Raw genomic sequence first — 54,948 nt, forward strand, 5'->3', positions numbered from 1 at the left:
ACCTTGGCCTCTCTTACGGTGGGTGGCGGCTTTCTCTTTGTTGCCCCTCCCCACTTTCTTCTGTTTTGTGGTGTAGGGTTTTTGTGCTTTCCCCCCCCCCCCCCCCCCCCCCACGACCCGCTCACTCGGGGAGGAAGAGGTCGTGCTCCGCGGCGTAGTCTTCGAAGCCTTCCAGGCGTTGCCGGGCCGTGGCGCCGGCCACGTCCGCCATCGCCTCGACCAGCGCCACGGTCAGCGAGGCGACCGCCGCGTGGGAGTCGAACACGAACTCCGAGGCCACGCCCGCGCTCAGCACGTCGCCGGCGAGCGGGGTGAGCGCCGTGACGGGCCGGTCCGTGATCAGCAGCGTGCGCAGGCCCAGGGCGCGGGCCTGGTCCAGGGCGGCGGCGCTTTCCCGCGGGTAGCGGGGGAGCGCGACCAGGACCAGTGTCCGCGCGCCGCACCGGTGGGCGTGGCGCAGGGAGTCGCCGAAGACGCTGCCGGAGTCGGTCAGCAGCCGGACGTCCGGGTGGATCTTCGCGGCCAGGTAAGCGAAAGAGGCGGCCTGGGCCGCCGAGACGCGGTAGCCCGCGACGACGAGCGGGACGGAGTCCGTGAGCCTCGCCGCGATCGTCCGCAGCCGGGTGTCGTCGGCCAGCTGGGCCCGCAGTGCGCCGAGGGTGCGCAGGTCCGCGTCGATGGCGTGCTGGAACTTGTTGCCGCCGCCCGCCGGCTCGGGCTCGGCCGCGGCGTCCCGCAGGTAGCGGCGGAACCCGGCGTAGCCGTCGAACCCGAGCAGGGCGACGAACCGGGTGACCGAAGGCTGGCTGACCTGTGCGCAGTCGGCGAGCTCGGCGCTGGTGAGCGCCACGGCTTCGGCCGGGTGGTCGGCGAGGTAACCCGCGATGCGCCGCTGCGCCGGGGTCAGCCGGTGGGCGGTGAGCAGCTCGTGCAGCGACCGGGACACCAGGCCTCCGTCTTGTGTGAATGAGCAGTTTCATGTCACCTTAGGAATGAATGAAAACGTGTCAAGCGAGGTGGCGATGACCGACACCAACCGCATCGAGATCAGCGGGACCGGGCTCCGCTGCGCCGACGTGGTGCGCGTGGCCCGGCGCAGCGCGTCGACGGAACTCGGCGCCGACGCGGTGAAGAGGGCTGAGTCGAGCTACCAGCTGGCCGTGGAGCTGGGCGCCAAGCGCGCGGTCTACGGCCGCACCACCGGCGTCGGCGCCAACCGGCACACCGTCGTCGACCCGGAGTCGGCCGACCACCACGGCCTGCGCCTGCTGCGCAGCCACGCGGGCGGGACCGGCGAGCCGCTGCCCGACGACGCCGTGCGCGCGGTGATGGCCATCCGCCTCAACCAGCTCGCCGCCGGCGGCAGCGGCGTGCACCCGCGGTTGCTGGAGGTGCTGCAGACGGCGTTGCGCGTCGGCGCGCTCCCGCACGTCCACTCGCGCGGCGCGATCGGCACCGGCGACCTCGCCCAGCTCGCGGAGATCGCCTTGACCCTGGCGGGGGAGCTGCCGTGGGCGGCGGGCGACCTCGACCCGGTCGCGATCAGCCCGGGCGACGCGCTCGCGTTCATCTCCAGCAACGCCGCCACCCTCGGCGAGGCCGTGCTCGCCTGGCACGACCTGAGCCGGCTGCTCGCCGCGAGCCACGTCGTCACGGCGCTGACGTTCTGCGCGCTCGGCGGTTCGGCCGAGGCGTTCTCGGAGCGCGTCCACGCCGCGCGGCCGCACCCGGGTGCCGTCCGGTGCGCGGCGGAACTGCGGCGCCTGCTCACCGGCGTCGCAGAGGGGCGGCGACTGCAGGATCCCTTCGGGCTGCGCGCGTTCCCGCAGGTGCAGGGCCCGGCCTTGGACGCCGCGGCCGCCGTCGAACGCGTGCTGGCCATCGACATCAACGCCGCCGCGGAGAACCCGCTGATCGATGTCGAGACCGAGCAGGCCTACCACCACGGCCAGTTCTCGACGGCCTACGTGGCGTTGGCGTTCGACCAGCTGCGCGCGGCGCTGCACCACGTCGCGGAGCTGTCCACCGCGCGGCTGGGCGACCTCGTGGAGCCGGACCTGAGCGGGCTGCCGCCGTTCCTCGCCGAGGGGCCGGCGGGCAGTTCGGGGATCATGATCCTCGAGTACGTCGCCCACGACGCGCTGGGCACGCTGCGGCACGCGGCCTCGCCGGTCACGCTCGGCACGGCCGTGATCTCCCGCGGGCTGGAGGACCACGCGAGCTTCTCCACGCACGCGGTCCGCAGCACGGTCGCCGCCACGGCCGCGTACCGGACGGTGCTGGCGTGCGAGCTGCTCGGCGCGGTGCGCGCGCTGCGGCTGGCCGGGGCGCCGCTGCCGGACACGCCGCTGCGGGAAGCGTTCCGCCTCGCCGACGGCGGCCTCCCGCACCTCCCGGAGGATCACCCGCTCAGCGCGGAGATCAAGCAGGCCGAGCGGCTGCTGGACCGGCTCGCGGTGCTCTGACCGCTCGGGTGATGCCCCGGCAAACACGCGTGATGCCCCGCCAGTCACGGCTGATGCCCCGCCAGTCACGGCTGATGCCCGGCGGATCACGCGTGCTGCCGCCCGGGAAACGGGATTCGGTCAGAGGCCGCACGCTTTCGTCAGCGCGGTGACCTGTTCGGTCTTGCGCTGCACCCAGTTCGCCGGGCCGGTGACGAGGTCGTCGACCGTGGTCTCGCGCAGTGTCGTGGCCAAGGCGTCGATCGCCTCGCCGGCCGTCGTGTTCCCGGCCCGCGCCGCGAGGTCCGTCAGCTCCCGGCCGGCCGCGTGCGCGCGGTCCGCCGCGGCCTGCGGGTCGGCGAGGTCCGGCGTGGCGGTGGCGATCCGCACCGCTTCGGTGCAGACGCCGACCGTCGTGGCGGCGTCGCCGACCCGGCCCGCGGTTTCGGAGGCCGCGCCGCAAGCGGTGAGCACCAGCACCAGCGCGCCGCCGACCGCGGCGGTCGTGAGTCGATTCATCGGATTTTCCCTTCCAGTGAAGCAGTTCGTGTCTTGAACAGGCTGGCGACGACCGCCGTCGCCAGGATCAGGCCGACCACGCCCAGCGACAGTCCCGTCGGGATCTTCCAGATCTCCAGCAGCAGCATCTTCACGCCGACCCAGACCAGGACCAGCGCCAGGCCGAGCTTGAGGTAGACGAACCGGTGCATGAGGTCGGCGAGCAGGAAGTACAGCGCCCGCAGGCCGAGGATGGCGAACGCGTTCGACGTGAACACCAGGAACGGTTCCTGCGTCACGGCGAAGATCGCCGGGATCGAGTCGACCGCGAACACGATGTCGGTCACCTCGATCAGCACCAGCACCGCCAGCAGCGGCGTCGCCACCCAGCGGCCGGCCTCGCGGACGAGGAACTTCTTGCCGTGGTGGACATCCGTCGACGGCACGACCCGGCGGAACGCGCGCAGGACGACGTTCTGCTCGTAGTCCACCGGCCCCGAGCGGTGCAGCGCCATCCGGATGCCCGTCAGGACGAGGAAAGCGCCGAACACGTAAAGGATCCAGGCGAAACTCGCGAGCAGCGCCGACCCCGCGGCGATGAACACCGCCCGGAAGACCAGCGCACCGATGACGCCGTAGAACAGGATGCGGTGCTGGTGTTCCCGAGGAACGGCGAAGTAGCCGAAGATGATCGCGAACACGAAGACGTTGTCGACGGCGAGGGACTTCTCGATCACGTAGCCGGCGAAGTACTGGCCCGCGAGTTCCGCGCCCCAGACCCACCACACGACGGCGCCGAACGCGACGCCCAGCGCGACCCACACACCGGACCACGTCAGCGCTTCGCGGACGCCGACGACGTGCGCCTTGCGGTGGGCGAACAGGTCGACCACGAGCATGAGCAGGATGACGCTCAGCACGGCGGCCCAGGCCCAGAAGGGGACGGTCACGGCACACTCCTCCGGTTCGGTGGCGAACCGGAGGTCTTCCCGGCCACCTCGAAAGGCGGCGCCGGCACCGGGTCTGCGCAGGAGCAGCCGGATTGACGATGCCGGACCGGGGCGGGTACTCCCCTCCGTCTCCTCCAGAATGACGAACTGTGCTTCGTCTGTCAAGTGTGGACGGCTAAGCTGCGGGCATGGCCACGTGGACGTTCCTGAGCAACCACGCGCACGTTCTGCTGTGCCTGGCGGAAAATCCGGACCACCGGCTGCACGACATCGCCGAGCGCGTCGGCATCACCGAACGTGGTGTGCAGCTCATCCTCGCCGACCTGATCGCGGACGGCTACGTCGAACGCGAGCGCGTCGGCCGCCGCAACCACTACACGATTCACCCGGAAAGCCGGCTGCGTCACCCGCTCGAGGCGCACCACCGGGTGGCGGAGCTGGTCGAAGCCCTCGGCCCGGTCCGGCGTCACCAGACGAACTGCTGACCGCCGTCGATGTCGTAGGTCGCGCCCGTGAGCGCCGTGTTCGTCATGAGGTGGACCGCCAGCGCGGCGACGTCCGCCGGGCCCACCACGCGGCCGATCGGGAGCGTCGCCCGCAACTCGGCCCGGCGCTCCTCCAGCCGGTCGCCGAGCAGCGTCGCCGACAACGGCGTGTCGACGAACCCCGCGGCGATCAGGTTGACGCGCACCGGCGCCAGCTCCAGCGCGAGGGCCGCGGTGAACGGCGGCAACGCGGCGGTCGCGGCCGAGACGATGCCGAGCCCGTGGCCGATGCGGCGGCCGCCGGTGCCGCCCATCAGGAGCAATGAGCCGCCGGAGCGCATCTTCGGCGCGGCGTGGCGGGCGACCTCGAGCGCGACCGCGATGTGGCCGCCGAGCGCCGAGCGCACGTCGTCGGCGGTCATCTCCAGCAGCGGCCCGTAGTGCGGGCCGCCGGCGGTGATCAGGACGTGGTCGACGGTGCCGGGCAGGTCGGCGAAGAAGCTCGCCACCGCGGCCGGGTCGGTGGCGTCGAACGCGGCGGTGCCGCGGGCGCCCACGGCTTCCGCCGCCTGCGAGAGCTTCCCGGGATCGCGGCCGGTGAGCACGACGTCGGCGCCCTCGGCCCGGGCCAGCCGGGCCGTCTCGAAGCCGATGCCCGCACTGCCGCCGACCAGCACGACGGTCTGCCCGCTCAGTCCGCTCATCTTCGCACCGTACGACGGCGTCCCCGGTTTGACCACTGATCACCGGCGGGTCCATCCTGGCCGGGGAAGGTGATGACGATGGCCCCACGCGAAGAGCGGCCGATCGAACCCCAGGGACACGCGGCCGGCGTCCCGTACGACTGGCGGCGCCCCACCGCCGAGCGGATCCGGGCCCGCGCGTGGAACCCGGACGACCGGCGGTTCTGGACCCCGAAGACCTTCGGCTGGGGCTACGACGTGAACTTCTACTGGGTCGTCCATCCGCTGCGCTACCTGCGCGCCCGGCGGTCCGGCTGAGGCAGGGCCGGTCATCCGCTGCCCGACACGAACCGGCCTCAGTCCTGGTCGGGCACCGGCAACGCGAGCCGGAAGCAGGCGCCTTCCCCGAGGACCGTCTCCAGCTCGACGTCCCCGCCGTGCGCCCGGGCCAGTGACCGCGCGATCGCCAACCCCAGGCCCGCGTCCGCGCCGGCCGTGCGGGTCCGCGACCGGTCCGCCCGGTAGAAGCGGTTGAACGCCCGCTCCGCCTGCTCGGCCGTCATCCCCGGGCCGTCGTCCGTCACCTCCAGCACCGCGCGGCCGTCCGCCGTGCCGACGCCGATGCGGACCGGCGTTCCCGGCGGTGTGTGGGCGGCCGCGTTGCCCACCAGGTTGGTGACCACCTGCCGCAGGCGGGCTTCGTCGCCGTCGACCGGAGCCGGGCCCGGTGTCCCGGTTCCCCCCGGTCCGGTCAGCGAGACCGGGCGGGACGGGTCGAGCGCCTGCAGGTCGTGCCGGGCGTCGACGGCGAGGGTGCGCAGGTCCATCGGCGCGCGGTCGAGCTGCTCCGCCGGTGCCTCGTCGAGCTGGGCGAGCAGCAGCAGGTCCTCGGTGAGCGCGGTGAGCCGGGTCGCTTCGCGGTCGATGCGGCGCATCGTCTCGTCCACATCGGACGCTTCGGGCAGCGCGCCCATCCGGTAGAGCTCCGCCGACCCCTTGATGCCGAACAGCGGCGTCCGCAGCTCGTGGCTGACGTCCGCGACGAAGGTCCGCATCCGCGCCTCGGACGCCGCCCGGTCGGCGAACGCCCCTTCCAGCTGGCCGAGCATCGTGTTGAGCGACGCCGCGAGGTGCCCGATCTCCGTGCCCGGCGCGGCCAGGACGGGGACGCGGCGGGTGAGGTCGCCGCCGGCGATCGCGGCCGCCGTGTGCTCGATCCGGCGCAGCGGCCGCAGGCCCCGGCCGAGGGCGAACCAGCCGGCCGCCGTCAGCACCACGAGCAGCGCGGCGCCGGTGAGCAGGCTGCTCACCCGCAGCTGGGTGATCGTGGCGTCGGTTCCGGCGAGCGGCGCGGCCGAAACCACCGTCCCGCCCCAGCGCCGGGCCGGCCGCGCGACGGCCCGCCAGCGTTGCGACCCGTCGGCGGCGTCCAGGTCGACGGCCGTCCCGTCGGTGGGAACCGTGCGCAGCGCGTCGAACGGCGGCAGCGTCGCGCCGGGCACCCGCGAGGAGTGCAGGCCGCCCGCGACCGCGCCGGCGGCGTCCAGGTAGACGACGTACGGGGTGCCGAACAGGTCGAGGGCGGGGTCGATCAGGTCCGGTCGCACGGCGGGGGTCTCGGCCGGCGGCGGACCCGCCGCGAGGGAGATGAGCTCGGTCATCGACCGCAGCTGGCCGTCGAGCCGGTCGAGCTGGAAGCGCTCCAGCTGATCGGAGACGAGCGCGCCGGCGAGGGTCAGGCCGGCCAGCAGCAGGCCCGCGGTGAGCAGGAGCAGCCGGGCCCGCAGCGACAGCCGCTTCACCGCCGGGGCTCCCGCAGCACGTAGCCGACGCCGTGCACGGTGTGGATCAGCTTGGGCTCCTCGGTGTCCACTTTCCGGCGCAGGTAAGAGATGTAGGTGTCGACGATGCTGGCGTCGCCGCCGAAGTCGTCGCGCCACACGCGGTCGAGGATCTGGGCCTTCGACACCACGCGCCCGGCGTTTTCCATCAGGTAGCGCAGCAGCCGGAACTCGGTGGCGGACACGCGCACCGGCCGCCCCGCGCGCGTGACCTGGTGCCCCTCGGCGTCGAGGGTGAGCGTGCCCACCGCCAGCACGCCGGCCGGGTGCCCCGCGGTCCGGCGGAGGATCGCGCGGATCCGCGCGATCAGCTCCGCCAGGTCGAACGGCTTCGTCACGTAGTCGTCGGCACCGAGGGACAGCCCGGTGACCTTGTCGGCCTGCCCGTCCCGCGCGGTGAGGAACAGGACCGGCACCGGCATGCGCCGCTCACGCAGCCGCCGGACCACCTCGAACCCGTCCAGGTCCGGCAGCATGACGTCCAGCAGCACCAGGTCCGGTGGTTCCGCGGTGGCCGCGGCGACGGCTTCCGCCGCCGTCGCCGCGGACGTCACCCGGAAGCCGGCGAACCGGAGCGCGGCCGACAGCAGCTCGCGGACGGTGGCTTCGTCGTCGACCACCAGCAGCCGTTCGGCGCTCATCGCTTCCATGCCCGCGAGGATACGGAGATCGCGCCGGCGAGCAGGCTGCCCGTGAACCCGGCGAGCGCGCCGGCCGCGAGCGCGAGCAGCGGGTTCGCGCTGAGCCGCACGTCCAGGACCGGCACCGAGAAGCTGAACGCCGTCACCGAGACGTCGGCCGAAACGCGAGAGAGCAGCGTCAGGACGACCGCCACGCCACCCGTCACCGCGCCGACGGCCGCCGCCCGGCGCAGCGGGCGGCCGCGGCGGACGACGAGGACGATCACGGAGACCAGCAGGAGCGCCCCGGACACCCAGAGCCCCGGGGTGAAGTGCCCGAGATCCGGCACGCAGGGGAGCGCGGGATCCACCGTCCACGGCACGCCGAGCCCCAGCAGCACCGCGCCGGTCACGAGCTGGGGGAGGACGAGCAGCACACCCCCGGCCGCCGCGGCGCCACCGAAGGCCCAGGCGGCGGCCAGGCCCACCACGGCAAGCCCGGCCGCCGGCCACCGCGCGGCGCGAAAACCCCGTGCCACGGCGGGAAACCGGGCGACGAGCCAGCACGCGCCGACGACCACCAGCGCCCAGGTCACCGAGCCCGCCACCGCCGGTCCGGCGGCCACGGAGAAGCCGGTGTCCAGCTGACCGGGCAACGGCAGGCGCGACCCGGTGGCCACGCACCCTTGCGCCCCACCGGCGCCCTCCGGCAGCGCGAGCTTTCCCTTGGCGAGCACCGTGATCGCAGTCAGCCCGACCGAAAACGCCACGGTGGCCACGCCACCGCGGACGAGCAGACCGTCTTCGCCGCGACGCAGCAGCAGCCACCCCAGAACCACCGCGCCCGCAAGGGAAACCCCCAGCGGAATCGCGTGCAGCTCGCCGTGCAGGGCGATCGGGAGCCCGCCCGCCGGCATCGCCTCGACGTCCACCGGAGCACCCACGGCCAGCGCGACGGCCGCCGCGGTGAGCCCGGCACCACCGGCGCCGAGGAGCGCCAGGCCGGCCGCCGCGACCCCCGCCATGGCGAGCAGCGCGGCGGCGGCCGCGGCCAGGCCACGGGACACCTCCCGCATCAGACGTCCCGGCGCCGGAACACCGCGAACGCGACGGTCAGCACGACCGCGACCCCCACGCACATCCCGGCCAGGTTCAGCCAGGGGTGCGGGAAGTCCGGGTCGGGGACCGTCTTGAAGATCGCCGACGCGCCGAGGGTGGGCCAGTAGAAGAACATCCCGCGCAGCCACGCCGGGAAGAGCCCCGCGAGGGCGGGCACCAGGAAGACGATCCCGACGAGGGTGGCGAGCGCCCCCGCGGTGGCGCGCATGAGCGTGCCGAGGCCGACCGCGAGCAGCGCGATCGCCGCGAGGTAGAGCCCGCCGCCCGTCACGGCCGAGAGCACGCCGGGGTCGCCGAACCGGGCGTGCGGCAGGTCCTGGGCGGCCAGGACGGCCTGGCCGAGGAAGAAGGCGCCGGCCATCAGCACCTGGCCGGCCACCACGGCGACGCCGACGGCCACGACGACCTTGGCCGCCAGCAGCCGGTGCCGGCGGGGTGTCGCGATCAGGGACGTCTGCATCAGCCCGGTGGCGTGCTCGGCGGTGACGACGAGGATGCCCAGCACCCCGATGATCAGCTGCGCGACGATGTAGGACGTCAGGCTGCGGTTGGTGGGATCCCAGGCCTGCGGGTCTTCGGCGTAGGCCTGCCCGGCGGCGTTCATGGCCAGCGCCGTGATGCCGAGCCCCACCGCGAAGAGGCACCCCACGGTGTACCAGGTCGAGCGCAGGCTGCGGAGCTTGATCCACTCCGCGTGGACGGACCGGGCGAAGGTGACGTTCACGCGGTGGCTCCTTCGTACTCGACGCTGTCCTTGGTGAGCTCCATGAAGGCGTCTTCGAGCGAGACGCGCTGCGGGGTGAGCTCGGCGAGCGCGACACCGTGGTAGGCGGCGAGCTTGCCGATCTCCCCGCTCGTCATGCCGGAGACGACGAGCGAAGCCTCGACGCCTTCGCGCACGGCGGCCCCGGCGATGGTGAGCAGGCGCGCGAAACCCGGATCGGGTGTGCGGACGAGCACGGTGCCTTCGCCGCGCACGAGCTCGCTGACCGCGGTGTCGGCGACGAGCCGGCCCCGGCCGATGACGACGAGGTGGTCGGCGGTCTGCGCCATCTCGCTCATGAGGTGGCTGGACACCAGCACGGCGCGGCCTTCGCGGGCGAGGGAGCGCATGAAGTCGCGAATCCAGCGGATCCCCTCGGGGTCGAGCCCGTTCACCGGCTCGTCGAAGATCAGCACGCGCGGGTCGCCCAGCAGCGCCGCCGCGATGCCGAGGCGCTGCCGCATGCCGAGGGAGAACCCGCCGGCCCGCTTCCCGGCCACCCCTTCCAGGCCGGTCCGGGCGAGCACCTCGCCGACCCGGCGGCGGGGGAGCCCGTTGCTCACCGCGAGCGCGAGCAGGTGGTCGCACGCTTTCCGGCCACCGTGGACGGCGCCGGCGTCGAGCAACGCGCCGACCTCGGTCAGCGGGACGGGAAGGTCGCGGTAGCGGCGCCCGCCGACGGTGACGGAACCCCGGGTGGGCGCGGCGAGCCCCAGGATCATCTTCATGGTCGTGGACTTGCCGGCCCCGTTGGGCCCGAGGAACCCGGTGACCTGCCCGGGTGTCACGGTGAACGACAGGTCGTCCACGACGGTGTCGGGGCCGTACCGCTTGGTCAGGCCGCGTACTTCGATGGTGGTCATGGCGGCGAGCCTGGCCCGCCCGCCTGGCCGGTTCCTGGGAGGTTCTGGGAGAACCCTGGGAGTTCGGCACCCGGAAGCCGCCGTGGCCGGGGTGTTCTCCGGAAATCGAAAACCGCGGCCGCCGCGGGACCGGCTCAGGCGTCCGCGCGGTGGATCACGATGTCGCCGAGGCGCGTGCGGGCCCGGACCTTGACCTGATCCGTGGCCTCGCCCGCGTGCTCGGGCAAGGAGTTGTGCACCGCTCCCTTCGTGCTGTCCGCGTCCACCGACGCGGTGCTGCCCTCGGCGATGCCGATCTCGATGCCGCCGGCGGCGTTGGTCAGGTCCGCCCGGCCGCTCGTCATGCGCCCGATCCGGATCGGGCAGTGCGCCGCCTCGGCGACGACACCGCCGTCGGCGCGGTCGACGGTGAAGCTGCCGCCGGAACCGGTCAAGCCGACGTCGGAGCGGGCGTGGCCGAGCCACACGTCCCCGGCCGCGCCCGTGTACCGGAGCGCGCCCCCGATCTCGCCGATCCGGACGCCGGCCGTGCCGCCGTCGAGTTCGGCGGTCCCGGCGACGTGGCCGACCTCGACCTCACCGGCCGACAGACGGCCTCGCAGGGTGTCGGCGTGGCCGAGCCGCACCCGGCCCGACGCCAGGTCCAGCTCGCAGGCGCCGAGCCGGCCGTCGGCGTGCACGTCCGTCCAGGCCGTCTCCAGGACCAGCGCCGACCCGGACGGCAGCTCGACCGTGATGGCGACCGACCCGTTCTTGGCACCGGGCTTGTTCGTCTTGATCGTGAGCCGACCCTCGGCGAAGGCGACTTCGGTCTGCTCGGCCACCTTGACGTCCGACTTGCTCGCGCTGTTCACGGGCTCGACCCGCACGACGGTGTCCGGCCGCTCGCTCGCGGCGATCCGCACGTGGGCGCCGGCGGTGGTCAGCGTGGCGGTGATCGGTTCCGGCGTGGTGAAGACGGTCATGGCGTTCCCCTTGTGGTGGTGATCCCTGGTGTGTGGGACCACCTTCGCGGGGATGCCTGACACCGGCCTGACACGGCCCGGACACCCGCTCAGCCACGAGCGGCGCGGGCGCGCAGGTGGGCCTTTTCGCCGTGCTGCCCGAAGAGGATGAGCAGCTCGACTGCCTTCCCGTCGGCGCTGCCGAGCCAGTGGGGCAGCGTCGTGTCGAACTCCGCGGCCTCGCCCGCGGGCAGCACCAGGTCGTGCTCGCCGAGGACCAGCCGCAGGCGTCCGTGGAGCACGTAGAGCCACTCGTGGCCGTCGTGGGTCTGGTGCTCCGGCTCGGGCGGGCGGTCGCTGCTCGGGATGAGCATCTTGTACGCCTGCATGCCGCCCGGCCGCCGCGACAGGGGCACGAACGTCATGCCGTGGCGGTGGATCGGGGTGAGGTGGACGCGCGGGTCACCGGTCGGGGGCGCGCCGACGAGGTCGTCGAGCGGGACGCGGTACGCGCGGGCCAGCGGCAGCAGCAGCTCCAGGCTGGCCCGGCGCTGCCCGCTCTCGAGCCGGGACAGCGTGCTCTCGGACACCCCGGTGGTGACGGCGAGCTCGGCCAGCGTCAGCCCCCGGTGGCGGCGCAGCGCCCGCAGCCGGGGGCCGACGGCGTGCAGGACGTCCTCGAAGTCGTCGGTCACGCCGGCCATCTTGCCGAAACCGCAAGAAACCGTGCCACCTCGGCACGTCCCGGGCACGGTGGAGCCCATGACCACCACCGAGTTCTGGGACGGCCACTACGCGACGCCGCAAGCCGATCCCCGCGCGAACGTCCGGCTCACGGAGGTCGTGGCCGATCTCGGCCCCGGCACGGCGCTCGACCTGGGAAGCGGGGCCGGCGGCGACACGCTGTGGCTCGCCCGCCGCGGCTGGCGCGTGACCGCGGCCGACATCTCCGGCGTCGCGATCGCCCGCCTGGCCGCGCGAGCGCGCGAACTGGGGCTCGGCGACCGGGTGACCGCGGAGCGGCACGACCTGGCCGAGACCTTCCCCGAGGGCCGCTTCGACCTCGTATCGGCGCACTACCTGCACACGCCCTTCGCCCTGCCGCGCGCCCCAGTGCTGCGACGGGCCGCGCACGCGCTGTCCCCGGGCGGACGGCTGCTGGTCGTCGACCACGGGTCGGTCGCGCCGTGGTCGTGGAACCAGGACGAGCGGTTCACCTCCGCGGGCGAGGTGGCTCGCTCGCTGGAGCTCGACGACGAATGGACCGTCGAGCGCGCCGACGCCCTTTCCCGCCGCGCCACCGGACCGGGCGGGCAAGTCGCCGACGTCGTCGACCACCTGCTGCTGATCCGCCGCGACCGCTGAACTCCCGAGGAGGAGGAGATCATGCCCCGCCGACGCGACACCCCGCCCCCGCGGACCGGCCCCGGCGAAAAGGACGTGCTGCGCGGGTTCCTCGACCAGCTGCGCGCCGCGGTGGCCGCCAAAGCCGAGGGCGTGCCGGAACCGCAGGTCCGGACGCCCGGCGTGCCGTCGGGCACGTCGCTGCTGGGCCTGGTGCGGCACCTGACCCATGTCGAGCGCTTCACGTTCCTCGGCGAGCGCACGGCCGACTGGCCCGGCACGTTCCGGCCGCGTCCCGAGGAGACGGCCGCCGCGATCTTGGCCGGCTACCGCGCCGCCGTCGAAGAGGCCAACGCGGTCATCGACGCGTGCACCGACCTGACCGAGCCGGTCGCCCGCCCCACCGGCACGCCGCCGTCGATGCGCTGGGCCCTGGTCCACCTGATCGAGGAGACCGGCCGGCACGCCGGCCACGCCGACATCCTGCGCGAGCTGATCGACGGCAGCACGGGCCGGTAGGAACCGCCGGGCGCGGGGTATGCCTGCCGGTATGACGACTTCGCGCGGGCGCCGCTGATGCGGGCACTGGTCACGAACGACGACGGCATCGGATCGCCGGGACTGGCGGCGCTGGCCCGCGGCGCGGTGGCGCACGGCTGGACGGTCGTCGTGGCCGCGCCGGCCGAGGAGGCCAGCGGGACGAGCGCGGGCCTGTGGGCCGCGGGGACCGCCGGCGGCGACGGCCGGGTGGCGGTCGAGCGGCGCGAGCTGCCGGACCTGCCCGGGGTGCCCGCGCACGCCGTCGCCGCGCATCCGGCGTTCATCGCGCTGGCCGCCGCGCAGGGGGCGTTCGGCGAACCGCCGGAAGTGGTGCTGTCCGGGGTGAACCACGGGGCGAACATCGGACGCGCGGTGCTGCACTCGGGCACCGTCGGAGCGGCGTTGACCGCGTCGCTGAACGGGGCCCGCGCGCTCGCCGTGTCCCTGGACGTCGGGCTGGAGCCGCCACCGGAGCCGCACTGGGACACGGCGGTCACGGTCGCTGCGGCGTTGTTCGACCGGCTCGCCGCGCTGCCGGGCGGGACGGTGCTCAACCTCAACGTCCCCGACCGGCCGGAGGTGGGAGTGCCACGGCGGGCCGGGCTCGCCGAGTTCGGATCGGTGCGCAGCCGCGTTTCCGGCGACGGCGACGGCGTGATCAGCCTCGCCGCGGTGGTCGTCGAAGGGGAGCTTCCCCCGGGCAGCGACGCGCGCCTGCTCGCCGAAGGGCACCCGACGGTGACGGCGCTGCGGTCGGTGGCCGAGGACCCCGGCGTCGAGTTCTGACCTTTTGGCGGTCGCGGGAACGCCCGCTGACCCAGGGCGGCGGCCGGTCCGCGCGATCGGCTGGCTCTCGCACGGACTGAACCGGTCCCGCCGTGGGTAGCCCACGGGAGATCATCACGTCGGCGAAGGGTGGTTTTCGTGCCCGAGTGGGTGGAAGCGGGGTTGTGGGGTCTCCTCGGCGGCATCGCGCTGGTCCTGGGAGCCGCGGTGGCGTGGTGGGCCCGGGTGCCGCGGCGCGTCGTCGCCGGGATCATGGCGTTCGGGGCCGGGGTGCTCATCTCCGCGCTGGCCTTCGACCTGGTCGACGAGGCCCAGCGCTCCGGTGGGCTCTGGCCGACCGCGGGCGGCTTCCTGGGCGGCGCGGTCGTGTATGTGGCGATCAACGTCGTCCTCGCGCGGCGAGGAGCCCGGCACCGCAAGCGTTCCGGCGGCCAGCAACCGTCCGAGCAGGACAGTGCGGGCAGCGGCGCGGCGATCGCAGTCGGCGCGCTGCTCGACGGCGTGCCGGAGTCGGTCGTGCTCGGTGTGTCCCTGCTCGGCGGCGGGGGAGTCGGGCTCACCGTGCTGGCGGCGGTGTTCATCTCGAACGTCCCGGAGGGCTTGTCCAGCGCGGCCGGCATGAAGAACGCCGGGCGCGGCGCCGGTTACGTCTTCGGGGTGTGGAGCGGCATCGCGCTTGCCAGCGGCGCCGCGGCGTTGCTGGGCAACGTCCTGCTGCGGACGGCTTCGCCCGCCACGATCGCGGCGATCACGGCGGTGGCCGCGGGGGCGATCCTGGCCATGATCGCCGACACGATGATCCCGGAGGCCTTCGAACGCACCGAGCTGTACACGGGCCTGCTCGCCACGCTCGGCTTCCTGACGGCGTTCGTGGTCGAGCACCTCGGCGGCTGACCGGGCCGGGCCCGCCGGTGCTGAGCGGGCCCGGGTCCCGTCCTAGCGGATCGTCTTGGCCGCCGCGAAGTAGGCGTTCGACGGCGCCATGAACGAAAGCACCACACCGACGACCGCGGCGAGCACGCCGACGTAGTCGACGATCGTGCTCTGCCCGACCAGCAGTGAGATCAACTTCAGGGCGGTGAGCACCGTGAGCACGATGCGCGCCCAGTTCCGGCCGGCGCGCAGCTTGAACGCGAACAGGAGGTACAAGGCGGCGATGACCACGGCGATCACGACGGCGATGATCAGCGTGACGTTCACCGCCTGGTCGATCTGCGCCTCGGTCAGGCCGCCGCCGTTCTGTCTGTTCGAATTGCGCAGCGCATCGGCGATCGCGTCACGATTTCCGAAGACGACCAGTCCGCCGATGAGCCCGATGACGGTCGAAGCGATGAACGCCCAGAAAGCGTATTCGACCGTGCTGGGCCGGGCGGCAGCGGCCGTCGGCGGGCCGGCGGCGGCGGAGTCGGGATAGTTCGGGTAGTTCGGTGATTCGGTCATAGAGATCGAATAGCACGCTTTCGGGTGAGCCGCTGATTGAACGGCCGTTCCTTGCGTTCAAACGTGATGTCGGCCGGGTTTCGGCGGGCTCTTCCGGGAAAGGCCGGTTTCCGATGGCCGGCCGCTACCTCCGCGCGTCGCGGCACCGCCGGTGCCAGTACGCCCCCGTGACGACGGCCAGCAGCGGCGCCCAGAGCAGCAGCGGCAGGTAGCAGGCGACGAGCAGCACGTGCCAGCCCGGACCCGCGAACGTCACCGCTCCCAGAGCGGGGAAGTCGCGGAAGGCGTACGCCCAGATCACGGCCAGCGCCCCCGCACCGGCAGCCGCCGGGACGATCGCCGCGTACGGCGCGACCCGGCGGCCGCCGAGCACGGGGATCCACCGGGGGACGCGCTCGCCCCACGGCCGGACGAGGCCGAGCGTGAGCAGGGCCAGTGCTTCCGACACGACGCTCAGCCCGACGATGTAACCGGCTTCGCCGGGCCCGATCGCATGGTAGGGCCGCAGTCCGAGGTCGGCACCGGCGGCGAGGAAGAGCCGCCAGATCCCGGACGGCAGGGTGACCAGCGGAACGGCGTGGGCGGCGACGACGGCCCACCGCGGCGGGCGGCGGCCGTCGCGGACGGCGGGGGAACCGGTGAGCGGTGCGGTCATGGGCCGAGTCTCGCCGCGCCGGAACGCCGGGACCTCCCGCCGAGGTAGCAGCCGCCCCCTCCCGAGAGGGAGCCGTCCACCATCCACTGTGGAGACTCGCCGGGTGAACCGGCGGTGGACAGCGGATCCGCGCGGCGGCGGCGAACTGCAAGATCCGCCCGCCGCCCAGCTCACCGGGGCTCTGCGCTTCGGGCGAGGCGAGCGCTTCGAGCAGGCGGAGGCCGCGCGTGCCCTGCCGGAAAGCCACCGGCGATGACCGTCCGTGATTCCCGCGGCGCGACCCGTGGTGGGATGTCCGGCGGGCCCTTGCCCGCGTTCGCGGGCCCTCCTACCGTGGTGGCTCGATGAAGATCACCGCCATCACCCTCGACCGGCTGCGGCTGGACCTGGACCCGCCGCTGCGCGCGGCCTGGGACCCGGACCCGCGGCGGCACTTCGACGCCACGATCGTGCGTGTCCACACCGACGACGGCGTCACCGGCATCGGCTCCGGCGACACCATGGCCGGCTTCGAAGCCGTCGAGCACCTGTTCCTCGGCCGGGACCCGCTCGACATCGTCCGGCACGTCAAGGCCATCGAGACGGCCAACTTCCACGGCGGCCGCTTCTGGCCCCTCGAAGTCGCGCTCTGGGACATCGTCGGCCAGGTGGCGGGCTTGCCGGTGGCGACGCTGTTCGGCAACTCCGCACGCGCGCTGCCCGCCTACGCCTCTTCGGCCGAGCTGAAGCCGCCCGAGGAGCGCGTCGAGACGGCGCGGCGCGCCCGGGAAGCCGGGTTCCGCGCCCTGAAGATCCGCATCGACCGCGACCACGTGGACGAGGGCGTGGCCGTCGTGGCCGCCGTCCGCGACGCGCTCGGCCCGGACTTCGGGATCATGGTGGACCTCAACCAGTCCTGGCGGATGGCGGGCGACACGGGCCCCGCGTCCGATCTGGCCAAGACCCGGAAGCTGGTGCGCCGACTGGCCGAGCTGGACGTCTTCTGGGTCGAGGAACCCTTGCCCTACCACGATCTCGACGGCTTCCGGACGCTCCGGGCGGAGAACCCGGGCGTGCGGATCGCCGCGGGGGAGATGCACCACTCGGTTCCGGAGCTGCTGCGCTACCTGGAAGAAGACGTCCTCGACGTCTACCAGATGGACGTGGTGCTCGCGGTCGGCATGCACCGCGCCCGGACGCTGGCCGAGCTCGCGCTGCTCAAGCACCGCGCGTTCACCCCGCACAGCTGGACCAACGGCATCGGCGTGCTGGCCAACCTGCACGTCTCGGCCGGCGTCGGCGGCGGGCCGTACTTCGAGTTCCCGTGGGACCCGCCCGGCTGGACGCCCGAGCGCCGTGACTTCATGCTCGCCGAACCCGTGATGATCACCCCGGCAGGCGAGCTGGAGGTCCCGGCCCGGCCCGGTCTGGGCATCGAACTGGACGAGGAGGCGGTGGAGCGGTGGCGGATCTGACCCGTCAGGACCGGCCGGCCCGGCCTTCCGAAGGAGAGCGCGTGCGCCTGTCCGTGGAACCGGCCGGCCGCACCGAATACGGCCCCGGCGTGCTGGCCGAGCTGCCCGGTTTCGTCGGATCCCTCGGCCACACCAGGGTTTTCGTGGTCACCGACCGCGGCCTGCGGGCGACCGGGATCGTCGGCCGCGTGGAGCGGCTCCTGGCCGCGGCCGGGATCGAGCACGCCGTCCACGAGGACGTCGGCCCGAACCCGTCGACGGCGGAACTCGACCGCGGGGCCGCCCGCCTGCGCGCGTTCGGCGTCGCGGCCGTGCTCGCGCTCGGCGGCGGATCGGCCCTGGACGCGGCGAAGGGCATCTCCCTGCTCGCCGGCAACCCGGACGCGGCCGCCGCGGACGCGGACCGGCTGTGGGACGCGGGCGACGGCCTGCCCCTGATCGCGGTGCCCACCACGGCCGGCACCGGTGCCGAGACCAACGGGTTCGGCGTCACCGAGGACCGGTGCGCCCGCCGGAAGGTCTACATCGGACACTCGTCGGTGAAGCCACGGATCGCCGTCCTGGACCCAGAGCTGACGCTCGGCCTGCCCGCCCGCGTCACGGCCGCCACCGGCCTGGACGCCTTGGTCCACGGCATCGAATCCCTGGCGTCCCGCGGGTCGACGCCGTTCTCCGCGGCCTACGCGACGCAGGCGGTGACCCTGGTCGGGCGCTGGCTCCCGGCGGCCTACCGCGACGGCGGCGATCTGGAAGCGCGCTCCGGGCTGATGCTCGGCGCGCACCTGGCCGGGCACGCGCTGACGTTGTCCGGGCTCGGGCTGGTCCACGGGATCGGCCACGCGCTGACCGCACACACGGGAACCCCGCACGGCGTCGCGCTGGCGGCCGTGCTGGAGGAGGTGATGGCGTTCAGCGCCCCGGCCGCGGCGACGGCGTACGAAGCGACGGCCCGCGCGCTGCACCTGCCTCCGGCACCGGACTGGCCGGGTGCGGCGATCGAAGCGGTCCGCGAGATTTCGGGGGCCATCGAGATCAAGCGCCCTCTGCGCGAACTCGGCGTGACCCGGGACGACCTCCCGGCGATCGCGGCGGACGCGGTCGCCGACGCCGTCACCAAGAACGCGCCGCGGTTGCCGTCGGAGGCGGAGGTGACCGAACTGCTGGAGGCGGTCTACTGATGCCTCAGAAGCCGCGGAAGACGCCGTCCGGGCCGGCCGTGCGGGTGAAGTCCGCCCAGTCCAGGTTGGCCAGGTTGATGTTGTTCTCCACGCTCCACAGCTCGGCGGGCACCACCCGGAACGGCGCGAGGTCGCGCTGGTCGCCGTCCCGGCGTGGGAGCACCCAGACGGCCAGGACGGGGTGCTCGGCGCTGGTGAGAGTCGTCTCGTCGGCGAGGAAGGAGACGATCGGCCCGTCCGTTTGCCTGTCCCGCAACGCTTCCGCGGTCAGTCCCTCGAACGCCGGGTCGTCCACCGGCGTGACGTTGGCGAGGAAGCCGTCTTCGCTGGGCGTCCCGACCTCCTCGGTCAGGGCGGCCCAGGCGCCGTCGTCGCCGAACCAGGTGCGGACGAGGACCGGGATGCCCGGTAGCGCGGTCATGGACGAACCCTAGCGGCGCGGGGCTACGCGGCGAGATCGGCCGCCACGGTCAGCACGTGGGGCGCCAACGCGTCCGCGATCACCCCGTACCCGGCCGACGACGGGTGGAACCGGTCCGCCGAGAACAGCGCGGGCTCCGCGGCGAACCGGGCGCCGAGTTCGGGGCCCGGAGCCGCCACCGCGCCGCCCGCCCGGATGACCGCGTCGGCCTGGGCCTGCGCGTACTGACCGCTCGCCGCCGAGACCAGCTGCCGGTACTGCGCCGGCACCCGGGAGACGATCCCCAGGTCGGGCGCCGGGACCACGATCACCCGTGCGCCGGCGCGGACCAGCCTGACCACCGCCTCGTGCAGCTGGCCGGCCGCGACCGCCGGCGGGACGAACCTCGCCAGGTCGTTCGTCCCGATCACGATCAGCGCCAGATCCACGCCCGTGCGGAGCGCGGCTCCGGTCTGGCGCTCGAGATCGGCGGACTGGGCGCCGGGCACGCCGAAGCCGTGCAGGTCCACGGTGTGGCCCGCGGCGCGCAGGCGGCGGGCGAGCCGCTGCCCGAGCGTGTCTTCGGGGCGGGCGCTGCCGACACCGGCGGCCAGCGAGTCGCCGAGGACGGAGAATCGGAGAATGCTCATCGAGTCGTACAACGTCCGGACCGCGTCGTTGTTTCCCCGGGGTGGGTGCGCTTGACCAGGACCGTGCAGGTGCTGCTCGGGCTGGTGCTGGTCGCCGTCCTGGTCCTGACGCTCGTGTGGATCTTCCAGCGCCGCCTGATCTACCAGCCGGACACCGCGCCGGTGCCCGCCGCCGGCACCGTGCTGCCCGGAGCCGAGGACGTCCGGCTCCGCACCGCCGACGGCCTGGAGCTGGGCGCGTGGTTCGTCCGGCCCGCCCGGGCACCGGAGGCGACCGTCCTGGTGGCCGGCGGCAACGGCGGCAACCGGGCCGGCCGGGCGCCGCTGGCCGCGAAGCTCGCGCGGGCCGGGCTGGCCGTGCTGACGTTCGACTACCGGGGTTACGGCGGCAATCCCGGCGACCCCAGCGAGGCCGGCTTGGCGCTCGACGTCCGCGCGGCCTACCGCTTCCTCGTCGAAGACCGGCGCGTGCCGCCGGAGCGGATCCTCTTCTACGGCGAAAGCCTCGGGTGCGCCGTGGTCGCCGAGCTCGCCCTCGAACACCCGCCGGCCGGGCTGCTGCTGCGGTCGCCGTTCGTGGACCTCGCCGCCGTGGGCGCCGAGGTCTACCCGTACCTGCCGGTGCGGCTGCTGCTGCGCGACCGGTTCCCCGTCCGGGACGAGGTCGCGCGGCTGCGCGTCCCCACGGTGGTGGTGCTGGGCGGCCGGGACTCGATCGTCCCGCCGGCCCAGAGCCGGGAGGTCGCCGCGGCGGCGTCGGCGCGGCTGGTGGAGATCCCGGACGCCGACCACAACGATCCCGTGCTGCTCGAAGGACCCGGACTACTCGACGCGGTGCGGTCGCTGGTCCCGCGCTGACCCGTTGGCCGTCACCCAGGTCGCGATCCGGGCGCGGCTCGTGAAGCCGAGCTTGGTGAGGATGTGCTGCACGTGGCTTTCCGCCGTCCGTTCGGAAATGTGCAGCAGGGCGGCGATCTGCTTGTTCGTCAGGCCGTCGGCGACGTGCGCGGCGACTTCCCGTTCGCGCCGGGTCAGCGGGCCCGGCGTGTCCCCGCGCAGCGCGGCCGCCAGCGCGTCGGCCTCCTTCCGCAGCGGGGCCATCCCGAGCCGCTCGGCCGCGGCCGAAACGGACGCGGCGAGCCCGAGAGCTTCGTCGACGTCGCCCGGGCGAGCACGCCGCGCGAGCACCTTGGCCAGCCCGAAGCGAGCCAGCGCGGCGTAGGGCGGTGTGCCGGCCTCGTCGTCGGCCGCGATCGCGAGCTTGAACTCACGGACCGCTTCGTCGAGCCGGCCGGCGGACGCGGCCGCTAGCCCGAGGTACCGGCGGACCGAGCCGGTGACGAGGATCGAGCCCGCGCCGCCGGTCACGAACAGCCCGGCGTGCGGACGCAGGAGGGCCGCCGCCCGCTCGACGACCTCCGGCGGCCCGAACTCCGCGCCCAGCTCCACGGCGGCCGCGGCCACGGGCAGCGTCGCGGGCACCGGCGCCGATTCCGGCACTGAAGCCCGGCGGTAGAACTCGCCCGCCCGGTCCCGGTCGCCGGCGTACAACAGCCACGCGGCGTGCAGCAGGCTGACGAACGGCGGGGCGTGCTCGGCGAAGATGCGCTCCATCGCGGGCGTCACCAGGCTGGTCCGGCCGGTCAGCCCCGCGATGGCGGCCAGCACGGAGATCGGCACGCCCTGCAGGGACAGGTGCGTCCGGTCGGCGACGAGCGCGAAGCTCTGCTGGAGCGCTTCGACGGCGTCGTCGAACTGTCCGCGCGCGACGGCGAGCGTGGCGAAACTGCGCAGGTGGTGCCACCGCGCGAGCGGACGGCGGAGGCGGTCGGCGAGCGGCCGCAGCGCCCCGAGTTCCTGCTCGGCCTCTCCGAGCCGGCCCAGCATGAGCAGCGCGTCGAACCGCCACAACCGGCCCCACAGCACGGTGTCGGCGTCGTCGCAGTCCTCGCCGAGGGCGATCATGCGGTGGGCGAGGGAAAGTCGTTCGTGCACGCCTTCGGGCGCGGAACGCACCATCTGCCGGGCGCGCAGGGCCGAGCGGAGCACGTCGGGATCGCCGAGCCGCTCGGCGATCGCCAGCGCCTCCGCGGACGCCGTTTCGGCTTCGCCGCCCCCGAAGAACCCGGCTTCGCCCGCCTGCAAAGCGAGCAGCCGGGCCCGCAGCGGATCGTCGCCGGGCGGCAGCCCCGCGAGCGCCTCCCGCGCGATCTTCCCGCCGTTGAAGCTGCCCCACGGGTCCGACAGGCCTTCCATGGCCAGCGCCGTCTCGCCCAGCACCGCCGGGTCGCCGGCTTCCCGGGCCGCGTCGGCGGCGGCCTCCAGCAGCCGGGAGCCCCGCTCGATCTCGCCGCCGCGCAGGTGGGCGATCCCTTCCCGCAGGCGCAGCCGCGCCCGGCCGACGGCGGGGACGGGCGCCGCTTCGAGGGCGCGCCGGTAGAGCTCGGCCGCCCGTTCCCAGGCGAGCTCGGCCAGCGCCTGGTCGCCGGCCCGCTCGGCCCACGACGCGGCGCACGCCGCGTCGCCGACGGGCAGCGACTCCAGCCAGTGGTGGGCGATTTCCGACGTCCGGGACGGGTCGCGCCGTTCGAGCCACCCCGCCAGCCGGGCGTGCGCGGTCAGCCGCGCCGCCGTCGGCAGCCCGGCCGCCGCGGACTCCCGGATCAGGTCGTGCTTGAAGCTCCCGGCGGTGACGATGCCGGCGCCGGTGGCCTCGTCGAGGTCGGTCAGGACGTCGGCCGCCGGCCGGCCGGTGACGTCGGCGAGCGCGGCCGGGTCGACGTCGCGGCCGAGCACGGCGGCGGTCGCGACGAGCGCGCGGCACGGCTCGCTCAGCCGGGCCAGCCGTGCCCGGACGGTGTCCACGACGCCGTCCGGCAGGGCGTCCCCGGCGGTGCCGGCCAGCCGGGCCAGCTCGGTGACGAAGAACGGGTTGCCGCCCGACCGGCGGCTGACCAGCGTCGCGAGGTCGGCGGAGACACCGCCGCGGCCGAGCTGCTCGACGACCTCGGCCTCGCTCAGCCCGGCCAGCCGGATCCTGGTGAGGACCGGTTCGCGGGCGAGGGCCGCCAGCGCCGTGGTGAGGGCCTCCCGGCCGGTCGTCTCGGTGTCGCGGTAGGTCACCACGAGCAGCACCGGCGCCCGGTCGAGGTCACGGGCCAGGTGGACGAGCAGGGCGAGCGACGCCGCGTCGGCCCACTGCACGTCGTCGAGCACCGCGAGCAGCCCGTGCGGCACGGCCGCTTCGCGCAGGCCGTCGGCGAAGGCTTCGAACGCGGCGAACCGCGCCTCCGCCGAGCCGCCGGTGTCCCCGGTCGGGAACGGCCGGTCCAGCGAGCGGGTCAGCTGCCGGAAGACCCAGTAGGGCGGGCTGCCCTCGGCGTCGCTCGCGCGTCCCCAGCCGACCGGGACGCCCGCCTCCCCGGCGCGCCGGGCCAGCTCGCGGGCCAGCCTGGTCTTGCCGATACCCGGTTCGCCGACGACGAGCACGAGCCCGCCGCGCCCGCCCCGCGCCTCCTCGAGGCGGGCGCGCAGCCGGTCCAGTTCGCCGGTCCGGCCGACGAAGCCCTGCTCCATGCGCAGCAACGATACGGCGCCCGTCCCCGCCGAGCGCGGTTCAGCGGCGTTCGCCGGGCCACCGGGACTTCGGCCCCGCCGGCCACACCGGCGCCGGGAACCACGTGGCCCGCGCCAGGCCCGCGACCAGTGCTTTCAGGAACTTCTTCACGCGATCCACCGCCCTCGCGCGCACACCGCACGCACCCGCAGCAGCGCCCGCGGGTCGGCCAGCGGATCGCCGTCGACGGCCAGCAGGTCGGCGTCGAACCCCGGTGCGACGCGGCCCTTGCGGTGCGCGAGTCCGCACACGCCCGCCGCGACGGACGTGATCGCCCGCAGCGTGCCGGCCGGCGACAGCCCGACCTGGCGCAGCATCAGCGGCGCCCACGGCAGCACGCCGTGCGGCTTCACCGGGGCGATCCCGGCGTCGGTGCCGGCGACGACCCGCGCGCCGAGCTCGACGAGCCGCCGGTAGTTCGCGATGACCCCGGGCATGCGCCGGGCGAGCTCTTCGGGGGGAGCGAGGCCTTCGACCGGCACCATGCCGACCGTCGCCCCGACGGCCACGCCCTGGTCCACGACGGCACGCAGGAGCTCCTCGGGGTGGTCGACGCCGGTGGCGGACCAGAAGCTCACGTGCTCCATGCCGTCCACCCCGGCGGCGAGGGCGTCGGCGATGGCCGCGGTGCCGTGCGCGTGCGCGGTCACCGGCAGCCCGTGCCGGTGCGCCTCGTCGACGGCGGCCCGCAGGACGTCCCGGTCGAACTGCGCGCGTTCCTGGCGCGTGCCCGGGGTCATCGTCCCGCCGCTGGCCATGATCTTGACGACGTCGGCCCCGCGCTCGACGTGCTCGCGCACCGCCGCCCGCACGCCGGCCTCGCTCGCGTCCGCGACCCCGCCGAGGAAGTGGCAGTGCCCGCCGGGACTGGTGATCGGCGGCCCGGCGGCGACGAGCGTCGGCTGGTCGGCGCGGTCCTTGAGGGACAGCGAGAGGTAGTCGCGGTCGCCGAGGTCCCGCACGGTGGTGACCCCGGCCCGCAGCGACGCCCGCCCGGCTTCGGCCATCGCGGCCAGGGCCTGTTCGCCGGTCCGCGCGGCCAGCCGGGCGACGGGCTCGGTACTGGCGTCGAAGGCGAGGTGGACGTGGGTGTCGATCAACCCGGGCAGCAGGGTCGTCCCGCCGAGGTCCACGACGTCGGCCCCCTCCGGCGCGGTTCCCCCGGACTCGACGCCCAGGATCGTGGCGCCGTCGAGCACCACCAGCGGGTCGGCGACGAACGCCGAGCCCGCACCATCGAACAACCGAGCCGCGCGGACGGCGGTGAGCCTGCGCCGCTCGGTCACCACAAGCTGTTTCGTCATGCGGGCCACGATGACCCGTTTCGGGGACGGCCACGTCGGGGCGAGTACGGAGACGCGGTACGGAGATTTCCCTCCGATCTCCGTACCGCCACCGGCCCGACGTCAGTGGTCGCGGTTCACCGCGCTGACCTCGTCCCGGACCTTCGTCCGCAAAGCACTGTCCGAAGAGAGGCGCGTCGCGACGGCCGCCGAACCGCTCCGCACCGGCCCGGCGACCGGGTACACCTGGTCCTCGCCGATCAGCGGAACCCCCGGGCACGTCGTGCTGCGCGGCCGGGAGTTCTTGGTGAGGAACACGTTCACGAGCCCGTCGACGCACGGGTTGCCGCCCAGCGCGTACTGGCCGTGGAACGGCGAATCGTCCACCGAGACCAGCGGGACACCGGCCGACCGCGCCGCCGCCGATGCCTGCTCATAACCCGTCTGCGGATCGAATTCGCCTTGCACCACCAGGATGTTCGCCGCCGCCGACGCGGGCACGTCCGGCAGCTCGTGGCGCGGCGCGTCCGACCAGAAGCCGCAGGTTTCGCCGAGGCCGTACGCCCAGCCGAACAGCGGGTACCGCGGACCCTGCCGGTCGCTGAGCCGCTCGTACCAGGACGCCGGGCGGGTGGGCTGGTCACCGCACGCGACGGCGAACCGCGTGCCGGGACGCTGGGTGTAGTCCGGCGCCGCGGCGGCCACCCGCGCCGGTGTCAGCGACGCGGCCGGCACACCGAACGCCTTGCGCGACACGGCATCCATCGAGTCCGCCAGCGCGGCCGGGGGAGCGGCGGACGTCCCGTCGAGCGCGGCCGCGCCCTGGAGGAAGACCAGCGCGCCGAGCAGCCACTGGATCTCGCTGCCGTTGCCGACGAAGATGCTGTCGAACGTGTCGGGGGAGACGTCGTGGCTGCCGTAGTAGACGCGGACGCGCTCCCACTTCGCCTTGACCTCCGCCGCCGTGCCGCCCAGCTGCGTGGCGAAGTTGCGGGCCAGCCACGGCAGGTAGACGTCGTCGAACTGCCGCTGGTCGATCACCGGGAACGCCTCGAAGTCGGCCTGCAGCCGGCCTTGGAAGTTCACGCTGGAGTCCAGCACGGTCTTGCCGGTGTGCTCCGGGAACAGCGACGCGTACTTGGCGCCGAGCCAGGTGCCGTAGGAGTAGCCGAGGTAGTTCAGCTTCTCGTCGCCGAGCAAGGTGCGGATCAGGTCCATGTCGTGCGCGGTCTGCCACGTCGTGACGTACGGCGCGAGCGCGTCGCTCTGGCACGCCTCGGCGGTGGCCCGGGGCACCTGCTGGTGCGCCGCGACGCTCGCCGCCGAACGATCGCGCGCGTCGAGAAGGCCCTGGGGCAGGCGGCCGACCGGGATCCGGCACTGGAAGCCCTTGTCGTCGGTGCCCGCGTGACCGGTGCCGCGCGGATCCATGCCCACGAAGTCGTAGAGCTCGTGCACCGTCGGTTCGAGCGCGGCGAGCGACCCGGCCAGCGGCGTGCCCTGGCCGCCCGGCCCGCCCGGGTTGAGCAGGATCGCGCCGCGCCGCTCACCGGTCGCGGCGGCGCGGCTGATCGACACCCGCAGGTCCGTGCCCGAGGCCGGATCGGCCCAGTCCCGCGGCACGGTGACGAGCGCGCACTGTGCGGGTGCGTCGCCGGCGGCCGGCTTGAAGGGGCAGTCGCCCCACTGGAGCTGCTGGGTCGTGTAGGGCGTGAGCGGGTCCGCGGCCGCGGCGGGCACCGAAGCCGCGAAGAGGGCGGCTGTCGCGGCCGCCAGTCCTGTCCGGGAGATGCGCACCGGGGAGTCCTTCCGTCGCCGGGTGGGGGTGCGCCCGAGCCTGGCCCGGCCGTGCGGGGCGGAGATCAGCCCGGAGGACGAAGTCGGCGCGCGCGGCTCGGTCCCGGGTATGAGACGGCTCAGCGCGCGCCCGGGCGCCGGGACCGAGATCATGGGCACATGACCCGTCCGGGACTCGGCATCGTCGGGCGCCGCCTGGTGCAGTTCCTGCTGGACGAACTGCTCGTCTTCCTGCCCATGCTGCTGCTCGCGATCGCGGTGGTCTGGCTGTTCCACCCGCACGGCCTGGCGCTGCTGACGTTCCTCAAAGTCGTCCTCTACACGATGCTGGCGCTGGACTTCCTCGGCCTCGTGTTCGTCAACGTGTGGTGGCCCTACCGCCACGGCGGCCAGACGCCGGCGATGCGCTGGCTGCGCCTGCGGATCCAGACCATCGAGGGCGGGCACCCCTCACTGGGCGCGTTCTTCGTCCGCGACCTGCTGATGGTCGTCGACGGGTTCGCGTGGGGACTCGCGGGGATCGTGGTGATGCTGGTGACGCGCCGCCGCCAGCGGTTCGGCGACGTCGTGGCGCGGACGGTCGTCGTCCGCGTACCGCGGCGTTCGAGCGAAGAGTCAGCGGGCGAGGCCGCTTTCCCAGGCCCAGATCGCGATTTCGGTGCGGTTGCGGGCGCCGAGCTTGCGCTTGACCGCGCCGATGTGGGTCTTGACCGTCGGCAGTGAAACCACCAGCGAGCGGCAGATTTCGTCGTTCGTTTCGCCGCGGGCCACGGCTTTCACGACGTCGAGCTCACGCGGGGTGAGCGGCGTCGCGGGCTCGGGGACGTTCCGGGGATCGCGGCGCGCGTAGTGCGCCAGCAGCCGGGTCGTGATCGCCGGGGAGACGAGCGCTTCGCCGTGGGCGGCCGCGTGCACGGCTTCGATGAGCAGGTTCGGCCCGGCGTCCTTGAGCAGGAACCCGCAGGCACCGGCGCGCAGGGCCGCGTGCACGTTCTCGTCCAGCCCGAACGTCGTGACCATCACGACGTGCAGCGGGTCCGCGACGCCGGAACCGGCCAGCAGTTCCGTGGCGCGCAGCCCGTCCACGCCGGGCATCCGGATGTCCATCAACGTGACGTCCGGGCGCAGTTCCCGCGCCAGCCGCACCGCCTGGTCGCCGTCGGCGGCCTCGCCGACGACCTCGATGTCCGGCTCGCCTTCGAGGATCAGGCGGAACCCCGCGCGGACCATCGCCTGGTCGTCGGCGATCAGCACTCGCGTCGGCACCCCGGTCTCCCCTCGCCTCAGCCGGGCTCGAGCGGCAGCCGCGCGAGCACGCGCCAGCGCCGGCCGTCCGCCGGTCCGGCCTGCACCGTACCGCCCACCGCCGCGACCCTTTCCACCATCCCGAGCAGGCCGTAGCCGCCGCGGCGGGCCGGCCGCGCGGCACCGTCGTTGACCACCTCGACGCGCAGCCGGCCGGGGGGTTCGTGGTGGACGGACACCCGGACCTCGGCGGCGTCGGGTGCGTGCCGCCGGACGTTGGTGAGGGACTCGGTGAGCAGCCGGTGCGTGGTGGTGACGACCTCCGGCGCGACGGCGAGGGTGGCGAGGTCCGGGCTGACGTCGAGGTGGATCCGGTCGTCGTCGGGGACCGCGCGGTCTACGGCGGTGGCGAGGTCGGCCGGCGGCACGAAGAGGTCTTCGTCGCCGGTCCGCAGCGCGCCGACGAGCCGCCGCATCGCGGAAAGCGCGGTCGCGCCCGCGGTTTCGAGCTCGGCGAAGGTCGCGGTGTCGCCGCCGGTGCGTTCGGCGACGCGGTGGGCGGCCTGCACGCGCACGACGATGCCGGTGATCTGGTGGGCGACGAGGTCGTGCAGTTCGCGGGCCAGCCGGAGCCGTTCCGCGGACCGGAGTTCGAGGACGTCCACGCGGTGGCGGACCTCGGCGTCGCGCAGGACCAGCCCGCCGGCGAGCGCGCCGCCCCAGACCACCGCGGCCCCGGCGGCGTAGAGCGCGGCGGGGGAGCCGGTGCCGTAGCGCAGGATCGGGGCGAGGGTGGCGGCGGCACCGCCGAGCACGGCTTGGACGGTGGCCGCCCGCGGCGAGAGCCGGTGGCAGCAGGCGCCGACCACCAGCGCGAGGGCGAGGGCCTCGGCCGCGCCGGGCTGCGCCGGGAGCCGGGATCCGGCCGCCGCGAGCAGGGCCGCGATCGTCGAACCCAGCAGCGAAAGCCCGGAGACGGCGGTGGCCAGACCGGCGATGTGGTCGGGGAACCGGCGGCGCAGCACGGCCAGTACCGCCACGACCGGGCCGACGCCGGGCGCGAACTCGAGGGCGATGCTGGCGAACTGGCCCTGCCCCGGCACGGCCTGGGCCGCGAAGACCATGTCGAGCACCACCAGCACGCCGAGGACGACCGCCTCGGCCACCAGCGGGCCGCGGCGGCCGGTCCACGGGATCCCGGGGTGGCCGGCGTAGGTCATCTGCCGATCGTGCCTCACCGGGCGTCCCCACGCTCTCTTCGCGGCGAGAGTTCGTACCTGGGTACGAGACGGCGGCGGAATCTCGTACCGCCGGTTGATCGCTCCCGCCGGGGATCTCGGCACGCTCGGAGCATGAACCGATTTCTGACGCGGGAGACGGAAGTGGCGGCCGAAACCCGGCAAGGGAAGATCGAGGGCCTGCCGGGCTGGTACTTCGTGCTCGTCGGGCTCCTGGTGGCGAGCAACGACTTCAGCCTGCAGTTCGCCGACCGGTACTCGTGGGTCGTGTACCTGCCGCTCGCGCTCGTGGCGGTGCACCTGACGCTGTGGTTCACGCTGCTGTCCCGGCGCCGCAAGTACCTGCGCGCGGTGTGGCGCAGCAAGCAGGCGCTCGCGCTCGTGGTCGTGCTTTTCGCGCTGCGGCTGGGGTTGCAGCTCGGGCTGACGAAGCTCGTCGACAGCGAGGCGCCGCTGCACAGCTACACGCACCTGATCCTCGGCCTCGTCATGCTGGTCGTGACCACGGCCGGCGCGTGGTTCGACCAGTGGCTCATCCTGCGGGTGGTGAACCGGGACGCCTGAGCGTCAGCTGGTGCCGCGCACCACGAGCCGGTGCGGGGCGACGATCGACCGCGGCGGCCCGGGTTCGGCGGCCAGGCAGTCCAACGCGAGTTCGGCGATCCGGTCCTTGTCCGGGGACACCGTCGTCAGGGCCGGGACGCTGAACCGGCCGTCCTCGATGTCGTCGAACCCCACCAGCGCCAGGTCGTCCGGCACGCTCAGGCCGCGGTCGGCGGCGGCGCGCACCGCGCCCAGCGCGAGTTCGTCGGTGAAGCAGAAGACCGCGTCGGGGGGCTCGGCGCGGTCCAGCAGCTCCAGCATCGCCCGGTGCCCGTCGGCCCGGTGCAGGCGCTGGACCGGGACCTCCAGCCTCGGGAGGTCGCCCAGCGCTTCGCGGTAGCCGGCGAGCCGCTGGCGGGCGGTCGCGTTGAGCGAGCGCGGCTGGATGCCCACCGCGGCGATCCGCCGGCGGCCGGTCGCCAGCAGGTGCCCGGTGGCCTCACGCGCGGCGGCGATGTTGTCGATCGCGACGTGGTCGACCCCGGCCGGGCCGTCGTGCTCGCCGAGCAGCACCAGCGGGACGGTGTCGGTGCGCGCGGCCAGCTCGGCGGGGGCCACCGCCCACGGGCTGAACAGGACGCCGTCGACGAGCTGGCTGCGGCGGCCGTGCAGCAGCTCCGTCTCGCGTTCGGCGTCGCCGTCGGTCTGGTCGATGAGCACGGTCAGGCCGCGGCGTCCGGCGATGCGGACCGTGCGCGCGGCGAGCTCGGCGAAGTACGGCGAATCGATCTCCGGGACGACCAGGGCCACCAGCCCGGTCCGCCCGCGCCGCAGCGTCCGGGCGGCCATGTTCGGCCGGTAACCCAGCGCGTCGATGCTCGCCTGCACCCGCTCCCGGGTCGCCGGGGCCACGTAGCGGAAGCCGTTGACCACGTTGGACACCGTGCGCACCGACACCCCGGCGTGTTCGGCCACGTCCCGCAACTTCGGGTTCACGTCGGCAGCCTACCTCTTGCAACGTGGCATGCCACGTTGCAAACTGAAGTCGCCACGCCGTTGTGACTACTCGGAGGACCGGATGACCACGAACCTGACCGCGCCGCTGCCCGCCGCCGAAGTCGAATCCCTGACCCGCCGGCTGTACGAGGACGGCATCATCGGCCTGCCCCAGGCCTTCCCGCGCGAGTGGGTGGCCCGCCTCGGCGAAGACATCGACGCGGCGTTCACCGAGGCCCGCGCCCGGCCGGACGGCGCCGTCGGCCGCGGCCCGAACCGCTACTACGTCGAGATCCACCCCGAACAGCTGCGGGGGTTCGCCGACCTGGCCGGGCACCCGTGGATCACCGCGGTGGCCGAGGCCGTGCTGGGACCGGAGTACCGGATCGTCGAGGTCGGGTTCGACGTCCCGCTCGCCGGCGCGGTCGACCAGCCGTGGCACCGCGACTTCCCGATGCCCGAGGAGACCGCGCGCCACCGCCGGCTGAACTCGCTCGCCATCAACGTGACCGCGGTCGACACCGAGCCGGACATGGGCCCGTTCGAGATCGCCCCCGGCACCCACTGGGACGACGGCGCCGCGTTCGACCACGGCATGTTCCCGCCGCGCTCGGCCTACCCGCGCTACCGCTCGCTCGCGGTGCGCAAGTTCCCGCGGATGGGCGACATCTCGATCCGCTCGGCGCTGACCGTCCACCGCGGCACGGCCAACCAGTCGGCGAAGTCGCGGCCGGTGCTGGTGCTGGGCCTCGACGCGCCGGGCGCGGGCAACGACGAGCGCCACGACACCGCGGTGACGCACGGCTTCTGGGCGTCCCTACCGGATTCCGTGCGCGCCCACCTGCACTGCCCGATCGTCGACACCCTGGAGCCGATCACCCAGAAGCACACCATCGAGGGCCTGGTGATGGGCGAGGAACAGCCCGGTTCCTGAGCCCGGATGTTTGCCCGCCCGGCTCGGGGGCACCTCAGTGTCATGGTTGAAGCAGGGATCACCGAGATGTCGGGGCGCGCCGGGGTCGTCGCCGGGTTGCGCCGGGTACTGCTGGCGTTCGGGGTCGGGGGCGCGCTGGCGTGCCTCGCCTGGATGGCGTTGTGGCTGGCGATGCACTTGTAGGGGCTAGAACTCGTCCGACCTGGTCAGTTCGTGCTCGAGCGAGTCCGCCCGCGCGACGACCGCCTTGAGCGGACGCTCGAACTCGTGCCCGATGCTGAGGTCCTCCAGCGGCACGGTGTGCTTGAGCAGCGCGACGCCGTCCACCACGGCCGCGCCGCCGACGGCTGACGAACCGGCCAGCTCGAGCAGGCGCCGCAGGTCGATCTTGTCGGCCCAGCCGACCGGTGAGGAGATCTCCACCCAGGCGCCGCCGTGCAGCTCCTCCACGTGGTGCGCCGTCACCTGCTGGGTCCGGTCGTCCGGGCCTTGCAGCCGGAACCGGAGCCAGCCGTCGGTTTCCTCCAGGACCTCGTACCGCGTCCGGACAAAGTTGATCACATCGGTCCAGGTGGTCACCCGCTCCGCCTCTCCCTCGGGCCTGCTGGTCGCAGCATCTCACGAGCCCCTGCGTCAGATGATTCCGGCTTCGATCAGCTGCGGCCAGATTTCGCTCTGGTCCGCGACGGTCACGCCGTGCTTCTCCGCCTTCGTCAGCTTGGCGGCACCGACGTCGGCGCCGGTGATGAGCAGATCCGTGCTCGCCGAGACCGACGACGCGATGGTGGCGCCGGCCTTCTCGCAAAGCCGCTGGAACGTCGGCCGGGGAACCTTTTCGCCCGAGCGCGGGTCGCTGATCGAGCCGGTGACCACCACGGTCTTGCCGGCCAGGGGAGCACCGGCCGCGACGACGGGCGGGAGGTCCTCGTCGCGGACGTCCAGCGACACGCCCCGCTCCCGCAGCCGCTCGAGCTCGGGCCGCAGCCGCGTGAGGTGCTCGATGAGGGACGCGGCGACCTTCGGCCCGATGTCCTCGACGGCGACGAGCCCGTCGACGCCCGCCGCGGCGACGTCCTCCAGCGAACCGAACCCGGCCCGGCAGAGGCGGGCGGCGGTGCCTTCGGACGCCATCGGGATGGCGAGCCCGATCAGCGCCCGGCGCAGCCCGACCGACCGGCTCGCGTCGATCGACTCGATCATGCGGGTGGCCGAGACCTCGCCGATGCGGTCGAACTCCAGCAGCCGTTCCTTGGTCAGCCGGTAGAAGTCCGACGGGTGCTCGAGGTCGCCGGACTCGGCGAGCCGCTCGATCCAGACGCCGCCGATGGCGTCGATGTCCGCCGCGGCCCTCGACGCCCAGTGGATCAGCCGCCGCACGGTCTGGGCGGGACAGGCGACGTTGGTGCAGAACAGCTCCCGGCTGTTGCCCTGCTCGGTCAGCGGCTGCCCGCACGACGGGCAGGCGGACGGCGGGACGATCTCCCGCTCCTCGCCGGTGCGCTTCGACGCGTCGAGCACGCCGGCCACGAACGGGATGACGTCCCCGGCGCGGCGGACCAGGACGGTGTCGCCGATCTTGATGCCGCGGGCCTTGATCACCTCCTGGTTGGCCAGCGTCGCGCGGGTGACGGTGGTGCCGCCGACGAACACGGGTTCCAGCCAGGCGACCGGGGCGATCTTGCCGGTCTTGCCGACATCCCAGACGACGTCGGCCAGCACGGTGGTCTTCTCCTCGGCGGCGAACTTGAACGCGAGTGCCCCACGCGGCGAGCTCGACCGGGTGCCGGCGGCGGCGTAGGCGGTGCGGTCGGCGAGCCGCAGGACGGCGCCGTCGAGGTCGTAGTCCAGCTCGTTGCGCTGCTGTTCGATCTCGCCGATGACGGCCTGCGCTTGCGCCGCGTCGCCGCACCGGCGCATGTCGGCGGCGGTGAAACCGAGCGTCTTCAGGGCGCTGCCCAGGTCGGTGTCGGCGCTGTCGGGGTCGGTGTCGAGGTCGAAGGCGAAGAAGCGCAGCCGCCTTTCGGCGACGGTGGCGGGGTCCTTGGCCCGCAGCGTGCCGGCGGCGGCGTTGCGCGGGTTGATCAGCGGCTTGTCGGGGTGTGCGACGTTGTAGGCGGCGAAGGTGGACCGCAGCATGACGGCCTCACCCCGCACTTCGACCCGGCCCGGGGCCTTCAGCCGGTCCGGGATGCCGTCAGTGAGGGCCCGGACCAGCATGGTGACGTCATCGCCGGTCGTGCCGTCGCCGCGGGTGACGGCTCTCAGCAGCCGGCCGTCCTCGTAGACGATGGCGAGGGAGAGGCCGTCCAATTTGGGCATGACGACGACCGGCTGGCCGGGGAAGCGGTCGAAGAAGGCCTCGACCTGCTCGGGTTTCGTGGCTTTCTCGAGGGAAAGCATGGGCCGCGAGTGCCGGATCGGGGCGTGCAGCACCGCGGGGGCGCCCACCTGGTCGAGGGGGTTCGGGTCCGGGGTCAGGTCCGGGTTCGCCTCGATGAGCCCGCGCAGCTCGTCTTCGACCGCGTCGTACTCGGCGTCCGCCACCAACGGCGAACCCCGGTAGTAGGCGTCGCGGAGGACCACGACGCGGTCGGCCAGTTCCTGTATCCGGTCTCGAGCTTCCACGGGGGAGACGTTACCGGTCGGGTCCGACAGTTCGGCTACTTCGGGGTCGCTCGTCCGGGCGGCTCTCCGGCACGCGGGTTCGGTGCGGCGTACCGGTTCCCGCTCGCATCTCGCTGCGTGCGGAATCTTCGCGTAGTCCTCCTCAGCCGTCGCCGAACCGGTCGCCGATCTCCTCGACCTCCGGCAGCCCCACCAGTTCCGCGAAGTCCGTCAACCCCGGCAGCGCACGAACCACCTCGACCGGCGTCCCGTCCCGCGCGATCCGGCCCAGCACCGCGCGCATCGCCTCCGTCGCCGCCAAAAGCGTCGAGATCGGACAGATCACCAACCGGAACCCCAGCGAGCGCAGGCGATCCAGCCCCAGCGGCGGGGTCTTGCCGCCCTCGGCCCAGTTGAACAGCAACGGCACGTCGCGGAACGTCTCCGCCACCCGCTCGATCTCGGCTTCGGACTGCAGCGCCTCCACGAACAGCAGGTCCGCGCCCGCGTCCCGGTAGCGGTGGGCCCGGTCGATCGCCGCGTCGAGGCCTTCCACCGCCCGCGCGTCCGTGCGGGCGATCAGCAGGAAGTCGGGATCCGAGCGAGCGGCGACGGCCGCGCGGAGCCGGTCGGCCATCGTCGATGCCGGCACCACGCGCTTGCCCTCGAGGTGCCCGCAGCGCTTCGGGGCCACCTGATCCTCGAGGTGGATCGCCGCCACTCCGGCGGCTTCGTATTCGCGGACCGTGCGGATCACGTTCAGCGCGTTGCCGTAGCCGGTGTCCGCGTCGGCGATCACCGGAACCTCCACCGCCGAGCGGATGCGGCTCGCCGCCTGGACCATCTCCGTCATCGTCAGGAGCCCGACGTCGGGACGGCCGAGCAGCGACGCCGTGGTGCCGAAGCCGGTCATGTAGACCGCGGGGAACCCGGCCGCCTCGACCAGGCGGGCGCTCAGCGCGTCGTACGCTCCCGGGGCGACGACGAGATCGTCGCCCGCCAGCAGCTCGCGCAGCCGCGCCGGTCCCGGAACGCGCGGACCCAGCAGATCGGCCACGGCGATCACCTCCTCGCGAGGGCGTTCCCGAGCTGTCCCGGAGCCAAACCCACCCGCTCGAACACGATCTTCTCGTACGGACCGGCCGTACCCGTCTCGTACAGGACTCCGAGCGTGGCCGGGTCGGCCTGCACCAGGTCGGAGTAGGCCGCCGGCCCGGTGGTCAGCGTGCGGCCCGCCTGCCACGTCCGGCCGCGGTCGGTGCTCAGCCGCAGCTGCATCGCCGCGCGCGTGGCGGGGTCGGCCGGACCCGAATAGACCATCAGCCACGGGATCGTCGTCTGCAGGACACTGCCCTCGACTTTCGTCCCGGACAGCGACGGCTGCACCTGGTACGGCCGGACCAGCGTCTTGCCGCCGTCCACGCTGTAGCCGTCGACGCGGTGCTCGGCGGCGGACCCCTGGTTGCGGCTGGAGAAGTAGAGCGTGCCGTCGGGCAGCTCGGTCGCCGACGTCTCGTTCGCCGCGACGACGCCGTCGGTGCGGTCGTCGGTGAAGCCGATGTGCCAGGTGCGGCCGTCGTCGTCGCTGTAGAGGTCGTGGCCGCCGTAGTACTTCGCCTCGGTGCCGACGTCGGGGGAGCCGGCCGGCGGCGAGCTGGAGTGGTTGGCGGGCACCACGATCCGGCCCGCGTGCGGGCCGTGCCGCAGCAGCGTGGCGTGCCCGGGGCCGGTGGCGTACCAGCGCCAGCCCGGCAGCTTCGCGTCGGCGGTGATGTCGCGGGCCGGGGACCACGTGCGGCCGTCGTCGCGGCTGCGCAGCACGAAGACGCGGCGGGTGTCCCGCGCGGAAGCCTGTCCGGACATGATCTGCTTCTCCGAGACCGGTCCGTTGTGGACGGTCACCAGCACGAGTTCGCCGTTCCGCGTGAGGACCGGTGCCGGGTTGCCGGCGGTGGCGTCGCCGTTGCTGTCCACCACGGACAGCGGGCCCCAGGTGCAGCCGCCGTCGCGGGAGGTGCGCGACACCGTCCGGATCGCGCCGGAGTCCCCGGCCGAGTCTCGCCGTCCTTCGGCGAAGGCGACGAGCGCGCCGTTCGCGGCCCGGATCACCGCCGGGATGCGGAAGGTGTCGTAGCCCTCGGTACCGGAGGTGAAGGCGACGGACGACGCGCATCCGTGCGCCGGGCCGGCGGTGGCCGCGGGGGAGACGGACAGCGCGGTCGCCGTCGCCGCCAGAAGGATCGTGCTGAACCTGCGCATCGGGGACACGGTTCGACCTCCTCGTCGAGGCAGGACATGGGATGTCTGACGTCCTACGTCCAGACAACCTAAGGAGGCGGGGCTCGTCCGTCAAGGACCACGCTGCGTGCCCGGCCCGGTACGCGGTGCGCGGGTGTGGCGACCACCCACCCGCCTGCGCCATGCTGGAGGCATGGGGTGGGGATGGCGGGTGGCAGGCGTGGCCGTGGTCGCGGGGTGCGTGGCATGGGTGGAGGCCGGTACGTCGTTGTCGCCCGACGACTACCGGGCGGCCGCCGATTCCGGAGCCGCCCGGGCGAACCGGGAGATCAACGACCGCTGGGCGGCGAAGCCCCTGACGGACGTGGCACCGCGCCTGCCGTGGGCCGAGTGGGCCGAACCGAGCACGCGTGAACTGTGCGAAGTCGACTCCGCCACCGAATTCGGTGCCGGGAACCCCGGCACGATCACCTGCCGGACGACCTACAGCCGGAAGGCGGGCTTCGACGGCGATTTCCCGGCGCGCCTCGGCGGAATCGATGCCGCGGGCCGGGCCTCGGGCTGGCTCGAAGACCGCGGAGGGCGCCAGAGCGCGCTCGACTACTACCGGGTCACCGAGGCCCGGACGGGAAAGGTCGACGTCGGCACCGTGCCCGAGATGAGTTACCTCGTACCGGAGCCGGCACCCGGCACGACCGGGTGCACCTCGCCGGGCTCCGTCACCGAGTCCTGGGTGGAGCGGTCGACCGACCTGTCCGGGCGGTTCGACGACGGGCCGGTCGCCGACGCGCTGTTCGAACGGGCGAGCGGACCGCAATGGCGGCCGGCCGCCGCGGACCTCCTGACCCGCCACCGGTACGTCGTGACCTTCGCGCTGAGCACGGAGTGCCGGCTCAAGGTCGGTTAGCGCACGGCCCGAAGTACAGGCACTCGACCAGCGCGTGGACGTCGTGCGCCCGCGCGAGCGGCTCCAGCTCGTCGAGCATCGCCGTGAGCGTGACCAGGTCGACCCGCCCGTCACCGGTGAGCGGGAACTGCCGCTCGCCCGTGTCGTGCTTCGGACAGCCGCTGCCGCGCAGGTTGCCCGCCGGGACGACCGCGAACACGACCTCGCCTTCGTCGCCGAAGGTGAAGTAGCACTGCAGGACGACCGGGGTCGTGTCGGAGACCGTGTTGGTCCGTTCGCCGCCGAAGCTGGCCGGGTACGACCAGCCCGCCGTGGCGTCGTCGAGGAACTTGACGTCGGCGGGTCCGGTGTCCCCGTCCAGCCGCCAGCCACGCGCCAGCACGTGGTCGTGCACCTCGAGCTGGCGGGTGATGAGCAGCGTCGCGGTCATGCTCCCAGTGTGGCCCACGCCGCCGCCCACGATCGGGTGACCTACCAATGGGGCTGGATCACCGGCGCCAAGCCTGATAAGCCTCTGCGCGTGACGATGGACCTGCACAGCATCAACCCGTGGGAAGTGTCGTTCCTCCGCGAGGAAGTCTGCGGCTACTTCGCCCACGGCGTCGAGCTCGCCCCCGGCGCGACGGTCCTCGACGTCGGGGCCAACGTCGGCGTCTTCTCCGCGGCGGTCTACGAACGGCTCGGCGGTGACGTGCGGATCTTCGCCTTCGAGCCGTTGCCGCCGCTCTACGAGAAGCTGGAGAGCAACGGCCGCGACTTCTTCGCGGGGCGGCTGAAAGCGCTGCCCTTCGGGCTCTCGGCCGGGGAAGACGAGCTCGACTTCAGCTACTTCCCGGGCGCGACGATTTTCTCGTCGTCTCGGCGGGACGAGGGGAACGTCGAGGCGGAGCGGAAGCGGGTCACCGCCAGCATCGTCGCCATGATCCGGCAGGGCGGCATGGGCCCGGCCGCCCGCCGCGTGCCGGCGCCGATCCTGCGTGGCCTGGTGGGCCGCCAGCTGAAGGTGATGCGCGACCTCGAGACGCACCGCGTGCGGGTCCGGCCGCTGTCCCCGGTGCTCGACGAGGAGGGGATCGACCGCATCGACCTGCTCAAGGTCGACGTCGAGGGTGCCGAGCTGGACGTGCTGCGGGGGATCGAAGAGCGGCACTGGCCGCTGGTCCGGCAGGCGGTCGTCGAGGTCGAACGGTGGGCCGGAAACCGTGACCGCGTCCGCGAAGTGTTCGCCGCGCGCGGGTTCACGGTCGAGGCCGTACAGGACCCGGTCCAGGAAGCGGCCGACATCGGGATGGTGTTCGCGCTCCGCTAGCCACGCATTCCTTGCGCTCATTCGTCGACGACCTACATCGGGTCGACGGGGGTAGTACGGTGGTGTCAATCCTGAAAATACGACTGACACGGAGCCCCGGTTGACACCGGAAGACGAGCTTTTCAGCTTGATCGCGGCCGAACGGCGGAAGGTCGCCGAACACCCGGGATGGCGGTCCGGGCCGGAGCGAATCGTGGGTCTTCTCAGGATGGCCACCTGGTTGCGGCAGATGGAACGTGCCAATCTCGGAGGCGAGCTGCCGCCTTGGGAATCGGTCCTCGGTCTGCTTATCGTCTGGCACCATCAGTTTCCGTCGACCTCCGGCACGATCTCGCGAAAGCATGCTGTCGAGCTGGTACTGGCCGCTGCCGCTTTCGCTCGCTTGGATGGCCTCGACCTCAGCAGCCGGGTCAAGGCGTACCGCGTCCGCAAGCGGGGTGATCGCCTCGTGTTGAGCCATCGCTGGAATCCCGCCCTCGAAGTCGCCGACGCCATCCTCGAGCGGCGGACTGTGCCACCCGAATTGCCGAAGCTGACAGATGCCGAGCGTGCGTGGATCGAGACGAACGAAGCACGTTCCCAAGAGCTGCCTCCCTTCGAAGTCCTCCAGGCGGCTGCGGCTCGCGCTCGCCGGACGATCACTCTCTTGCGGGATCATCAGCCCGAAGGCGCACTACCCGAATCCTTCTCGCTGGGTGACGGGCTTACCGTCGGCGACACCATCGACGTCCTGTCCGGGCTCATGGGATTCGCTGACTTGTGCATGGCCGCGGCCGATGCCCTCAACCAGTCCGACACCGTTCTTGTCAGACTCGCAAAGACGAGGCTCACCGATTCACTGGCCGAGCTTGCTCCCGGCTGCGACGAGACACAGATCGACACGCTCGTCGAGCGCCTCACATACCAGTCAGGACGCTCACCCCACAACTCGCCGCTCGTGCGGCACGGAGAAGCGATCCTCGTCTGCCCGCCTCTGATCGGTGTGCGTTTGGTCGATCCCATCGTGTTGCGCTCCGCCGGATACGAGCCGGGTCGGTTCGGGCCGATCGGCAAAAGCCTCGGCGGATTCGCGACGAAATGGGCCGAATGGCTGAGCCGTATCCCGGGTGCGCTGGTCGCCGAGCGCGTCAAGGTCGTGGATCCCGGTGGACGTACAGTAGGCGACCTCGATGTCGTGGCGGTCGACCCGGCGGAACGCGTGGCTGTCTGTTTCGAGATCAAGTGGCCGATCGATGCCTGGTCTTTGAACGAGGTGGTGAAGATCGAAGACTGGGCGACGAAGGCGGCGGCCCAGCTGTCGAGGGTCCGGAGTGAGCTGACTGGTCGCTCGGCGGTGGCCGAACTGCCCACCCATTGGCCCGGCTTGTCCGATCTCAGCTGGACCTGGGCCATCGGGATTCCACGCCAGCTGTGTCTTCGTCCGTCGTCGGAGCCGGACGTGCAGATCACCTCTTTGCGTTACTTGATGGCCATGCAAACTCCGAAGCGGCTCGTGGATGTGGCTCAAGCACTTCGACACCCCGATCTACCGAAAGAGGGCGAGCACTTCGCCATCGATCGCATCACCGTCAGCTTGGATCGTGCCGACATCCACGTCGATGTTCTCGCGATTCGCGCCGATGTGCCGTGGACGCCCTTTCGTGATCGAGTGGACCGGCACTAAGCAAATCACCGGGTGACCCTTGCCTTGACGCGGGCGTCACTGTTCAGCGTCGCCCCGTGTGAAGTTCGGAATCAGCTACAGCACGCCCCACTTCGGCGTCGACCCGGACAGCCTCACGCGGTTCGCGCGGGACGCCGAAAACCTCGGCTTCGAATCGCTCTACGTGCCGGAGCACGTCGCTCTCCACCCCGGCGCGAAGATCGGGCCGATGGAGCTGGACCCGGTGCTGCCCTACGGCGATCCGCTCGAGTGCCTGACGTTCGCCGCCGCCGGCACGCGGCGCATCCTGCTCGGCACCGGCGTGCTGCTGCTGCCGTACCACCACCCGGTGGTGCTCGCCAAGCGGCTGGCGACGGTCGACCTGCTGTCCGGCGGGCGCTTGCGGCTGCTCACCATCGGCGTCGGCGCGCTGCCCGGCGAGGCCGCGGCCGCCGGGGTCGACTTCGCCACCCGCGGCCGCCGGGCCGACGAGGCGATCGACGTCCTGCGGCTGCTCTGGGCCGGCGGCGCGGACGGCGTCAACCACGCGGGGGAGTTCTTCACGCTCGACGCCGTCTGCAGCTTCCCGAAGCCGGTCGGCGGCGGCCTGCCGATCCACGTCGGGGGTTCGAGCGCGCCCGCCGCGCGGCGGGCCGGGCGGCGCGGGGACGGCTTCTTCCCCGGTGGCCTGCTCACGCCGGACGAGCGGCGCCGTCGGCTCGAACTCGCCCAGGCGGCCGCGACGGAAGCCGGCCGGGACCCGGATGCCTTGCAGTACACGCGATGGGGCTCGATCGGAATGTCCGAAGTGGACGTCGAGCGCCTCGCGCGAGAAGGCGTGAGCCGCCTCGTCGTCAGCCCCACGACCGCCGACCCGGTCGCCCAGCGGGCGGAGATGGCGGCCTTCGCCGAGCGGTTCGCCCTGGTTCGTCCGGTTGGGCCAGTCGAGTGACGGCGAAGGAGTCGTAAATTTTCTGATCGGTGTCTGGTTCTTGCGTGACGGCGCTCACTTGTTGCATGCTCGGGTGGCTCAGGCTCCCGTCCCCCGCCGTCTCGAAGAAGAGAAGACGCCATGACTCGTACGCGCCTGTCCCGGCTCGTCGCCGGTTTCCTCGCCGTGGGACTGTCCGTCACCGGACTCTCCCTCGCCTCGGCCGCGAGCGGGCCACCCGGCGCACCCGAAGCGGCCGCCGCGTCCCCAGCCGCCGTCGCGGACGTACCCCTGACCCGGACGGTGTCGGCGAGCAGCGCCACGCCCGGCTACCCCGTCGCCAACGCCGTCGACGGGAACCAGGCCACCTACTGGGAATCCGCGAACAACGCCTTCCCGCAGTGGCTCCAGGCCGACCTCGGCTCCACGAAGTCCCTCTCACGGATCGTGCTGAAGCTGCCCGCCACCTGGGAAGCCCGCACCCAGACCCTCGCCGTGCGCGGCAGCACCGACGGCACGAGCTTCACCGACCTCGCCGCGTCGAGCGGATACGCCTTCGCGCCCAGCGCCAACACCGTCACCATCCCGGTGACGGCCTCGGCCCGGTACGTCCGGCTGACCGTCACCGCCAACACGCAGTGGCCGGCCGCGCAGCTCTCGGAGTTCGAGCTCTACGGGCCCGACACCGGGGACACGCAGGCGCCGAGCGCCCCGGCGAACCTGACGCTGACCGAACCCGCGTCCGGCCAGGTCAAGCTGACGTGGTCGGCTTCGACCGACGACGTCGGCGTCACCGGCTACACCGTCTACCGCGACGGCACGCCCGTCACCACGGTCACCGGCACCACCTTCTCCGAGACCCGCCCCGCCGGCACCCGCGTGGAATACTTCGTCCGGGCCAAGGACGCCGCCGGGCACGAGTCCGCCGACAGCAACCACGTCGTGCGCCAGGGCACCCAGGCCGGCCAGAACCTCGCCGCGGGCCAGCCGATCGAGGCGTCGTCGAGCGTTTTCTCCTTCGTCGCCGCGAACGCGAACGACAACACCACCGCTACCTATTGGGAAGCCTCCGGTCAGGCGAGCACGCTGACCGTCAAGCTCGGCGCGAACGCCGACCTCGACCAGGTCGTCGTGAAGCTCAACCCCGACCAGGCGTGGGCCGCGCGGACGCAGAACTTCGAGGTCCTCGGCCGCGACCAGGGCGCCACCGCGTTCACCTCCCTCAAGGCCCGCGCCGACTACCGCTTCGACCCCGCGGCCAACCAGAACACGGTGACCGTCCCGGTCAGCGGCCGCGCGGCGGACGTCCGGCTGCAGTTCTCCGCCAACTCCGGCGCGCCCGGCGCGCAGGTCGCGGAGTTCCAGGTGTCCGGCACCCCGGCGCCGAACCCGGACCTCGTCGTCACCGGCACCACCTGGACCCCGGCTGACCCGACGGAGACGAGCCAGCTCGCGGTTTCCGCGACGGTGCGCAACGCGGGCACCGCGGCCTCGGGCGCCACGACCGTCAACGTCAGCCTGGGCGGGACCGTCGTCGGCACCGCGGCGGTCGGCGCCCTCGCCGCGGGTGCGTCCGCGACCGTGACCGTGAACGCGGGCACCCGGCCGCAAGGCTCCTACAGTGTGTCGGCGACGGTCGACCCCGCCGGCACGGTCGTCGAGCAAGACGACACGAACAACACGTTCACCTCGCCCACTCCGCTGGTGATCGCGCAGGCGCCGGGCCCGGACCTCGAGGTCACCGGCATCACGTCGAACCCGCCGAACCCGGCGGCCGGCACGGCCGTGTCCTTCACCGTCGCGGTGCACAATCGTGGCACGAGCGCCTCGGGCACGTCGGTGACCCGGCTGGCCGCCGGCGCCACCACGCTGACCGGCGCCACCGGCGCGATCGCGGCCGGTGCCACGGCGAACGTCGCGATCTCCGGCACGTGGACCGCCACCAGCGGCGGCGCCACCCTCACGGCGACCGCCGACGCCGCGAACACGGTCGCCGAGACCAACGAGTCGAACAACGAGCTCGCGCGGGCGATCGTGGTGGGCCGCGGCGCGGCCGTGCCGTACACCGAATACGAAGCGGAATCCGCGCAGTACCAAGGACAACTGCTGCAGACCGACCCGCTGCGCACGTTCGGCCACACGAACTTCGCGACCGAGTCCTCGGGCCGCCAGTCCGTCCGGCTGGCGAACCAGGGCCAGTACGTCGAGGTCACCTCCACGAACCAGGCCAACTCGATCGTGGTGCGCAACTCGGTGCCCGACGCGGCCGCCGGCGGCGGGCAGGACTACACGCTCAGCCTGTACGTCAACGGGACCTTCGCGCAGAAGCTGACGCTGTCGTCCCGGCACAGCTGGCTCTACGGCACCGCCGACGACCCCGAAGGCCTGACGAACACGCCGCAGGGTGACGCGCGGCGGCTGTTCGACGAGTCGCACGCCCTGCTGGCCCAGTCCTACCCGCCGGGCACGAAGTTCAAGCTGCAGCGGGACAACGGCGACAACGCGGCGTACTACGTGATCGACCTGGTCGACCTCGAACAGGTCGCGCCCGCGCTGCCGAAGCCGGCCGAGTGCACGTCGATCACCGAGTACGGCGCGGTGCCGAACGACGGCGTCGACGACGCGCCCGCGATCCAGCGCGCGGTCACCGACGACCAGAACGGCAGGATCGCCTGCGTCTGGATCCCGGAAGGCCAGTGGCGGCAGGAGGCGAAGATCCTGACCGACGACCCGACCGTGCCCAACGGCGGCGGCCAGTACAACCAGGTCGGCATCTCGAACGTGACGATCCGCGGCGCCGGCATGTGGCGCTCGCAGCTGTACTCGCTGATCCAGCCGCAGGACGCGGGCACCATCAACCACCCGCACGAAGGCAACTTCGGGTTCGACATCGACAAGAACGTCCAGCTCTCGGACATCGCGATCTTCGGGTCCGGCCGGATCCGCGGCGGGGACGGGAACGCCGAGGGCGGCGTCGGGCTCAACGGCCGCTTCGGCACCGGCACGAAGATCTCGAACGTGTGGATCGAGCACGCGAACGTCGGCGTGTGGGTCGGCCGCGACTACAGCAACAAGCCCGAGCTCTGGGGCCCGGCCGACGGCCTGGAGTTCAGTGGCATGCGGATCCGCGACACCTACGCCGACGGCATCAACTTCGCCAACGGCACGCGCAACTCGCGGGTGTTCAACTCGTCCTTCCGCACCACCGGGGACGATTCGCTCGCGGTGTGGGCGAGCCAGTACGTGAAGGATCCGTCGACCGACATCGGGCACGACAACGTGTTCACCAACAACACGATCCAGCTTCCCTGGCGTGCCAACGGGATCGCGGTCTACGGCGGGTACGGGAACCGGATCGAGAACAACCTCGTGTCCGACACGATGAACTACCCGGGCATCATGCTGGCGACCGACCACGACCCGCTGCCGTTCTCCGGGCAGACGACGATCGCGAACAACGCCCTCTACCGCTGCGGCGGCGTGTTCTGGGGCGAGCAGCAGAAGTTCGGCGCGATCACGTTCTTCGCGCAGGGCAAGGACATCCCGGGGGTGACGCTGCGGGACACCGAGATCCACGATTCGACCTACGACGGCATCCAGTTCAAGACCGGGGGAGGGGTGGTGACGGCGGCGATCTCGAACGTCAAGATCGACCGGTCCGTCAACGGCGCCGGGATCCTCGCGATGAGCGGCGCCCGCGGCAGCGCGACGCTGGCGAACGTGACGATTTCCGGTTCGGCGAAGGGCGACGTCGTCATCGAACCGGGGTCGCAGTTCGTGATCACCGGCGCTCCGATCCCGGCGGTGATCGCCTCCGGCCGGCGTAACGGGAAGTGACGGAAGGGGGTGCCTCGGCACCCCCTTCCTCACGCGTCGACCAGGTGCTCCCGCAGCAGTTCCCGCCGGCGCTTGTCCGTGACCCACCACTTGCGGGCCCCGGGCTTGCGGGCCTCGTACGCCAGCTGCTTGACGGTGCTCGCGCAGACCAGCTCCTTGACCTTCGCCCCGAGCCGGCCACCGAGGTGGAGCCGGATCGCCGTGTCGTCGCGGCGGGAGAACTGGAAGATCCCGGCGCGGCGTCCCAGGCTCAGGCACTGGCCGGCGAACCCGACTTCGGCCGGGGCGGGCCGGGCTCCCGCGAGCCGGCTGAGCACCGTCTCGGCGGCCTGCGGGCCGAGCTGGACCGCCGACTGGCAGCCCATCCGGTACGGCAGGTCCGATGGCGCCGCCGCATCGCCGGCCGCCACGATCCGGTCGTCGTCCACGCTCGTCAGCGTCTCGTCGGTGCGCAGGCGGCCCAGGGCATCGGTGCTCAACCCGCTGCGCGCGGCCAGGTCCGGCACGCCGAACCCGGCGGTCCAGATCGTGATCGGGCTGGGCAGCTCGCGGCCGTCGGCGAGCCGCACGGCGTCGCGGGTCACCTCGCTCACCACGGCATCGGCGAGGACGGTCACGCCCAGCTTCGCGAGTCGCCCGGCGACCGCGTGCCGGCCGCTCGGGTGCAGGTACGGCCCGAGCTGGCCGCCGCAGATCAGCGTCACCGTCCGGCCCGCTTCCGCCAGTTCGGCCGCGGTCTCGATCCCGGCCGGGCCCGCGCCCACGACCGTCACCGCGGACGCGGCGTCGAGGACCGGCCGCAGCCGCCGTGCTTCTTCGAAAGTCGTGACGGGGTAGGCGAATTCGGGCACGCTCGCGCCGGCGCTGCCCACGGCGTAGATCAGGTAGTCGTAGCCGAGGGCGCCGCCGTCCGCCAGCGTCACGCTGCGCGAGGCCGCGTCGATCCCGGTCACGCCGTCCACGACCAGCCGGACGCGCGCGGCCAGGACGTCGCGGTAGGCCACGGCCGCGTCGCCGGAGCCGGCGGCGAGCTGGTGCAGGCGGATCCGCTCGACGAAGTGCGGGCGTGGGTTGACCAGGGTGACGGTGACGTCGTCGCGCCGGGTCAGGCGGTTGGCGGCCATGACGCCGGCGTAACCGCCGCCGATCACGACGACCTGGGTGAGCTCGTTCATGGTGTCTCCTTCGCTGCCGGGTTCGGCATGGAGACACCGCGCGCCCTGGCGGTGTGACAGCTGTGGTTCAGCTCACGCGCCGGTGGGCGTCCGCGACCACTGCAGGGCCGCGTGCCAGGCGGCGATGAGTGCCTCGTCGTCGGCGTAGCTCGGGCACGTGCCGACCGGGACCCACGTCTGCTCGACGGATTCGCCGTCTTCGACGCGCAGGACGGTCACCCCGGCGTATTCCAGCACTTCACGGCTGTGCCCGGCGGGGACCGAGACCGCGCGGGTGCCCAACCGCAGCCGCACTCGTCGTTCGCCCGTCATCGACCTCGCTCTCCCTGTGATGCTCGACGGTGATGTCGCGTACCGGCCGTGATCTGTAACAGCCCGGCGCCCCCGGGTGCGGTGAACGGCCGGAATGGCCCGGCCAATGGCAGACGAGTGGTGAACGGGTGCGTCCGTTCGCGCTAATCCAGGTGTAACGATCTCCGGTCCCGGTCATCCACGGGTCGTGGGGGAACCGTTCTGGGGGAGGTGCCGAAGACATGACGCGGGAAAGTTTCGAGTTCGAGGCGGAGCCGGCGCAGATCCGGCTGGTGCGGTCGTGGGTGCGTGAGCAGCTGGCCGTGACCGACGTGCCGGCCGACGTGGCCGCGGACGTCGTGCTGATCACCGGTGAGCTGGCGACGAACGCCGTCCGGCACGCCACCGGGCCCCTGCGGGCGCTGCTGATCTGCGCGGACGCCGCGGTGTGGGTCGGGGTGGAGGACGCCGGCGGGTCCGCGTGGTTCGACCCGGTCGTGCCCGACGCCGCCCCGGCGGGCACCGGGCTCACCCTGGTGGCCGCGTGTTCCGACCGGCGCGGGCACTTCCACCGCCGCGACGGCGGCAAGACCGTGTGGGCGGAGATCCCGCTCGCGTCGTGAGCCGGGCCCGGCCTCGGTTCAGCCGGTCTGCTCGCGGATCCAGCCGGCCACCACGTCGACCCGGGCGATCGTCTCCGCGCCGGGCTGGGGGCACGGCGGCCCGGTGTTCACGATCGCCACCAGGCGCCCGGTTCGGTCGCCGTCGTCCGAGACGAAGAACGGACCGCCCGAGTCTTCCGGGCAGGGGCCGTTGTCCACCGTGCGCGTGCCGATCGGCAGGGCCTCCAGGGTCGAGGAGGCGATGCCCGAAACCCGGAACCGCCCGCGTTTGAGGTGGTCGGACGGGCCGAGCACGGTCGCCGAGTGCGAGCCCCAGCCGGCGAACTGCAGCTCCTCGCCGACCGACGGGCGTTTCGTGGCCAGCTCCACCGGGGTGATGTCGTCCACCGGCGCGCTGAGCTTCGCCACCGCCAGGTCGTTGACCGGCGACTGGCGGACGTCGACGACCACCGCCGTGTGCCCGCCGGGGTCGCTGTCCTTGAGCCGCCCGATGGTCACGGTCATCGTGTACGGCGGCCGGCCGCCGATCCGCGCGTCCTTGAGGTCGTGGAAGCAGTGCCCGGCCGTGACGACCCACTGCGGCGCCACCAGGGAGCCGCTGCAGGCGCCGTCGCGCACGCCGCCGCCGGCGACCGGGATGTCGTCCGACGTCAGTTTCGCGTTGAACGGCAAAACCGGGTTCGGCGCGGGCGTCGCCGAAGCCGGCGGCGCGGGCGCCGGGTCACGGCCCAGTGCGGTGGTGTCGGGCAGGCTGTGCCCGCCGAGCGCCGCGGCCAGCGCGGGCCCGGCCGGCGCGCCGATGGCGGCGTTGGCGAACGCGATACCGGCCCCCACCAGCACCGCGACGGCCACCGCCCGCGCGCGGAAGCGGCGCCGTCGATCCGAAGTCGTCCTCACACTCTTAATGCACGGATGAGAGCCCGGTTTGGTTGTGCGGGGACCTCATTTGCGCTTGCCCGCTGCCTTCGCGATCGCCGGCCACAGCACCGAAACGACCGCTTCGGGGAGTTCGTCCCGGCTTTCCCCCCGGTAGAAGGCGGCGAAGTAGCTGCCGAAGCACATCGTCGCGATGGTGTGCTTGTCGATGTCGTCCCGCACCGCGCCGCTGTCCTGCAGCTGCGTCAGCACGTTCTCGACGAGCGTGACCCGCGGTTCGACGGCGTGCTCGCGCAGGATCCCGAGCAGTTCCGGCGTCCGGATGGCCTCGCCGGCGAAGTTGCCCATGAGGACCATGGCGTCCGGGTTGAAGTACGCGGGATCCAGCCGGCGGACGGCTTCGACGAGCGCTTCCCGCGGCGCCATGCTGCTCAGGTCGACGGCGTACATGTCCCGCTGCTTGCGGAAGCCGTAGTCCAGCGCGTCGACGACGAGGTCGAACTTGGTGCTCCACCGCCGGTACAGCGTCGGGCGGCTGACCTTAGCGTCCGAGGCGATGTCGCCGATGGTCATGAGCGAGTAGCCGTCGCGGACCAGCCGGTTCCGGGTGGCCAGGATGATCGCCTCGTCGAGCGCGGCGTCGCGGGGGCGGCCCCCCGGCCGGGGCGCCGCCTCGCCGGTCGTCGCTTCTTCGCCTGCTCGCGCCATGGGAGGAGCCTAGCGGATTCGTTACGATACCTGGCTGTTAAGTTACGATACTTGACTGTAATGAAACATCGGCTTACCTTCGGACCACCGACCGGAAGGAGCCCACCATGACCACCGCCCAGGAGCTGATCGACCGGAGCGTCCCGTTCCTCGACGCCGTCAAGAACCGGACCGCGGGCGGGGAGCTGGAGACCTGGCTCAACGAGCACCACGGCCCCGGCAGCCCGCTCTACGACGACCTCGCCCGGATGATCACCGACGGCGTCCGGGCCGGCTGGGCGGCGAACATCGAGGTGGACGGCCCGAAGTACCGGCGCAGCCGGATCGCCGACCCCCAGGACGTCCTCAGCTACTTCAGCGTCACGGCCGTCTACATGGACAGCGTCGAGCCCTACCGCGGGCAGTACCACCAGCACCCGTACGGCGAGCTCAACCTGGTGGTGCCGCTCGACCCCGGCGCCCAGCTGATGGGCCCGCGCGGCTGGAGCGGCCCGGGCTGGACCGCGCCGGGCCCGGGCAGCCACCACTACCCGGAGGTCAAGGGCGGCGCCCTGATCGCCCTCTTCTACCTGCCGGCGGGCCGGATCTCCTACGACATCACCCCGCCGGCCGAGTGAGCACCACCGTCGAGGAGGCGCTGCTGACCCGCCGCAGCTGCCGGGCGTTCCGGCCGGACCCGGTGCCCCGCGCGGTACTCGAGCGGCTGCTGGACCTGGCGGCGCGGTCGGCCAGCAACTCCAACAGCCAGCCGTGGCGGGTGCACGTGCTGACCGGCGCGGCGAAGCGGGCCCTGAGCGCGGACCTGCTGTGCGCGCACGACGAAGGCCGCCGCTCGGCGGGGGAGTTCGCCTACCAGCCCGGCGCGGACCGGTGGCCCGAGCCGTTCCGGTCGCGCCGCCGCCGCTTCGGCGAAGGGCTGTACCGGGACGCGCTCGGCATCGAGCCCGGCGACACGGCCGGCCGCCTCGGCCACCACCGGCGCAACTACGACTTCTTCGGCGCGCCGGTCGGCATGGTCCTGACGGTCAGCCGGCTGCCCCTGCAGGGCGCGCTGGTCGACGCGGGCCTGTTCCTGCAGGGGCTGATGCTGGCGGCGCGCGGAGCCGGGCTGCACACGTGCGCGCAGGCGTCGCTGATCGACTACCACCCGGTCCTGCGCCGGCACCTGCGGGTGCCCGGCGACCACGTGATCGTCTGCGGAGTGGCGCTCGGGTACGCGGACGAGGACCACCGGCTGAGCGACCACCGCACGACGCGCGAGCCGGTGTCGGCGTTCGCGACCTTCCACGAAGACCCGGCCTGAGCTCAGGGGCGCTGCCCCACCTCGTCGACGTAGGTCTTCACGGTCACGGCGCTGTCCTCGGTACCCAGGAACTGGTACGTCGTGGCGTCGAAGACCAGCACGATCGGCTGCGCCTTCGGTGAGGAGCCTGCCGGCACCGGAAACCTGATCCCGACGCCCGGCCGGCCGGCGCCGTCGGTGACGTGGTCCAGGGCCGTCAGACCCGGCACCCTCGCCGCCGCCTCGAACAGCGCCGCGTAGGACGCCGGCTGGAGGGCCTGCTCACAGGCGAGGCCGTAGACGGCCTTGCCGATGTAGGTGGCCCGGCCGTCGCGATCGGCCTCCTTCGCGTAGAGGTAGGCCAGCATCGCGTCGGCGGTCGTCGGCAGGTCCGTCCGGTAGACCGGCTGGGGTACGCAGTCCTGGAGCGTCCCTTCCGCGCGCGGGTCGTTCGTGCCGTACATCGGCGCTTTGCCGTTGCGGCAGCCACCTTCCTTGATGCTGCCGATCAGGCTGTCGCGGGTGCCGTCGACCGAGAGCCAGACCTCGCGGTTGGGGGGAATGGCGTATTCGGTCTTCACGTACAGGAACTGGTCGGGGCGCGGCGGCTTGGCCGGCTCCTTGAGGGCGGTGCTCGCCGCTTCGGTCAGCACCTTGACCGGGTCGGCGTGCGCGACGCCGACGCCGATGCCCACCTGCTCGGCCGGGGCGAGCGCCACGACCGCGGTGATCGCCGCGGCCAGGCCGATCGAGGCGCCGGCGGCCCAGAACCAGCGCCGGGACCGGTGCGGCCGGTCACCGCGCGCCGCGGCCAGCAGCCGCTCCCGGGCCGGGCTGAGGTGCTCCGCCGGCGCGAAGCCGACGGCTTCCGCGCGCTCGCGGATCAGGTCGAGTTCATCCATGACCGGAGGTCTCCTTCGCGAGGTCGAGCGCGCCGAGCTCGGCGCGGACGCGGGTGCGGGCGCGGCTGAGCCGCGATTTCACGGTGCCGACGGGGATGCCCAGTGCTTCGGCGACTTCCTGGTAGCCCAGCCCTTCCGCGGCGACGAGCAGCAGGACGTCCCGCTCGCGGGGGCGCAGCGTCGCCAGGGCCCGGTCGAGGTCGGGGCCCAGTGCTTCGGCGCTGACCTGCTCGGCGACCCGATCGGCGTGGCCGCCGTCCACGGCCGGCGGCCCGACGGCCAGGCGGAGCTTCAGCTCCCGCACCTCCGTCCGCCACTGCCGCGAGACGAGGTTCGTGGCGATGCCGTAGAGCCACGGCCGCGCGTCCGGCCGGGCCGGGTCGAACTTCGCGCGCTTGGCGAACGCGATGAGGAAGGTGTCCGCGAGGACGTCGTCCGCCGCGGTCGGGCCCAGGCGCCGGACGAGGTAGCGGTGGATGTGCCGGGAATGGCGGTCGAAGATGACCGCGAACAGGCTCGGCTCCCGCCGCGACCGCGCGATCACGCTCGCGTCGTCGTCGGCTTCGGTGTCTTCCGGGGTCATCGCCCGCCTCTCGCTCCGCCCAGTGTCATTCCCTGTTCTCACCGGCCCGGGAACGGGTTCCGGGAAGGACGATCAACGTGACTCAGGTCACGGACGCTGTGCGGACGGGGTGCCTTGCCCCCGTGGCGTTCACCATGTGGAACACGGGTGCGCCCGGGAATAGCTTCGCGAAGATCCGGTTGACCCCAGTCGGAGCCGGCGCGAGCCCGGACAGCACGGAGCCCACCCCCATGAGATTCCAGGTTCTGGACATCCTGCCCCACCTGACCGACCCGGTGACCGGTCGCCGGGTCCGCACCGACGAGCGCTTCGCGCAGGCGCTGACCTCGGCGCGCCACGCGGAGGAGTTCGGGTTCGACGCCGTCGCGCTCGGGGAACGCCACGCCGGCCACTTCCTGAGCAGCGGCGTCACCGTGCTGCTGGGCGCGATCGCCGCGACGACGAGCCGGGTCCGGATCCAGACCGGCGTCTCGGTCCTGTCCGTCCACGACCCGCTGCGGGTGGCGGAGGACTACGCCACGGTCGACCAGCTCTCGCGCGGCCGGCTGGAGCTGGTGATCGGCAAGGGCAACGAGCTGCGCCAGCTGCCGATGTTCGGCATCGCGAACGGCGACCAGTGGGACGCGCTCGCCGAGAAGTACCGGCTGCTGCGCCGGCTCTGGCGCGAGGAGGACGTCACCTGGGAGGGACGCTTCCGCGGCCCGCTGGACGCAGTGACCAGCCTGCCGCGCCCGTTCGCCGGCGCGCCGCGGATCTGGCACGGCTCGGCGACCACGCTGACCTCGGCCGAGCTGGCGGCCGAATGGGGGGATCCGCTCTTCTCGGCCAACGCCATCCAGCCGCGCGACAACTACACGGTGCTGATCGAGCACTACCGCAAGCGGTACGCCGAGCACGGCCACGATCCGCGGTTCGCCTTCGTCGGCGCCGGGGCGGGCTTCCTGTACCTGGCCGACACGACGCAGGAAGCGCGGGAGGCGTTCGGCCCCACCTACGAAAAGATCGTCGAGTTCTTCAACCAGCCGGGGAACCACACGCCGGGCAACGCGATGGAGTTCCCGACCATCGACGACGCGATCGCGCGCGGGCCGGTGCTGGTCGGCAGCCCGCAGCAGATCGCCGAGAAGATCCTGTGGTGGCACGAGGCGTTCGGGCACGACCTCCAGTCCTTCAGCCTGCCCACGATGATCCCGCACGAGCAGCAGCTCGCGATGCTCGAACGCTTCGCCACCGAAGTCGTGCCCGTGGTGCGCGCGGCCGCGCCCACGGCACTCTGGACCGGCCAGGACCCGTACGGCGGCCGCCCCGCCGTCCACGGCCGCACCGCCGCCGACGCGGCGAGCACCATCGAAGGAGCCGCGCTGTGACCGCAGATTCCCTGCACTTCAACGCTTTCATCTGGCCGAACGGCTACCACGAGTCCGCGTGGCGGGTCGTCGAGGACGACGTCCGCGGCGTGCTCGGGCTGCCGTACTACGCGGGCATCGCGCGGACCGCCGAGCGCGGCCTGATGGACTCGATCTTCCTCGCCGACAACATCGCCATCGCCGAATACCGCGTCACCCACCTGCCGCAGACGCAGTTCGACCCGATCTCGGTGCTGTCGGCCCTGGCCGCGGTCACCGAGAAGATCGGCCTGATCGGGACGGGGTCGACGACCTACAACAAGCCGTGGGAGCTCGCGCGCCGGTTCGCCACGCTGGACCACCTCAGCGGCGGCCGGGCTGGCTGGAACATCGTCACGACGATCACCCCGCTCGCCGCGGCGAACTTCGGCGAGAAGGCCCATCCCGACCACGCCGACCGGTACGAGCGCGCCCACGAGTTCGTCGACGTCGTCACCCGCGCGTGGGACAGCTGGGACGACGACGCGATCGTCGGCGACCGCGAGAACGGCGTCTGGGCCGACCGCGCCAAGCTGCACGCGCCGCGGTTCCACGGCCGCTTCTACGACGTCGAAGGCGTGCTGCCGTTCCCGCGGTCGCCGCAGGGGCGTCCGGTGCTCGTCCAGGCGGGACAGTCGGCCGCCGGGATCGGGCTCGCGGCCCGGTACGCGGAGCTGGTGTTCTCCGGCCCGCCGTCGCTGGAAGCCGCGGTGAAGTTCCGCGCCGAGCTGGACGCCCAGGTCGTCGCGGCCGGCCGGGATCCCTCGCGGGTGCGCGTCCTGCCCGCGCTGATGGTGACCCTGGGCGGCACCGAGGCCGAGGCGAAGGCCCGGGCGAAGCGGCTCGAAGACCTGGCCAGCCCGGAGTTCCGCTGGCAGAACGCGCTGTACACGGCCGGGCTCGACCCGGACGCGTTCGACCCGGACGCCCCGCTGCCCGCCGAGCTGCGGGCCGAAGGCGGATCGAGCCGCCTGCAGCAGCTGGCCGCGGCCGCGCGAGAGCGTCCCGAAGCTCCGCTGCGCGAGATCGCGGCGGCGATCACCGGGGGAGCGGGGCAGGTCCACTTCGTCGGCACGCCCGAGCAGCTCGCCGACCACGTGCTCACCTGGCAGGACGCCGGCGCCGTCGACGGGTTCACCATCATGGGCTCGACGCTGCCGTACGAACTGACCGCGTTCGTCGACCACGTCGTGCCGATCCTGCAGCGCAAGGGCCGGTACCGGACCGAATACACCGGCTCGACGCTGCGTGAGCACCTCGCGTCGTGATCCCGGTATGTGGTTTCTGTCGGTGGGGCTGGCTAGGGTCCTGACCGTCCGATCTTGACTGAGGAGTGTGGGACGTGGGCTGGACCCGGAACATCCGAGTGGCCGCGCTGGTGGCGGTGGCCGCTCTGGGCCTGACGGCGTGCGGCGGCGGGGACGACAAGCCCGCCGCGGCGGGCAAGGGCGGGGCGCCGATCGTCGTCGCGTCCTTCAACTTCACCGACAGCCAGATCCTCGCCGAGATCTACGCGCAGGCGCTGGAGGCCAAGGGCTACCCGGTGACGCGCAAGCTGAACCTGGGCTCGCGGGAGCTGATCTACCCGTCGCTGAAGTCCGGTGAGCTGCAGTTCATCCCGGAGTACCAGGGCTCGGCGATCGCCGCCGGGTTCGGCGCGGACCCGGTGAAGGACGCCAAGGGCGAGCACGAGCAGCTGGCCAAGCTGCTCGAGCCCAGCGGTGTCTCGCTGCTGGACTACGCCGCGGCGGAAGACAAGAACACCTACATCGTCAAGGCCGACCTCGCGCAGTCGAAGGGCCTCGCGACCATCAGCGACCTGAAGAAGCTCGACAAGGTCGTCCTGGCCGGTGGCCCGGAGTGCGAGAAGCGGTTGACGTGCTTCAAGGGCCTCACGGACGTCTACAAGCTGACGAACGCGACGTTCCAGACCGTCCAGGAGCTCGGGCCGCGGGTGCAGCAGCTCGACTCCGGGGCCGTCACGGTCATCCCGGTCGACTCGGTGAGCCCGCAGGCCGGCGACCCGAAGTATGTCGCGCTGAAGGACGACCTGGCCATGGTGCCGACCGAGAACGTGGTCCCGGCGGTGACCAAGAAGGTCCTCGACGAGCGCGGGGCGGACTTCGCAGCCGCCGTCAACGCGGTGAGCGCGAAGCTCACGACGGAAGGGATGCGCGACCTGAACAAGCGCGTCGACTCCGACGGCGAGAAGGCCGCGGACGTGGCGAAGGACTGGCTGGCGCAGCAGGGCCTGGTCTGACGCGGGGCCCGGGGGGGGGGGGGGGGGGGGGGGGGCGGCGGAGGAGTCGCCCACCAGGTTCACCTTCGCGTGGGGGGTGCTGCCGC

Annotated in this window: 57 protein-coding genes; 25 read left to right on the forward strand and 32 right to left on the reverse strand. The window is 72.9% G+C overall.

Going from position 1 to position 54,948, the window contains the following annotated elements:
* Positions 1–121: 121 nt before the first annotated feature.
* Positions 122–946, reverse strand: coding sequence for a MurR/RpiR family transcriptional regulator (locus ACZ4TR_RS29120; protein ID WP_465290219.1), 825 nt, complete (start codon positions 944–946; stop codon positions 122–124).
* A 76-nt stretch (positions 947–1,022) separates the two neighbouring features.
* Between ACZ4TR_RS29120 and ACZ4TR_RS29125 the strand changes: the two genes are divergently transcribed.
* The gene (locus ACZ4TR_RS29125) at positions 1,023–2,465 is read left to right on the forward strand and encodes an aromatic amino acid ammonia-lyase (protein ID WP_465290221.1); all 1,443 of its coding nucleotides are present in this window, start codon (positions 1,023–1,025) and stop codon (positions 2,463–2,465) included.
* Positions 2,466–2,585: 120 nt separating this feature from the next.
* On the opposite strand, the gene ACZ4TR_RS29130 is transcribed toward ACZ4TR_RS29125, so the two are convergent.
* Positions 2,586–2,963, reverse strand: coding sequence for a bacteriophage spanin2 family protein (locus ACZ4TR_RS29130; RefSeq protein WP_465290223.1), 378 nt, complete (start codon positions 2,961–2,963; stop codon positions 2,586–2,588).
* The gene (locus ACZ4TR_RS29135) at positions 2,960–3,892 is read right to left on the reverse strand and encodes a TerC family protein (RefSeq protein WP_465290225.1); all 933 of its coding nucleotides are present in this window, start codon (positions 3,890–3,892) and stop codon (positions 2,960–2,962) included. The genes ACZ4TR_RS29130 and ACZ4TR_RS29135 overlap by 4 nt, the downstream gene beginning before the upstream one ends.
* Positions 3,893–4,080: 188 nt before the next feature.
* On the opposite strand from ACZ4TR_RS29135, the gene ACZ4TR_RS29140 reads away from it, so the two are divergent.
* Complete coding sequence (locus tag ACZ4TR_RS29140; RefSeq protein ID WP_465290227.1) at positions 4,081–4,377, forward strand: helix-turn-helix transcriptional regulator; 297 nt, start codon at positions 4,081–4,083, stop codon at positions 4,375–4,377.
* Here ACZ4TR_RS29140 and ACZ4TR_RS29145 read toward each other — a convergent pair.
* A complete protein-coding gene (locus ACZ4TR_RS29145) occupies positions 4,359–5,081 on the reverse strand; it encodes an SDR family NAD(P)-dependent oxidoreductase (protein ID WP_465290228.1) in 723 nt (240 codons plus the stop codon). The two genes, ACZ4TR_RS29140 and ACZ4TR_RS29145, sit on opposite strands and share 19 nt — an antisense overlap.
* Before the next feature lie 78 nt (positions 5,082–5,159).
* Between ACZ4TR_RS29145 and ACZ4TR_RS29150 the strand changes: the two genes are divergently transcribed.
* Positions 5,160–5,378 carry a DUF5808 domain-containing protein gene (locus ACZ4TR_RS29150; protein ID WP_364522164.1) on the forward strand — a complete coding sequence of 73 codons (219 nt, stop codon included), beginning with the start codon at positions 5,160–5,162 and terminating at the stop codon, positions 5,376–5,378.
* Positions 5,379–5,416: 38 nt separating this feature from the next.
* Here the strand turns inward: ACZ4TR_RS29150 and ACZ4TR_RS29155 are convergent, their stop codons facing one another.
* The 7 genes from ACZ4TR_RS29155 to ACZ4TR_RS29185 form a co-directional block, all read right to left on the reverse strand.
* Positions 5,417–6,862 (reverse strand): sensor histidine kinase, encoded by a 1,446-nt coding sequence (locus ACZ4TR_RS29155; protein ID WP_465290230.1) that lies wholly within the window; start codon positions 6,860–6,862, stop codon positions 5,417–5,419.
* Positions 6,859–7,542, reverse strand: coding sequence for a response regulator transcription factor (locus ACZ4TR_RS29160; protein WP_465290709.1), 684 nt, complete (start codon positions 7,540–7,542; stop codon positions 6,859–6,861). Before ACZ4TR_RS29160 ends, ACZ4TR_RS29155 begins: the two co-directional genes overlap by 4 nt.
* A complete protein-coding gene (locus ACZ4TR_RS29165; RefSeq protein WP_465290232.1) occupies positions 7,539–8,597 on the reverse strand; it encodes a streptophobe family protein in 1,059 nt (352 codons plus the stop codon). Before ACZ4TR_RS29165 ends, ACZ4TR_RS29160 begins: the two co-directional genes overlap by 4 nt.
* Positions 8,597–9,364, reverse strand: a complete 768-nt coding sequence (locus ACZ4TR_RS29170) for an ABC transporter permease (RefSeq protein ID WP_465290234.1) — start codon at positions 9,362–9,364, stop codon at positions 8,597–8,599. Before ACZ4TR_RS29170 ends, ACZ4TR_RS29165 begins: the two co-directional genes overlap by 1 nt.
* Positions 9,361–10,266: an ABC transporter ATP-binding protein gene (locus ACZ4TR_RS29175; protein ID WP_465290236.1), complete on the reverse strand. Its 906-nt coding sequence runs from the start codon at positions 10,264–10,266 to the stop codon at positions 9,361–9,363. Before ACZ4TR_RS29175 ends, ACZ4TR_RS29170 begins: the two co-directional genes overlap by 4 nt.
* Positions 10,267–10,400: 134 nt before the next feature.
* Positions 10,401–11,231 carry a DUF4097 family beta strand repeat-containing protein gene (locus ACZ4TR_RS29180; RefSeq protein ID WP_465290238.1) on the reverse strand — a complete coding sequence of 277 codons (831 nt, stop codon included), beginning with the start codon at positions 11,229–11,231 and terminating at the stop codon, positions 10,401–10,403.
* Positions 11,232–11,320: 89 nt separating this feature from the next.
* A complete protein-coding gene (locus ACZ4TR_RS29185) occupies positions 11,321–11,905 on the reverse strand; it encodes a helix-turn-helix domain-containing protein (protein ID WP_364522178.1) in 585 nt (194 codons plus the stop codon).
* A gap of 67 nt (positions 11,906–11,972) precedes the next feature.
* Between ACZ4TR_RS29185 and ACZ4TR_RS29190 the strand changes: the two genes are divergently transcribed.
* The 4 genes from ACZ4TR_RS29190 (at position 11,973) to ACZ4TR_RS29205 (ending at position 14,774) form a co-directional block, all read left to right on the forward strand.
* Positions 11,973–12,575, forward strand: a complete 603-nt coding sequence (locus ACZ4TR_RS29190; protein ID WP_364522180.1) for a class I SAM-dependent methyltransferase — start codon at positions 11,973–11,975, stop codon at positions 12,573–12,575.
* Between the two features lie 21 nt (positions 12,576–12,596).
* Positions 12,597–13,073: a DinB family protein gene (locus ACZ4TR_RS29195; RefSeq protein ID WP_465290240.1), complete on the forward strand. Its 477-nt coding sequence runs from the start codon at positions 12,597–12,599 to the stop codon at positions 13,071–13,073.
* Between the two features lie 57 nt (positions 13,074–13,130).
* Positions 13,131–13,880: a 5'/3'-nucleotidase SurE gene (surE, locus tag ACZ4TR_RS29200; RefSeq protein ID WP_465290242.1), complete on the forward strand. Its 750-nt coding sequence runs from the start codon at positions 13,131–13,133 to the stop codon at positions 13,878–13,880.
* A 138-nt stretch (positions 13,881–14,018) separates the two neighbouring features.
* On the forward strand, positions 14,019–14,774 hold the full coding sequence (locus ACZ4TR_RS29205) for a ZIP family metal transporter (RefSeq protein ID WP_465290243.1): 756 nt from the start codon (positions 14,019–14,021) through the stop codon (positions 14,772–14,774).
* 42 nt (positions 14,775–14,816) lie between these two features.
* Here ACZ4TR_RS29205 and ACZ4TR_RS29210 read toward each other — a convergent pair whose 3' ends face one another.
* On the reverse strand, positions 14,817–15,320 hold the full coding sequence (locus ACZ4TR_RS29210) for a hypothetical protein (RefSeq protein ID WP_465290244.1): 504 nt from the start codon (positions 15,318–15,320) through the stop codon (positions 14,817–14,819).
* A 124-nt stretch (positions 15,321–15,444) separates the two neighbouring features.
* Positions 15,445–15,975: a hypothetical protein gene (locus ACZ4TR_RS29215; RefSeq protein ID WP_465290246.1), complete on the reverse strand. Its 531-nt coding sequence runs from the start codon at positions 15,973–15,975 to the stop codon at positions 15,445–15,447.
* 344 nt (positions 15,976–16,319) lie between these two features.
* On the opposite strand from ACZ4TR_RS29215, the gene ACZ4TR_RS29220 reads away from it, so the two are divergent.
* Positions 16,320–17,429, forward strand: a complete 1,110-nt coding sequence (locus ACZ4TR_RS29220; protein WP_465290248.1) for a mandelate racemase/muconate lactonizing enzyme family protein — start codon at positions 16,320–16,322, stop codon at positions 17,427–17,429.
* Between the two features lie 41 nt (positions 17,430–17,470).
* The gene (locus ACZ4TR_RS29225; RefSeq protein ID WP_465290249.1) at positions 17,471–18,607 is read left to right on the forward strand and encodes an iron-containing alcohol dehydrogenase family protein; all 1,137 of its coding nucleotides are present in this window, start codon (positions 17,471–17,473) and stop codon (positions 18,605–18,607) included.
* Between the two features lie 4 nt (positions 18,608–18,611).
* Here the strand turns inward: ACZ4TR_RS29225 and ACZ4TR_RS29230 are convergent, their stop codons facing one another.
* A complete protein-coding gene (locus ACZ4TR_RS29230) occupies positions 18,612–19,028 on the reverse strand; it encodes a DUF6924 domain-containing protein (RefSeq protein ID WP_465290251.1) in 417 nt (138 codons plus the stop codon).
* A 23-nt stretch (positions 19,029–19,051) separates the two neighbouring features.
* A complete protein-coding gene (locus ACZ4TR_RS29235; protein WP_465290253.1) occupies positions 19,052–19,657 on the reverse strand; it encodes an SGNH/GDSL hydrolase family protein in 606 nt (201 codons plus the stop codon).
* 51 nt (positions 19,658–19,708) lie between these two features.
* Between ACZ4TR_RS29235 and ACZ4TR_RS29240 the strand changes: the two genes are divergently transcribed.
* Positions 19,709–20,515, forward strand: coding sequence for an alpha/beta hydrolase (locus ACZ4TR_RS29240; RefSeq protein WP_465290255.1), 807 nt, complete (start codon positions 19,709–19,711; stop codon positions 20,513–20,515).
* Here the strand turns inward: ACZ4TR_RS29240 and ACZ4TR_RS29245 are convergent.
* The 3 genes from ACZ4TR_RS29245 to ACZ4TR_RS29255 all read right to left on the reverse strand — a co-directional run bounded on the left by ACZ4TR_RS29245 (position 20,480) and on the right by ACZ4TR_RS29255 (position 26,353).
* The gene (locus tag ACZ4TR_RS29245) at positions 20,480–23,233 is read right to left on the reverse strand and encodes an ATP-binding protein (protein ID WP_465290257.1); all 2,754 of its coding nucleotides are present in this window, start codon (positions 23,231–23,233) and stop codon (positions 20,480–20,482) included. The genes ACZ4TR_RS29240 and ACZ4TR_RS29245 overlap by 36 nt on opposite strands.
* Before the next feature lie 147 nt (positions 23,234–23,380).
* Complete coding sequence (locus ACZ4TR_RS29250; RefSeq protein ID WP_465290259.1) at positions 23,381–24,577, reverse strand: amidohydrolase family protein; 1,197 nt, start codon at positions 24,575–24,577, stop codon at positions 23,381–23,383.
* Positions 24,578–24,679: 102 nt separating this feature from the next.
* Positions 24,680–26,353 carry an alpha/beta fold hydrolase gene (locus ACZ4TR_RS29255; protein WP_465290261.1) on the reverse strand — a complete coding sequence of 558 codons (1,674 nt, stop codon included), beginning with the start codon at positions 26,351–26,353 and terminating at the stop codon, positions 24,680–24,682.
* Between the two features lie 159 nt (positions 26,354–26,512).
* Between ACZ4TR_RS29255 and ACZ4TR_RS29260 the strand changes: the two genes are divergently transcribed.
* Positions 26,513–27,076: an RDD family protein gene (locus tag ACZ4TR_RS29260; RefSeq protein WP_465290263.1), complete on the forward strand. Its 564-nt coding sequence runs from the start codon at positions 26,513–26,515 to the stop codon at positions 27,074–27,076.
* Here ACZ4TR_RS29260 and ACZ4TR_RS29265 read toward each other — a convergent pair.
* Both ACZ4TR_RS29265 and ACZ4TR_RS29270 read right to left on the reverse strand, forming a co-directional pair.
* Positions 26,969–27,607, reverse strand: coding sequence for a response regulator (locus tag ACZ4TR_RS29265; RefSeq protein WP_465290711.1), 639 nt, complete (start codon positions 27,605–27,607; stop codon positions 26,969–26,971). The genes ACZ4TR_RS29260 and ACZ4TR_RS29265 overlap by 108 nt on opposite strands.
* Positions 27,608–27,636: 29 nt before the next feature.
* Complete coding sequence (locus tag ACZ4TR_RS29270) at positions 27,637–28,818, reverse strand: sensor histidine kinase (protein WP_465290265.1); 1,182 nt, start codon at positions 28,816–28,818, stop codon at positions 27,637–27,639.
* A 132-nt stretch (positions 28,819–28,950) separates the two neighbouring features.
* On the opposite strand from ACZ4TR_RS29270, the gene ACZ4TR_RS29275 reads away from it, so the two are divergent.
* A complete protein-coding gene (locus tag ACZ4TR_RS29275) occupies positions 28,951–29,400 on the forward strand; it encodes a hypothetical protein (RefSeq protein ID WP_465290267.1) in 450 nt (149 codons plus the stop codon).
* Between the two features lie 3 nt (positions 29,401–29,403).
* On the opposite strand, the gene ACZ4TR_RS29280 is transcribed toward ACZ4TR_RS29275, so the two are convergent.
* Positions 29,404–30,375, reverse strand: coding sequence for a LacI family DNA-binding transcriptional regulator (locus ACZ4TR_RS29280; RefSeq protein WP_465290269.1), 972 nt, complete (start codon positions 30,373–30,375; stop codon positions 29,404–29,406).
* 82 nt (positions 30,376–30,457) lie between these two features.
* Between ACZ4TR_RS29280 and ACZ4TR_RS29285 the strand changes: the two genes are divergently transcribed.
* A complete protein-coding gene (locus tag ACZ4TR_RS29285) occupies positions 30,458–31,309 on the forward strand; it encodes a phytanoyl-CoA dioxygenase family protein (RefSeq protein WP_465290271.1) in 852 nt (283 codons plus the stop codon).
* 42 nt (positions 31,310–31,351) lie between these two features.
* Entirely contained in the window at positions 31,352–31,492 is a 141-nt protein-coding gene (locus ACZ4TR_RS29290) for a hypothetical protein (RefSeq protein WP_364371141.1), read from the forward strand.
* Positions 31,493–31,495: 3 nt separating this feature from the next.
* Here ACZ4TR_RS29290 and ACZ4TR_RS29295 read toward each other — a convergent pair whose 3' ends face one another.
* From ACZ4TR_RS29295 to ACZ4TR_RS29310, 4 genes are all read right to left on the reverse strand, one after another.
* Positions 31,496–31,888 carry a hypothetical protein gene (locus ACZ4TR_RS29295; RefSeq protein WP_364521478.1) on the reverse strand — a complete coding sequence of 131 codons (393 nt, stop codon included), beginning with the start codon at positions 31,886–31,888 and terminating at the stop codon, positions 31,496–31,498.
* A gap of 54 nt (positions 31,889–31,942) precedes the next feature.
* Positions 31,943–33,934: an NAD-dependent DNA ligase LigA gene (gene ligA / locus ACZ4TR_RS29300; protein ID WP_465290273.1), complete on the reverse strand. Its 1,992-nt coding sequence runs from the start codon at positions 33,932–33,934 to the stop codon at positions 31,943–31,945.
* Positions 33,935–34,076: 142 nt separating this feature from the next.
* Positions 34,077–34,970, reverse strand: a complete 894-nt coding sequence (locus ACZ4TR_RS29305) for an isocitrate lyase/PEP mutase family protein (protein WP_465290275.1) — start codon at positions 34,968–34,970, stop codon at positions 34,077–34,079.
* Positions 34,971–34,975: 5 nt separating this feature from the next.
* The gene (locus ACZ4TR_RS29310) at positions 34,976–36,172 is read right to left on the reverse strand and encodes a sialidase family protein (RefSeq protein WP_465290277.1); all 1,197 of its coding nucleotides are present in this window, start codon (positions 36,170–36,172) and stop codon (positions 34,976–34,978) included.
* A 172-nt stretch (positions 36,173–36,344) separates the two neighbouring features.
* On the opposite strand from ACZ4TR_RS29310, the gene ACZ4TR_RS29315 reads away from it, so the two are divergent.
* Entirely contained in the window at positions 36,345–37,058 is a 714-nt protein-coding gene (locus ACZ4TR_RS29315; RefSeq protein ID WP_465290279.1) for a hypothetical protein, read from the forward strand.
* Here the strand turns inward: ACZ4TR_RS29315 and ACZ4TR_RS29320 are convergent.
* Complete coding sequence (locus ACZ4TR_RS29320) at positions 37,045–37,488, reverse strand: hypothetical protein (protein ID WP_465290280.1); 444 nt, start codon at positions 37,486–37,488, stop codon at positions 37,045–37,047. The genes ACZ4TR_RS29315 and ACZ4TR_RS29320 overlap by 14 nt on opposite strands.
* Positions 37,489–37,497: 9 nt before the next feature.
* On the opposite strand from ACZ4TR_RS29320, the gene ACZ4TR_RS29325 reads away from it, so the two are divergent.
* From ACZ4TR_RS29325 to ACZ4TR_RS29340, 4 genes are all read left to right on the forward strand, one after another.
* Positions 37,498–38,367, forward strand: a complete 870-nt coding sequence (locus tag ACZ4TR_RS29325) for an FkbM family methyltransferase (RefSeq protein WP_465290282.1) — start codon at positions 37,498–37,500, stop codon at positions 38,365–38,367.
* 100 nt (positions 38,368–38,467) lie between these two features.
* Positions 38,468–40,030 carry a hypothetical protein gene (locus ACZ4TR_RS29330; RefSeq protein WP_465290284.1) on the forward strand — a complete coding sequence of 521 codons (1,563 nt, stop codon included), beginning with the start codon at positions 38,468–38,470 and terminating at the stop codon, positions 40,028–40,030.
* A gap of 58 nt (positions 40,031–40,088) precedes the next feature.
* The gene (locus ACZ4TR_RS29335) at positions 40,089–40,961 is read left to right on the forward strand and encodes a TIGR03619 family F420-dependent LLM class oxidoreductase (RefSeq protein ID WP_465290286.1); all 873 of its coding nucleotides are present in this window, start codon (positions 40,089–40,091) and stop codon (positions 40,959–40,961) included.
* Positions 40,962–41,081: 120 nt separating this feature from the next.
* Positions 41,082–44,777, forward strand: coding sequence for a CARDB domain-containing protein (locus ACZ4TR_RS29340; protein WP_465290288.1), 3,696 nt, complete (start codon positions 41,082–41,084; stop codon positions 44,775–44,777).
* A 29-nt stretch (positions 44,778–44,806) separates the two neighbouring features.
* Here the strand turns inward: ACZ4TR_RS29340 and ACZ4TR_RS29345 are convergent, their stop codons facing one another.
* Both ACZ4TR_RS29345 and ACZ4TR_RS29350 read right to left on the reverse strand, forming a co-directional pair.
* On the reverse strand, positions 44,807–45,952 hold the full coding sequence (locus ACZ4TR_RS29345) for an NAD(P)/FAD-dependent oxidoreductase (protein WP_465290290.1): 1,146 nt from the start codon (positions 45,950–45,952) through the stop codon (positions 44,807–44,809).
* 72 nt (positions 45,953–46,024) lie between these two features.
* The gene (locus ACZ4TR_RS29350) at positions 46,025–46,264 is read right to left on the reverse strand and encodes a hypothetical protein (protein ID WP_465290292.1); all 240 of its coding nucleotides are present in this window, start codon (positions 46,262–46,264) and stop codon (positions 46,025–46,027) included.
* A gap of 221 nt (positions 46,265–46,485) precedes the next feature.
* Between ACZ4TR_RS29350 and ACZ4TR_RS29355 the strand changes: the two genes are divergently transcribed.
* The gene (locus ACZ4TR_RS29355; protein ID WP_465290294.1) at positions 46,486–46,866 is read left to right on the forward strand and encodes an ATP-binding protein; all 381 of its coding nucleotides are present in this window, start codon (positions 46,486–46,488) and stop codon (positions 46,864–46,866) included.
* Between the two features lie 18 nt (positions 46,867–46,884).
* Here the strand turns inward: ACZ4TR_RS29355 and ACZ4TR_RS29360 are convergent, their stop codons facing one another.
* Both ACZ4TR_RS29360 and ACZ4TR_RS29365 read right to left on the reverse strand, forming a co-directional pair.
* The gene (locus ACZ4TR_RS29360) at positions 46,885–47,763 is read right to left on the reverse strand and encodes a S1 family peptidase (RefSeq protein WP_465290296.1); all 879 of its coding nucleotides are present in this window, start codon (positions 47,761–47,763) and stop codon (positions 46,885–46,887) included.
* A gap of 45 nt (positions 47,764–47,808) precedes the next feature.
* A complete protein-coding gene (locus ACZ4TR_RS29365; protein WP_465290298.1) occupies positions 47,809–48,450 on the reverse strand; it encodes a TetR/AcrR family transcriptional regulator in 642 nt (213 codons plus the stop codon).
* Between the two features lie 107 nt (positions 48,451–48,557).
* Here ACZ4TR_RS29365 and ACZ4TR_RS29370 point away from each other — a divergent pair, with 107 nt between their 5' ends.
* Both ACZ4TR_RS29370 and ACZ4TR_RS29375 read left to right on the forward strand, forming a co-directional pair.
* Complete coding sequence (locus ACZ4TR_RS29370; RefSeq protein ID WP_465290300.1) at positions 48,558–49,067, forward strand: DUF4863 family protein; 510 nt, start codon at positions 48,558–48,560, stop codon at positions 49,065–49,067.
* The gene (locus ACZ4TR_RS29375; protein WP_465290302.1) at positions 49,064–49,753 is read left to right on the forward strand and encodes a nitroreductase; all 690 of its coding nucleotides are present in this window, start codon (positions 49,064–49,066) and stop codon (positions 49,751–49,753) included. Before ACZ4TR_RS29370 ends, ACZ4TR_RS29375 begins: the two co-directional genes overlap by 4 nt.
* 2 nt (positions 49,754–49,755) lie before the next feature.
* Here the strand turns inward: ACZ4TR_RS29375 and ACZ4TR_RS29380 are convergent, their stop codons facing one another.
* A complete protein-coding gene (locus ACZ4TR_RS29380) occupies positions 49,756–50,634 on the reverse strand; it encodes a CU044_5270 family protein (protein WP_465290304.1) in 879 nt (292 codons plus the stop codon).
* Positions 50,627–51,217, reverse strand: a complete 591-nt coding sequence (locus ACZ4TR_RS29385) for an RNA polymerase sigma factor (RefSeq protein ID WP_465290306.1) — start codon at positions 51,215–51,217, stop codon at positions 50,627–50,629. The genes ACZ4TR_RS29380 and ACZ4TR_RS29385 overlap by 8 nt, the downstream gene beginning before the upstream one ends.
* A gap of 230 nt (positions 51,218–51,447) precedes the next feature.
* Between ACZ4TR_RS29385 and ACZ4TR_RS29390 the strand changes: the two genes are divergently transcribed.
* The 3 genes from ACZ4TR_RS29390 to ACZ4TR_RS29400 all read left to right on the forward strand — a co-directional run bounded on the left by ACZ4TR_RS29390 (position 51,448) and on the right by ACZ4TR_RS29400 (position 54,862).
* Positions 51,448–52,584, forward strand: a complete 1,137-nt coding sequence (locus ACZ4TR_RS29390) for an LLM class flavin-dependent oxidoreductase (protein WP_465290308.1) — start codon at positions 51,448–51,450, stop codon at positions 52,582–52,584.
* A complete protein-coding gene (locus tag ACZ4TR_RS29395; protein WP_465290310.1) occupies positions 52,581–53,870 on the forward strand; it encodes an LLM class flavin-dependent oxidoreductase in 1,290 nt (429 codons plus the stop codon). Before ACZ4TR_RS29390 ends, ACZ4TR_RS29395 begins: the two co-directional genes overlap by 4 nt.
* A 74-nt stretch (positions 53,871–53,944) precedes the next feature.
* Entirely contained in the window at positions 53,945–54,862 is a 918-nt protein-coding gene (locus ACZ4TR_RS29400) for an ABC transporter substrate-binding protein (protein WP_465290311.1), read from the forward strand.
* Positions 54,863–54,948: the final 86 nt, after the last annotated feature.

This window comes from Amycolatopsis sp. NPDC028719, assembly GCF_055565395.1.

Coding starts and splice junctions, on each gene's coding strand:
- ACZ4TR_RS29125 (WP_465290221.1), top strand. CDS start 1,023: ATGACCGACACCAACCGCATCGAGATCAGCGGGACCGGGCTCCGCTGC.
- ACZ4TR_RS29130 (WP_465290223.1), bottom strand. CDS start 2,963: ATGAATCGACTCACGACCGCCGCGGTCGGCGGCGCGCTGGTGCTGGTG.
- ACZ4TR_RS29140 (WP_465290227.1), top strand. CDS start 4,081: ATGGCCACGTGGACGTTCCTGAGCAACCACGCGCACGTTCTGCTGTGC.
- ACZ4TR_RS29145 (WP_465290228.1), bottom strand. CDS start 5,081: ATGAGCGGACTGAGCGGGCAGACCGTCGTGCTGGTCGGCGGCAGTGCG.
- ACZ4TR_RS29150 (WP_364522164.1), top strand. CDS start 5,160: ATGGCCCCACGCGAAGAGCGGCCGATCGAACCCCAGGGACACGCGGCC.
- ACZ4TR_RS29160 (WP_465290709.1), bottom strand. CDS start 7,542: ATGAGCGCCGAACGGCTGCTGGTGGTCGACGACGAAGCCACCGTCCGC.
- ACZ4TR_RS29165 (WP_465290232.1), bottom strand. CDS start 8,597: ATGCGGGAGGTGTCCCGTGGCCTGGCCGCGGCCGCCGCCGCGCTGCTC.
- ACZ4TR_RS29175 (WP_465290236.1), bottom strand. CDS start 10,266: ATGACCACCATCGAAGTACGCGGCCTGACCAAGCGGTACGGCCCCGAC.
- ACZ4TR_RS29180 (WP_465290238.1), bottom strand. CDS start 11,231: ATGACCGTCTTCACCACGCCGGAACCGATCACCGCCACGCTGACCACC.
- ACZ4TR_RS29190 (WP_364522180.1), top strand. CDS start 11,973: ATGACCACCACCGAGTTCTGGGACGGCCACTACGCGACGCCGCAAGCC.
- ACZ4TR_RS29195 (WP_465290240.1), top strand. CDS start 12,597: ATGCCCCGCCGACGCGACACCCCGCCCCCGCGGACCGGCCCCGGCGAA.
- surE (WP_465290242.1), top strand. CDS start 13,131: ATGCGGGCACTGGTCACGAACGACGACGGCATCGGATCGCCGGGACTG.
- ACZ4TR_RS29210 (WP_465290244.1), bottom strand. CDS start 15,320: ATGACCGAATCACCGAACTACCCGAACTATCCCGACTCCGCCGCCGCC.
- ACZ4TR_RS29215 (WP_465290246.1), bottom strand. CDS start 15,975: ATGACCGCACCGCTCACCGGTTCCCCCGCCGTCCGCGACGGCCGCCGC.
- ACZ4TR_RS29220 (WP_465290248.1), top strand. CDS start 16,320: ATGAAGATCACCGCCATCACCCTCGACCGGCTGCGGCTGGACCTGGAC.
- ACZ4TR_RS29230 (WP_465290251.1), bottom strand. CDS start 19,028: ATGACCGCGCTACCGGGCATCCCGGTCCTCGTCCGCACCTGGTTCGGC.
- ACZ4TR_RS29235 (WP_465290253.1), bottom strand. CDS start 19,657: ATGAGCATTCTCCGATTCTCCGTCCTCGGCGACTCGCTGGCCGCCGGT.
- ACZ4TR_RS29245 (WP_465290257.1), bottom strand. CDS start 23,233: ATGGAGCAGGGCTTCGTCGGCCGGACCGGCGAACTGGACCGGCTGCGC.
- ACZ4TR_RS29250 (WP_465290259.1), bottom strand. CDS start 24,577: ATGACGAAACAGCTTGTGGTGACCGAGCGGCGCAGGCTCACCGCCGTC.
- ACZ4TR_RS29260 (WP_465290263.1), top strand. CDS start 26,513: ATGACCCGTCCGGGACTCGGCATCGTCGGGCGCCGCCTGGTGCAGTTC.
- ACZ4TR_RS29270 (WP_465290265.1), bottom strand. CDS start 28,818: ATGACCTACGCCGGCCACCCCGGGATCCCGTGGACCGGCCGCCGCGGC.
- ACZ4TR_RS29275 (WP_465290267.1), top strand. CDS start 28,951: ATGAACCGATTTCTGACGCGGGAGACGGAAGTGGCGGCCGAAACCCGG.
- ACZ4TR_RS29285 (WP_465290271.1), top strand. CDS start 30,458: ATGACCACGAACCTGACCGCGCCGCTGCCCGCCGCCGAAGTCGAATCC.
- ACZ4TR_RS29290 (WP_364371141.1), top strand. CDS start 31,352: ATGGTTGAAGCAGGGATCACCGAGATGTCGGGGCGCGCCGGGGTCGTC.
- ACZ4TR_RS29310 (WP_465290277.1), bottom strand. CDS start 36,172: ATGCGCAGGTTCAGCACGATCCTTCTGGCGGCGACGGCGACCGCGCTG.
- ACZ4TR_RS29315 (WP_465290279.1), top strand. CDS start 36,345: ATGGGGTGGGGATGGCGGGTGGCAGGCGTGGCCGTGGTCGCGGGGTGC.
- ACZ4TR_RS29320 (WP_465290280.1), bottom strand. CDS start 37,488: ATGACCGCGACGCTGCTCATCACCCGCCAGCTCGAGGTGCACGACCAC.
- ACZ4TR_RS29340 (WP_465290288.1), top strand. CDS start 41,082: ATGACTCGTACGCGCCTGTCCCGGCTCGTCGCCGGTTTCCTCGCCGTG.
- ACZ4TR_RS29345 (WP_465290290.1), bottom strand. CDS start 45,952: ATGAACGAGCTCACCCAGGTCGTCGTGATCGGCGGCGGTTACGCCGGC.
- ACZ4TR_RS29350 (WP_465290292.1), bottom strand. CDS start 46,264: ATGACGGGCGAACGACGAGTGCGGCTGCGGTTGGGCACCCGCGCGGTC.
- ACZ4TR_RS29355 (WP_465290294.1), top strand. CDS start 46,486: ATGACGCGGGAAAGTTTCGAGTTCGAGGCGGAGCCGGCGCAGATCCGG.
- ACZ4TR_RS29365 (WP_465290298.1), bottom strand. CDS start 48,450: ATGGCGCGAGCAGGCGAAGAAGCGACGACCGGCGAGGCGGCGCCCCGG.
- ACZ4TR_RS29370 (WP_465290300.1), top strand. CDS start 48,558: ATGACCACCGCCCAGGAGCTGATCGACCGGAGCGTCCCGTTCCTCGAC.
- ACZ4TR_RS29380 (WP_465290304.1), bottom strand. CDS start 50,634: ATGGATGAACTCGACCTGATCCGCGAGCGCGCGGAAGCCGTCGGCTTC.
- ACZ4TR_RS29385 (WP_465290306.1), bottom strand. CDS start 51,217: ATGACCCCGGAAGACACCGAAGCCGACGACGACGCGAGCGTGATCGCG.
- ACZ4TR_RS29390 (WP_465290308.1), top strand. CDS start 51,448: ATGAGATTCCAGGTTCTGGACATCCTGCCCCACCTGACCGACCCGGTG.